This window comes from Parcubacteria group bacterium (genome assembly GCA_041660065.1).
Taxonomy (GTDB): Bacteria; Patescibacteriota; Minisyncoccia; order Moranbacterales.
The window spans coordinates 1-57,671 of the sequence record JBAZXC010000006.1 but is presented as its reverse complement, the minus strand read 5'-3'; the positions used below and the strand labels follow the sequence as shown (position 1 = coordinate 57,671).

Genomic DNA, 57,671 nt, shown 5'->3' with positions numbered 1-57,671 from the left:
GCAAGGGAGAATTGCCTGGTGTTAAAAAGAGTAGTTGGTAGTTTATTTTTGAAAAATAGTTTGATATTTAAATGATAAGTGATTATGATCGATTCAATTAGTGACATGTTAACACGAATTCGCAATGCGTCCGCTGTCGGGCACAGTGTTGTTGTTGTGCCGATGTCAAAACTAAAATATGCTATAGCACAAGTTTTGGCAAAGGAAGGCTTCATTGAGAAAGCGGATCGTGTTGTGGATGAAAATAATGAAAAGCGGGAGAACATCCACATTACTCTCAAATATAATCATATTTCAAGCACGGTAAAAAAACCGGCGATTGAGAATATTCGTCAAGTGAGTAAACAGGGTCAACGAGCATATATCAAAAAAGAAAATATTCACAAGGTGCGTAACGGTTTCGGTATTTCTATTATCTCTACATCACAGGGCGTAATGTCTGGTAAAGATGCTCGTAAAAAAGGTCTTGGCGGAGAAGTGATCTGTGAATTGTGGTAAGTTAATGCGCGTTAAATCTAACATAATAATATGAGTCGAATTGGTCAAAAAAAATTAGATATCCCCAGTGGTGTGACTGTTGCAATATCCGGCGGGAGTGTGGTTGTCAAAGGAGCAAAAGGAGAATTGTCGATGCCTATTCACAATTCTGTTGATGTTGTGATTGAAGACAATAGCATTTCTGTAAAGAAAAAACACAATGCACAGATCGCGCAGGCAATGTGGGGTACGACAGCGCGTCTTGTGGAAAACATGATCACAGGTGTTGTGCAGGGATTTGAAAAGAAACTGGAATTGAATGGCGTGGGCTATCGTATGGCGGTAAAAGGACAAAATGTTGAAATGGCTCTCGGCTTTTCGCATCCTGTTATTGTGGCGATTCCTGACGGGATTACTGTAGTGATCGAAAATGCTCTGATGACAATTACGGGAATTGACAAGCATGCAGTGGGACAGTTTGCGGCAAATATTCGCGCTTTGAAACCGGTGGAACCATACAAGGGCAAAGGATTCCGTTATTTTGGCGAGCAAGTGCGTCGCAAGGAAGGAAAGAAAGCATCGGCATAATTGTGATGTGTATATTTTAAGCATAAACTATGAATAATACTACTAAAAATAAGAAAAGATTACACAGAGCACAGCGTGTGCGTGCACATGTGAATGGCACAACAGTGCGACCACGATTGAGCGTTTTTCGTTCATTACGCAGTTTGTCGGTGCAATTGATCGACGACACAAAGCAAACCACTGTTGCATCTGCGCAACTGGCTGAGATCAAGGGTGCAAAAAATACTGTCGCTGATGCGGAGAAGCTCGGTGCATTGATCGCAAAAAAAGCGATAGAAAAAAAGATCACTGAGATCGTCTTTGATCGTGCGGGATACAAATATCATGGAAAAGTCAAAGCTATAGCAGAGGGTGCACGGTCAGCTGGACTAAAGTTTTAATTTACATGGCGTATTAAGATCATATGGCAATGAAAAAAGATCGAAAAAAAGGAGATAATAAACGACGACAAAAATCTGAATTTGATCAGCAAATGTTGGATTTGGCTCGTGTAACACGCGTGGTAAAAGGCGGTCGACGTTTCCGTTTCCGTGCGACTGTTGTGATCGGTAACCGAAAAGGAAAAGTGGGCGTAGGTGTTGCAAAGGGGTCGGATGTTTCTCAGGCGATCCAAAAAGCGGCTGCGGATGCAAAAAAGAATCTGATCACGATCGTATTGGCAGGAAATACCATTGCGCATGACATCACATGTAAACTTGGCAGTGCAAAAGTGATCTTGAAGCCGACAAAAGAAGGACGCGGTATTATCGCCGGAGGAGCTGTGCGTTCAGTTGTGGAATTGGTAGGCATCCGAGATGTTGTGGCAAAATCACAAGGATCATCAAATAAACTTAACGTTGCGCGAGCAGCTGTCGGTGCATTGAAAAACTTGCATGTGCGAGAGGTTGCTCCGGAAGAGAAAAAGGAAGTAAAGGCTGTGGAGGAAAAAAAGACAAAGAAGCCTGTTGCGGTAAAAAAGGCAGCACCAAAAAAAGTTGTGAAAAAAGTGGCTAAATAATCATAAATAACGTTTTGAGATATGCAGATTCATGAGATTTCTATCAAAAAGACCAAGAAAAAGCGCATTGGTCGCGGTGGTAAGCGTGGCACGTACAGCGGTCGTGGCATGAAAGGTCAAAAAGCGCGTAGTGGTGGTAATGTAGACCCGCTTTTTGAAGGTGGTCGCACGACACTTGTCGACAAGATGAAAAAATTGCGCGGATTCAAATCACCACATGCAAAAAAGGTGGTAGTATCTCTTGCAAAGATCGAAAAAAACTATATCGATGGAGACACAGTGTCAGTCGTATCATTGATCGAAAAAAAGATCATCAAGAGCACATCTCTAAAAAATGACGTGAAGATCCTCGCAGTCGGAACGATCACAAAAAAGGTCACAATTGCAAGCGGGATCGGTGTGTCAGCTACCGCACAGGCACAAATTGAAAAAGCCGGCGGTACTATAGCATCTGCAGACAAAAAATAGCACCTCGCTTTTTCTTCAAAAAGACAAAAAACGACACAAAATGTCGTTTTTTGTGTATTTGGGGTTTGTGTGTATAATTCATAAAGAAGTGATTGAGGAAAGGAAAGTACTTTGCATAAGAGTGAGTTATCTGAAATAAATTCATTTTTGTCTTTTGAAAATAAAATAAAAAATTAGAATTGGGCTATTAAAATGGAGGGAATATAATGAGATTATGGCTTAATCTGTATTTTGAAAAACTCTTTAATAAAGATGTAATTTATCGAAGATGGACACTTGCAGCTTTAGGTGTATTCCTCGGCATGGCAACTTTGCCAGATTTTTCTCCGCTGGTTCATTACATGGCTTTTTATCCGGTTGGCGTATTAGCGTTAATCCTTATAGTGACAGATCCATATGTTCTGTAAAAAAAGCGAGTGTTTGCCCAATCACTCGCTCAATTCTAATTTTTTATTTTAAATAGGAGTGACAAAAATAAATTTACATCCGATAACACCAAATATCTGGCTTAGAAATTTTTCATCAAGCATAATTAATAAGGAGTGAAAAATTTTCGTGCCCAAGTTTGCTTTTGTTACACTCTAGCAAACTTCAGATATTTGGATACGTTATGAAAAATATCATTTCGTTCATTTCTATCTTTTTCTTTATGGAAACAATAACACAAAAACCTGAAAATATTTACGATGATAATATAACCGAGCAATATTATAAGACTGTTGGCGAAAATGCTGGATCTGGAGAGCATAAAACAGAGGCAGATAAATATTTTGAATCTTTGATTCCGCAAAATTTCGATAATCAAGTCGTGCTTGATCATGGTTGTGGCAATGGACGATATGGAGAATTGTTCTGCCAAAGAGGTGCCAAAAGAGTGTTGGGAATAGATCTGAGCCCATCCATGATACGGGAGGCAACAAAGAGAAACAAAGAACAGCAACTTCAACAATTGGAATTTGTTCTAGGTGATATAAATAATCTGTCTGTAGGAAAAAATAAGTTTGATCTCGTTTTTTCTCGTTTCAGCCTCATCTACAGTCCCAACATTTCTAAAGTTATGAAGGAAATAGGTGAAAGTTTAAAGGAGGGCGGAGAGGTGCTGATAGAGACAAATGTAGCTTCTATAAAGAATAATAAAGATGAAATTCAAAAAAACGCCATACCATTGATTTTACGACTCGGCGAGTCTGAAGTGCCAATTAAAAATTTTGCTATAACGATAGATGACTATTTAAGTGCGTTTAAGGAGGCGGGATTAAAGATTCAAATTGAAAGGGAATATCCTGCTTCAGAAATTACAATAGACGATAGCTATAAGCATAAGCGTCTAGTAGATTTTAAAGTTTTTGTTTTTAAATTAGTAAAAGAAAAAGAAGATAGAAAATAAACATCGCCTAATACGGCATATCTGATTACGTTAAATAATAATTCATTTGCTCTTACTTCTATGGGTATAAAAGTTGAATTCAATCCAGACCTTGCTTTACGCAATATTTCAGAGTTTAAAAATGGTAATCGTAAAATTGAGGAGTGCATTCCTGATAACCTTGAGGTCGACAAGACTTATCCGTTTTTAAAACGCGATCAGCGCAACTATTGGCTTTACGGCGCAATCCCGTTGATTGAAACGCAAGGTGATGAGATTTTATCACGTCCCAAGGCAAGTGTTATAATAGTGGAAGCCACGCACTTTGTCGTTGATGGCGTTATGTATACCAAAGGTCTTTACAAAGTAGTTGAGATCTTTAAAGATGATGCTATCCATTTCGAATGTTTTGATCCGATAGGAACGAGAAAATAAAAGATCTATCCACACAATTTTATGAGACAAGCACAAACATTTGAAAATTATCCATGCAGGATCATCATTGTTTCCAATCTTGTTTCGATCTTGATTTATTGCATAGGGGCGTACGTCGTCTATCAATTGGGTGTTGTTTGGTTAGCATTTTACGTACTGTATATTTTTGGGTTGGAAATTCGTCTGTTGAAAACGAGCTGTGTCAATTGTTATTATTATGGGAAATTTTGCGCTTTTGGCAAAGGGAAGATTAGTTCTGTGTTTTTCAAAAAGGGACATCCTGATAAATTTAACAAAAAGAAAATTACGTGGAAGAGTATAGCTCCAGACATCCTTGTCTCACTGATTCCCATTGTTGTGGGAATAACAGTATTGATCATGAATTTCACGTGGCTGATCCTCGCATTGATCATAATGTTGGCACTCCTCACCTCTGTCGGAAACAGCTTTGTGCGAGGTTCTCTGGCATGTAAATTCTGCAAACAAAAAGAGATAGGGTGTCCTGCAGAGCAACTATTTAACAAAGGTAAAAAGGCAAGTGATTGATGAGGCTTGCGGAAAGAAGGAAGTAAATTTTTATCCGATAAAACCATAATCGCACAAATTATCACGCTCTAGTGCGTGGTAGTAAAACGGTTTTTCTTGTGTTGCTATTTTTCTTTCTGTGCGGAAGATGTTTGCAGTGTTTTTGCATTGCTTTGTACCGAGCGCATACGATAAGTTGCCTTTTGCGCGTTTTTTTGTTATGCTAACGATTACTTTTAGATTAAAGAAAAATGATGATCGATCCACAAAAAGCGGAAGTGATGGCGCCGGTGGGGAGTTTTGAATCATTGGCGGCGGCGATCAATGCCGGGGCTGATAGTGTATATTTTGGCGTGACACAGCTCAATATGCGTGCGCGTGCGGCGGATAATATGACGATCGAGGATTTGGAGGAAGTCGCGCGTATTGCACGCAAAAGCGGTGTCAAAACATACTTGGCGGTCAATACGATCCTTTATGACCATGATGTGACCGTGATGAAAAAGATCATTAATGCGGCAAAAAAAAGCGGGATCGATGCGATCATTGCCTATGATTTTGCATGTGTGAATTATTGCAATGCAATCGTCATGCCGGTGCATATGTCTGTGCAATTCTCTATTTCCAATTATGAGACGGTGAAATTTTTTGCGCAGTTTACCAATCGCATCGTGCTTGCACGAGAGCTCAATCTTGATCAGATCAAAAATATCCATCACAAAATTTGCGAGGAAAAGTTAATGGGCAATGAGGGACGACTGATGGAAATCGAAGCATTTGCACATGGCGCATTGTGTATCGCGCAGTCTGGGCGGTGTTATATGAGTCTCTATGCGTACAATGCCAGTGCAAATCGTGGGGCTTGCCGTCAGAACTGTCGGATGCAGTATAAGGTGACGGATGTGGACACAGGGAAGGAAATGGTGATCGATAATCACTATGTGATGAGTGCAGCGGATATTTGCACGATCGATTTTTTGGATAAGGTGTTGGATGCCGGTGTGCAGGTTTTGAAAATTGAGGGGCGAGGACGATCGCCGGAATATGTGGCGACAGTTGTACGAACGTATAAAAAAGCATTGGCGGATATTGCGCAAGGCACATATACGCAAGAAAAAATTCACACATACTACCATGATCTTGAAAAAGTGTTTAACCGAAAATTGTCACATGGAAATTATTATCTCGGCAAAGAGATTGGCGCATATTGCGATGTCTATGGTTCACGCGCGACACACACAAAGGAATTCGTGGGACATGTCGTGCATTATTACAAAAAGCCATCGGTGGCGGAGGTATGTATTGACGCAGGACAGGTCAATGTGGGAGATGAGGTGATCTTTATCGGTGCGACAACCGGTGCATTGGAGGTAAAAATTCAAGAACTGCGCCGTGATAACGAGATTATTCAAACTGCACAAAAAAAGGACATCGTGACATTTGTGGTGTCGGATCGTGTGCGGATCAATGATAAGATGTACGTGGTCAAAAAACGGACACAATATCAAAATGAAAAGTGATATGATATAATGCAAACATCGGAGCTCATTCAATATTCGTGTCATGCTGAACTTGTTTCAGCATCTATATAAGTCATACACGTGAGATCCTGAAACAAGTTCAGGATGACAAAAATTTACTTTCAATAATTGCTTATATAGGAGAAAAATGACATTTATATTAAATAATTTTTTGGAGAGTAATTTTTAAATCAATCACATATATGGGAACAAACAAGATCACAGTAAGTCATAAGCGCAATGATTGTATCGGTTGTGGCGCGTGTACAATGGCGGCACCGGAACAATGGTCTATGAGTCAGGAGGATGGCAAAGCGATGCTTGCCGGTGCGCAGTGGAAGGGTGAGGAATTCATGGTGGGGGAGATCGACGAAGATGCATTGACAGCAAACAAAGAGGCGGCAGACTCATGTCCCGTACAGATCATCAAGATCAGTGGCTATAATGACTAAATATGATCATAAAAAACACCATAATAGAATGGTGTTTTTTATTTTTTATTATAGACAAAGTTTGTATGATTTGGTATAGTATTTCGCAGGAGTAGTTCATTGGTATCAAAACAACAAAAAACTCTTTTGGAGGTAATGTACAATGAGTAATATTGAAAAACAAGTGATCGATATCATTGTCGATCAACTGTCTGTCAAGAGGGAGGAGGTTGTGCCAACAGCACATTTCACGGATGATCTGGGCGCAGATTCATTGGATCTTGTAGAGCTGCTTCAAGCATTTGAGGAGAAGCTTGATGTTGAGATCCCTGATGATGACGCGGGGAAGATCAATACAGTCCAGGATGCGATCGATTATTTCATCAAGAATAAATAAGGAGATTTTACATAATCCTGCATGCGAAGTTCGTGCAGGATTATTATTTTTTATGGGAGGACAATGTATTATATTTTTTGAATTTTACATCCATCGGGCGTATCTTTGATCATGTAGCCCATGGATAATATTTCATCACGGACGCTGTCTGATGTGGCGAAGTCTTTTTGTGTGCGTGCTTCCTCGCGCTTTTTGAGCAATTGAGTGATTTCTGTCGGGATTTTAGTGTCTTCCGGTGTTAGGGTAATTCCTAGGACAGTGGTAAAGGCCTTTGTAAAAAATGCAGATATGTCAGAAGCATTGGTGAGCGTTTGTTCATCCATGAGTGTATTTCCTTCCGTCACGATGGCAAGGAGTGTGGTAATGGCAAGTGGTGTGTTGAGATCATCATTCATGGCATCTTCGAATTGTTTTTTGTATTTTGCAATATCAAGAGCGATATGGTCGGTTGTATCTGCCGGGGCGAAATTATCGAGACGCGTGATAAAATTCTCGCATGTTTTGCGATTTTTTTGTGCTTGAGCCATCACATCCCATGTAAAATTCATCTGTGAACGGTAATGTGAAAGAAGATACGTCAGGCGCAGATCCATCGGTGTAAATCCACGTTCTTTGATATCCTCAACTCTGTAAAAATTTCCTTTGGATTTGCTCATTTTTTCACCGTCAACGAGAAGGAGTTGAGAGTGAAGCCAATAATTGACGAATTTTACGTCATTGGCGCACTCTGATTGTGCGATCTCCGCTTCATGATGTGGAAAGATGTTATCAGTTCCGCCGGTGTGAATATCAAATGATGCACCGAGATATTCCATGCTCATCGCGGAGCATTCAATATGCCATCCCGGATAGCCGAGTGACCATGGTGATTGCCATTTCATAATGTGATTGTCCGGTGCTTTGAGCCAGAGTGCAAAGTCCCACTGATTGCGCTTGTCAGGGTGAGGGTCTTCGAGACGTGCACCGATGTTGAGGTTTCCCAGTGTATTGCCGGATAGTTTGCCATAGTCGGCAAAGCGTGTGACGTCAAAAAACACATTGCCATTCTTTTCATAAGCAAAGTCTTTTGTGATAAGTGTTTCGATGATGATGATCATTTGTGAGATGTGTTCAGTTGCGCGCGGGAAAAAATGTGCAGGGAGGATATTCATTTCCTTTTCAACTTCTTTGGCATAATTTTCGTAGAAGCGAGCAATTTCTGTCGGGGTCTTTTTTTCTTTTTTTGCCGCTTTTTCCATCTTATCTTCACCACTGTCGCCTTGGGCGATATCGTCGTCTGTGAGGTGTCCGACATCAGTAATGTTTTTGATCATGCGCACTTCATAACCGCGATACATCAGATAGCGACGGATGAGATCGGCATTTGTGTATGCACGCAGATTGCCAATGTGGACATAGCTATAAACTGTCGGTCCGCACGTATACATGCCAACCTTGCCGGCGTTGATTGGAGTAAATTCTTCTTTTTGCTTTGTAAGAGTATTGTGAAATTTTAACATAAAAAAATGTTACAGTTATCTACAATAACTGTAACATAAGAAGAAATTTTGTACCATTGCGAGCAGTTTTCAGATCCACTTTGCAATCTTGAAAATGACAAAGGTGATGATGGATATGGTGAGCATAACTCCCAAATGGATAAAGACCGCAAAGGGATTATCTTTGAGGGGCATGTTGGTAACATTGATGCCAAAAAAATTCAGATACATCGTAATAGGGATCCACAGCACGGAAAAAACAGTGATGATGCGCATGCGGTGATTGATCTTTTCAGAAAGAAGGGAGTTGTTGGTTTTTTCCAGCGACACGATCGTTTCTTTGGCACTTTCCAAATCATTCCAGAGGCGGATGTTGGTGCCGATCAAATCTTGGTAATACATTTTGATATCAGTGGGCACGACGCCGTTTGGCTGTGAAATGATCGATTCAAGGATCGAGCGTTGTGGCATGAGCGTGCGACGAAAATTGAGAATGTCACGTTTGATGATGCTAATTTCCCGCACCATCTCACGTTCATTGCCATTAAAAATACCCTCCTGCACCTCGTCAATATGACGTACGACATGGTCGAGCCGTGGAAAACAGGATTCTGTCAAAATACGAAAAATTTCATAAAGAAGGTGCGCTGTCGAATGGATCATATATGTGCGACGCTTTCCTTCGCTTTTTTGTAAACCGTCAAAAAATGTGCGCAGTTGGTAGATGTCTTTTTTATGACCTGTTACGAGATGAGTTTTGGTGAGAAGGATATCAATTTCACCGGCATATGTCGTGCGACGTTCAGTGTCAAAGAGAGGGATGTGAATCGTGAGAAAGAGACAATTGCTGTATTTGGTTGCGCGAGCTCGATATGTCGGTGTGATAAACTCCTCGATTGCCAAGGGATGCACATTAAAATTCTCACGAATGTACTCGATATTGTGTTTGGAGGGATTTTCGATGTCGATCCAGGTGATGTCTTCGTGTTTTACGATATTCATATTTGTTTTGTATTTTTCTATCCTCATTCTATCAACAATTTGCCTTTTTGACAAAAAAGTTGTCTTTGGTTGCCATAAAATGATTCTCATGGTACAATATGTCATTATTGTTTGTATCATATGAAAAAAGTTATTTTACAATTGATTAGAGTTTATCAGAGGACACTGTCTCTTGATCACGGACCATTATCGTGGATCTATGGAGAGAGATTGTGCCGTTTTCATCCGACGTGTTCTATGTACACATATACTGCAGTTGAGCGGTATGGTGTCGCGCGTGGCTCTTGGATGGGGATCAAAAGGATCAGCCGGTGTCATCCATGGCAAGAAGGCGGATATGATCCTGTGCCATAATAGTTAGTCGGTACCCCTTTCGTTGAGGTTGGTTTTTTCCTGTATTTAAAAAATTAAATAGAGGAAAAAGCCGATCTCATGGGGGGATCGGTGATTTCATAGCACGGGAGGTTTTTATGGTCATGACGCAAGGGGATATGATGGCATTTACCAGATCAAGAGCGCTTCGAATGGTGGAGGATCTTGGGTTTAAAAATCCAAGTCCGCGATACTTGTTTTGGTATTTCACGGATTATTGTGGCGGGTATAAACCAAGTGTGAATTTTGAAACGCTTGCAAAGGAAATAAAAGAATGTGGTCTTGTTGCAAGGGTGGCGGAGATTGCTAGTTTGCCGGAAGGTGATAAAACGAGGAGAGAGGTCTTTGGTCTTGTGAAGAAGGTTGTCGACAAGCATAGACTTCATAAGGATACTTGAAACATTACAAGAAGGAGAAAAAATAGCATGCAAGAGTTTAAGGAAGCTCTTTACGGATGGCAAAAGATCAAAGGAAATCATCAGCAATATGAGCGATGGACGACATCTGCGCGGGCAAAAAAACATGTGATTTGCGCAATTCCATTTCATGTTGTTAACCTCATGACAGAGGAGGCGTCTGTGCAGAAAAGTGCATTGCTTCACTTCTGTGATGATGGAGACATACGGTTGATTCTTGAAAAAAATGCCAGCGTTACATTGTTATTGCAAAAATGCGGGCAGAAGTATGATATGCATGTCCATGTTAACAGCAAGGGTCAATTGCAGATCGAACGTATTGGAGGCGGATGTCGATCGTATGGTGAAAATAGTCACAGCGCATCATCGGCTTCCTCGTAAGCACAAAAGCGTCTTATTTGCGCAGTTACTATAGTATGTGCCGGATGGTGATCAAATGATCATCATCCGGTTTTATTTTGGTCGGGTTAGCACTCTCTTGACAAGAGTGCTAATGTTATTTTATACTGGAAATATGAATGAGAGACAATCCAAAATTCTCGTTGCAGTGATTGAAGAATATACCAAGACAGGTTTGCCTGTGGGCTCTTCGGTGTTAGTGGAACAGTATGGATTTCAGGTTTCACCGGCAACGTTGCGCAATGATATGTCGTGCTTGGAGGATTTAGGATTTCTCTATCAGCCACATACAAGCGCGGGCAGGATCCCAACAGATGCGGGGTATAGATATTTTGTGGAGGAAGTAATGCCGGACAGAAAATTGACAAAGAGAGAACAGCAATCGCTGCAAAAAGAGCTATTACAGCTCAAAGCGCAAAACACACGGCTCACGCGCACGACGGCAAAATTGCTGGCAACGCTTAGTGGATATGTGGCGGTAAGCGGTGTACCGCACAAAAATGAATTCTCAGAGTTCGGGTTGCGGTCGCTCATGCAGGATGTCGGGGCGGATGAATTGGATGACCTTTGTTGTTTGGCGGAAAGTTTGGATTATATCGATGAGCGATGTGAAAGTTTGATGCGAAAATTGGCAGATGGTGAGACAAAGATCTTTATCGGCGCGGACAATCCAATCAGTAAGACGACGAATTATTCAATGGTAGTGGGACAATATGAACGAGATGGAGAAAAGGGAATCGTTGCATTGATCGGTCCAAAGAACATGGCCTATGAACGCAATAAGTCACTCATTGATTATGTGAAAAAAATCCTCGGAGGTACGAGTATCATCATAGTGATGATCGCGAGTAATATAAATTAATTTAAAATAGAGAATCATGAAGGATGCAAAAAAGAATGTACAAATGTATTTTTCGCAACGAGCGGTATTATATGATCCGCAACAGAAAAAATATCTTTTGGCAAAAGAAAATTCATACAAGATCGAGAAAGGCGCATGGCAGTTTGCCGGTGGACGTGTGGATGGTGTCGAAGAACTGGAAGTGGCATTTGCTCGGGAAGTCAAAGAGGAGTTGGGCGATATCGCATATCGTGTGATCGGGCCACTACGCGGTGTTCGCGTGTCATACAAGGATCATGTGGATGGTGTGATCATGACATATTTGGCTTTTTATGATGGTGGGGAGATCGTATTGAGCGAGGAGCATAGTGAATATAAATGGATGTCTGCCGATGAAGTTCTAAAAGACAAAAATATCAATCAATGGGTCAAAGACGCGATTGTAAAGGCGGAAGAGTTGGGGGAATTGTATGAAGCGGAAAACAGATGGAAGCGGTGCGTGGCGGATTTTGACAATTACAAAAAAAGGCAAATTGAAAATCAAAAAGAATTTATCGCATATGCGGCAGAAGGTGTGATCTCTGATATGTTGCCGGTAGTGGATAATTTTCATGCGGCGACAGATCACATTCCCGAAACAGAAAAAGATAACCCATGGGTAACGGGGATCATGTATATTCAACAGCAAATGGAAAAGGTTTTTGAGGAAAAAGGTGTGGCAAGAATGACTGTGAAGATCGGTGACGAATTTGATCCGCGCATCATGGAAGCCGTTGCAAATGATAAGGAGGAAGAATTGCCCGCTGATGCAAAAGTGATAAAGATCGCGCAACCGGGGTATGAGATCGGTACAAAAGTTCTGCGTCCGGCACGCGTAGTACTTGGTGGAGCAAAAAGCAAGGAATGAATTTTTTGTAAAAGTTTGAGAGGCTATAAAGATTTAATATAGAAAGGGGGTGAACACATTATGACAAGAGAAATCATGCGTTTTACGCCAACAGCAGATATCGATCGATTTTTCAATGAAGGAGTTTTTCCTTTCGCGCCACAAAATTTCGCGCCAGCAATCGACGTCTATCAAGACAATGACGATCTCATCGTTGAAACATCGCTTCCGGGAATGGATCCGGAAAACATTGATATCTCGGTGGAAAATGATGTGTTGACGATTTCCGGTGAGACCAAGGAAAAGAAGGAGGTCAAGCGCGAAGACTATTATCGCAAGGAAATTCGCCAGGGGTCATTTTCTCGATCGGTTATTTTACCTGCTGCTGTCAAAGGCTCTGAAGCGACAGCGGAATATGATAATGGTGTGCTTTCCATCCGAATGCCAAAGGCGGAGGAAGCAAAGCCAAAGAAGATCGCTGTAAGTGTAAAAAACAAGAAGTAAACAATCGTCTGATCACATCTCTCCTCACAATTTTTGTGGGGGGAGAGAAAGAAAAGATGATAGATCAAAAAAATTATCTTTTTATTATAATCAATTATTTAATATAAATCATATGGGAAAAATTCTCGGTATTGATCTCGGCACAACGAACTCGGCGATGGCGATCATTGAGGGGGGCAAGCCGGAGATCATCGAAAACAAGGAGGGTAATCGCACCACGCCGTCAATGGTTGCGGTAAATAGAAACAATGAGCGACTGGTGGGTCTTTTGGCAAAGCGTCAAGCAGTGACAAATCCAAATAATACGCTTTTTAGTATCAAGCGTTTCATCGGACGTCATTTTGATGATGCGGAAGTACAGGCAGATATCAAGCTCTCGTCATATACCGTGGTCAAAGCGGATAACGGCAGTATCAAAGTAAAAATGGGCGATAAGGATTACACGCCACAAGAAGTGAGTGCGATGATCCTCGGCAAATTGAAGGCGGATGCAGAAAGCAAACTGGGTGAAAAGATCGAAGAAGCGGTGATCACAGTGCCGGCATACTTTGATGATGCGCAACGCAAGGCAACTAAAGAGGCGGGGGAAATTGCAGGACTCAAGGTGCGTCGCGTGATCAATGAGCCGACTGCGGCGGCACTCGCATATGGATTTAACAAGAAAAATGATGAGCAGATCGCTGTGTATGATTTGGGCGGTGGCACATTTGACGTATCGATCCTCGAAGTGAGCAATGATACGATCGAAGTAAAGGCGACGAACGGTGATACACATCTCGGCGGTGATGATTTCGATCAAATTTTGATCAAGTGGATCTTGGATGAGTTCAAAAAAGCGGAGGGTATTGATTTGGGAAATGATAACTTGGCATTGCAACGCGTGAAAGAAGCAGCAGAAAAAGCAAAGATCGAATTGTCATCCTCAGAACAGACAGAGATCAATCAGCCATTCATCACAACAAGTGATCAGGGTCCGAAACATCTTGTTATGACGTTGACGCGTGCAAAATTGGAAGAATTGGTGCATGATCTTGTGCAGAAGACGTTGATCCCGACAGAGCAGGCGCTCAAAGATGCGGGATTTAGCAAAGGTGATATTGACGAGGTAATCCTCGTGGGTGGTATGACACGTATGCCGATCATTCAGCAGACCGTGGAGAAATTTTTTGGCAAGAAGCCAAATATGACAGTCAACCCGGATGAAGTAGTGGCAATGGGTGCGGCAATTCAAGGTGGTGTATTTCAAGGTGATGTGAAAGATGTGCTTCTTCTTGATGTGACGCCATTGACGCTTGGCATTGAAACAATGGGCGGTGTACGAACACCTCTTATCGATAAGAATACGACGATTCCTGCAAGTAAGTCACAAGTATTTTCAACAGCAATGGATAATCAGCCGAGTGTAGAGATCCATGTCTTGCAAGGAGAACGTGAAATGGCTGGGGATAATAAGACTTTGGGGCGATTTATCTTGGATGGTATTCCACCATCACCGCGTGGTATCCCCCAGATCGAGGTCTCATTTGATATTGACGCAAATGGTATTTTGAGCGTAAAAGCGGTTGACAAAGCATCCGGCAAAGAGCAGTCCATCAAGATAGAAGGATCATCAGGACTCTCTAAAGAAGAGATTGAACGCATGAAAAAAGATGCAGAAGCACATGCAGAGGAAGACAAGAAAAAGAAAGAGCTTGTTGAGATTCGCAACATGGCGGACACGCTCGTCTTTACAACGGAAAAGGCGATGAAAGATGCAGGAGACAAACTCACAGAAGAAGAGAAAAAACCGGTACAAGAAAAAGTTGACGCACTTAAAGAAGTTCTCAAAGATACAAATGCTGACGGTGAGAAGATCAAAAAGGCAACAGAAGATCTCTCGACAGAAGCGCAAAAGATCGGTGAAAAACTCTACAAAGCGGCAGCTGAAGCTAAGTCAGACAAGCAAGAAACACCAAAAGAAGAAGGTGGCGCGAAAGAAGCAGAGGTGGAGGATGCATCAAAAGATGAAGAGAAAAAGTAACAAATCTCTTCGTCATCAGAAAATAAAAACCGGGACATGTTCTCGGTTTTTGTCATTTTCTGGATTTTTGGCATATGATTGAAGATACTTTACTATTTTATGCTCTTGCGCCAGCCTATGTATTATCGTACAAGTTTGTAAAGATGAGAGGTTGTGGGAATTGATGGGTAGAGAATGTGCCTGAGTCTGCATCTGATTTGAAAATTGATATAATGGTATATGACAGAATGAATGAGTCCGTGATTTAAGCTGATGGAAAAACGATTTTTATTGGAAAGTTTTTTAGGTGGAACATATGCGGAATAGTGCAGGGCATATAGTTGGGTCGTTGATTGATAAATTTTTCATGTAAAGTATGGTATACTAAGATCAAATATTATAAGATATAAATGTAAAATAGTTGTTATTGAGTTAAATGTATATGTTGTATGAAAAATAAAGAGATATTTTTGTATGTGGCTTTTATGACAGTTATGATTGGCTGTATGGGGATTACTTATAATGTTAGTGCAGCCGAGCTTGAGTGGAATACGCAGGTGACGGGAATTGGAACATCGTATGGAACAGTCGCCTATGGAAATGGGATGTATGTTGCAGTTCGAAGCGTTACTGGTTCTGATTATTATACATCGCCTGATGGTGTAAATTGGACACACAGGAATTTGCCGTTGTCGCATGACTGGCAGACGGTTGTCTATGGTAACGGTGTTTTTGTGCTTCTTTCTCAAGATGACGGTTATGTTCTCACATCGCCTGATGGTGTAAATTGGACACATTCTGCAACACTTACAGATTATTATTGGTATGAATTAGAATACGGTAATGGCATTTTTGTAGCGACCGAATCATACATGTCCAAAGTCGCTGTATCAATAGATGGTATAAATTGGACGCAATATAGTGGTACAATGTCGGGGCTTGATTGGGATGCGATGGCATATGGTGATGGAGTATTTGTTGCTCTGGACGGCATGTCGCATACTGTGGCTACGTCATCTAATGGGATCAATTGGACGGATCATACTGTTTCTGGGACAAGCGGTGGTCTTGGTTCAATTGCCTATGGAAATGGTCTTTTTGTTGTCACAGAAGCTGGAGGCAGTACAATTTATACATCTTCTGATGGTGGCACTACATGGGCGACGCCTTCATTGCCAGTGACTATAAATTGGAGTGTGGTAGGTTATGGAGGAGATCAATTTGTTGTTTTGGCGGATAATAATATATACATGGTATCCTCTGATGGTGTCAATTGGGATGAATATACGATGTCTCAGAGTAGCGAATATGGATATGCCATTGTGTATGGTGACAGTCAACTTGTTGCTGTAGCTTTCTCTGGATTTATTATGACTGCGATGGATGCGACTCCACCCGTTGTTTCTCCCACCCTCCCCACCCAAACCCCATCCCCCACCTCCATCACAGACACCACAGCTACAGGAAACGGCACAATCACAGAAACAGGAGGCGAAGACCCAGAACGTCTCATCCACTGGGGTACAGAAAGTGGTAACTACACGGACTCCTGTTCCGCAGGAACAGGAGGAGTCGGAGACTACTCCTGCACTCTCACAAACCTCACCCCAGGCACAACATATTACGTCCAAGCCTACGCAACAAACAGTGCAGGCACAACCTCCAGTGATGAAACAAGCTTTCAAACTTTACAAATAAACGAATCAGGATCAAACAACATCTCCGCAACCATCGGAGAAAACCTTACACTCGACTGTGGCACAGATGTAGACATCGACAATGGTTCCACACTCATACCCCAAACCCCACAGTCAAACACCACAACCTGCACCGTCACCACAAACGATGACAATGGCTACGATCTCCAACTCACCAATGACAGAGGATCAGACAACACCCTCTATCACACAACACAATCAGCTACAAGTGACGGACAGATCCAAGACAAAACCCCATGGGACCCCGCAACCCCCAATGCACAAACCTTCACAACAACAGGACTAGGCTTTGGTATCCTAAACTCCACAGCCACAAAGAATGAATCATGGTGGGGCACAGGCACAACGTGTGATGATCCAGATCAACTCTACGCCGGTATCCCGCACACCACAACAGACATCATGAGACACACAACCTACAGCAACACCCACACAGATACAGAGATCTGCTACCGCGTCAATGTCCCCAGCACACAGATCGCAGGAGAATACGAAGGATCAGTGACGTATACGGCTGCGGGCAGACCATAATAAAATCAAAGATCAAAAATATAAAATCAAAAGTTTCAGTCAAAGGCTGATCCCTGTCCACCCTGCCTACCGGCAGGCACCTTGGGCGGAAAAAGTAACAAATAAAAAGTATGTAAAGGGCTGTGCCCTGTACCGTACTGGTACAGGGGTTTTATGGACAAGTGATCGTTAAAATACTACTATATTGATATAGTAGTATGATTTTATTTTAAAAAAATTTATGACAAAGAAAAGAATTTTTTCGGGGATACAACCGAGTGGTAATTTGCATATCGGGAATTATCTTGGTGCGATCAAGAATTGGGTGGATATGCAGGATGAATATGAATCAATTTTTTGTGTCGTGGATATGCACGCGATCACTGTACCGCAAGATCCGGAAATTTTAAAAAAGAAAACAATTGAGATCGCAAAGATCTATCTCGCGGCAGGGATCGATCCAGAGAAGTCCACGATCTTTATTCAGTCGCATGTCAAAGCACATGCGGAATTGTGTTGGATTTTGAATACTATTACACAGAATGGTGATTTGACAAAAATGACACAGTTTAAGGATAAAACTGGAATGGATGTCGAGGCAATTGTTCCTTTCATTAAAGAGCAGTCAGAAAGAAAGCTTGAAGAAATAGTAGTAGGAAATTCAACGAATGATTTGACGAAACAACAGGTATATAAAATCACTGCACAAACCGCAGCTGATGTTTTTCAAAAATTTATAAAGGAAAGATTTAATTCTGCTGGCATGGGGCTTTTTGATTACCCTGTCTTAATGGCTGGAGATATTTTACTTTACGATACACAGACTGTACCGGTGGGACAGGATCAGGTGCAACATGTAGAACTTGCACGGACGCTTGCACGACGATTTAATAAACGATTTGGTGAGACATTTGTTGTGCCGGAATACTTTGTCAAAGAAGAAGGAAAGATGATTATGGGACTGGATAATCCGGAGAAAAAAATGAGTAAGTCTGCTGCGAGTGAGTATAATTATATTTCTCTCATGGATGATGCGGAGAGTGTGCGCAAAAAGATCCGCAAAGCGGTGACGGATAGCGGGGAAGAGATCGTATACCGTGATGAAAAACCGGCACTCAAAAATCTCATCAATATTTATGCAATTCTTGCAGGTATGACTGCGCAGGGAGTGGAACAGAAATTTGTAGGCAAGCGGTATGGCGACTTCAAAAATAATCTCGCGGAAGTGATCGTGAACTTCCTTACACCTTTTCAAGAACGCATGCAGGCAATAAGTGATGAGGATGCATTACAAGTTTTGCATGATGGTGCAAGGCGAGCAGAGAAGATCGCGGAAAAGAAAATACGGGAAGTGAAAGAAAAGGTGGGCTTTATCATTTAAGTTAGAAAAAAATAAAAATTATGGAGGGGAAAAAGTTTGAAACACAGATGCAGGTAAATTTGCACAAAAATAATAATATTGGCAATCTTGATAAAAATAAATCTGAGGGTCAAAAAAAATTGACGTTTGAAGAAGCAGAGGAAATGTATAATGAAGGAGCGCAGTTGCGTGAACGTGTTATACACATCGCAGAGCAGGATCTGGAGTACTGCTATGAAGTTTTCAAAGAAGTTCATACGGCTTTTTTTGGAAACATGGATAAATGGGAAGTGTCGAGACATATTACGCATCGTATTTTGATGGGGACAATGATTAGTAAAAATGAAGAGCAATCTTTGATAATATATGATGACGTTGATAAAGTGGTCTTTGAAAAATTCCTTGTACCTGCATCGAATGTTTCATCAAAATTGGAAGTTGAAAAAATCGTTAAACAACTGATTTCTGCACAGAGAATTGAGCGTGGTGTGCAGTAGCACATAAACGAGAAAATAGATTCCCGTTTTCATGGGAATGACAGGGGGCTAATGGTGCATATTGCAAAAAGATTTCCTGTCTAACGGTAGGTAGATTTTTCTTCACACAAGGCGGATTGCAATGACGGTACATTGACCATGAGTACAAGTCACAGTTTTTTTTGGTGATAATATTGTTTGTATAAAACTGCTTTAGCTGCGAATGATTGCGAGGAGTTCATCACGTTTTTGTTCCATTATTTCTTGCGTTTTTGCTTCACAATTAAGTCGGAGAACGGGTTCGGTGTTGGACGGACGGACGTTGAACCACCAATCGGGGTAATCGATTTTGATACCATCGAGCTCGCTGAGTGTGCCGTCGCTGAATTTTTCTTTGAGCGTTGCAATGACGGCATCCTTGTCATGCACTTCGGAATTAATTTCTCCACTGTGTGCATAGCGTCTTAGGTTAGCGACGAGTTCGGAGATTTTTTGACCGGTTTGTGCCATCAAGTTGAGCAATGTGAATGCGGCGAGAGTGCTTACTTCACCATTTTTGTTTGCTTGGAAATAATAATGACCGGATAGTTCGCCGGAAAAGAGGGCGTTTTCTTCACGCATCTGCGCTTTGATAAATGCGTGACCCACACGACATTCGTGTGCGATGCCACCGCTCTCCTCGATCACTTCTTTGACTGCGCGCGATGATCGCAGATCATAGAGAATGGTTGCGCCAATATTGTTTTCAAGGAGCACTTTAGCAATGAGCCCTGTCGTGAGATCCATAGGAATTACTGCACCAGTCTCATCCACAAATCCGATGCGATCGGCGTCACCGTCATAGGCAATGCCGAGGTCTGCCTTTTCGGCGATGACTTTTTCTTGGAGTTCTCGCAACGTTTCTGTTTTCAGTGGATTCGCCTCGTGTGCATTGTATGCATTGGTGAGGTCGCAGTAAAGCTCGATCACGTTGAAATTATCGGCAAAATATTTTTTGTAAAAAGGAAGCTCTAGCACACCCATGGTGTTGGCACAGTCCACAACGATCGTGAATTTTTTATCTCCAAATGCAGCAAATTTACTGAAGTATTCATAGTATGATGGGCGGATGTTGTATGTGGTGACGGTTCCTTTTCTGTGGGATTTTGTGAATGTGCCGGCGATCACTGCGTCGCGGATGTCGTTGAGTCCGGTCGCACTGCCGACAGGTTGGGCATCTCTGCGACAGATCTTTACGCCGTTATATTCTCCCGGATTATGAGATGCCGTGACAGAAACTGCACCATCTACATCAAGTGCATGGGAAGAATAATAGAGCATCGGTGTCGTGATCATATCCAAGTCAACCACATCACAACCAGCATCCGTGATCCCATTGAGAAGAGCCGTGTGAAGTGACGGACCGGATTCGCGCGCATCACGTCCGACGGCAAGTGTTTTGGCGCTGAGCTCTGCGACAACGGCATGACCGATCTTGTAAACAGCATCCTCATCAATTTCCGTAGGATAGATCCCGCGGACGTCATATGCTTTAAAAATTTCTTGGTGCATAGTTTGGTGTGTTTAATGATATATGATAAGTATAACACTGAATATAAAATGAAAAAATACACCATTTACAAATGACATGTTTTGTGATATAACATCACATCAGTATCATTAACAAAAAAATATACATCAACCTAACTTAAGGAGCGGTGATGATGAATAAACCAAAAAGTGTCTACGATAACTACTGTGAACCATGGGAGGTGTTATACGATGTTGTGATGCACTATCCAGAACGATTGATTCCGCATATTGGTGATCTGGTTACGATCGATCGGAGATGGCGCATACGAGCGCAACGCGTGCTCGACATATCGCGAGGTAAGAATATACCAAAAATCGCATATCAAAATCTGGGTGGAGAACTTCTTACGCGGTGTGAGCCGGAATTGTTGCCACAGTTTCTCATAGGCAAGGCGTTCAATGAGATGCCTGCAGAAAAGATGGAAAAAATGTTCCCATTACTTTTGCGTTGGCAAGTTGAGTTCATCCGGAGCATGGACGTTATTCCGGGGCAGTACTTTTCGGTAAATCTGGAAAGTCCAGAGGGATCATGGAATGAAGTGTGTGAGATTCTTTCCACATGCGATAATGTGCCGATAAATGTGGAACTCAAGGAAAATGCACAATTATCGCCACACGCCATGCAACAGCTGGCATACGTGTGCAAAAAAACAGGGATACGGATCTATATTGATGATCTGTGCACATTTTGCCATCGGATTCCCGATCAGCAGGAATATATCATTATGTTGGTCGAACTCCTTCATTCGCACATCAAGATTGTCAAGATCGATTATGATGTGATGAAACGGATTCGCAGGGATTGGAATAGTTATAAGTTGGTGCGTAGTAATTTGGAGGCGTTCGCGTGGTTCTGGTTCAATGTGACGGGCGGTCTTTCATTGCCGTATGTGGCATTTGAATCGATGCCGGTGGAAGAGATGTACTGGATCGATCAATTGGAAATACTGGCACAGAAGTATCCAAATTGCTGCTATCAAAAAGGTTGACTTTTGAATCAAATCATGGTACTTTTGTGTTAGAAAATACTGCAATCTTAACAATGGGAGGTTTGTGATGAAGTACATTAAAAAAATTTTTGCATTTCTTGGTCGTCTTCCACGGGCAATTATGTGGGACATCCGACTGTGTCGGAAATGGTCAGTGCCAAGTTTGCGCTGATTTCTGCTCCGGGTAAGGACTATAAGATCTGACAATGTTCAGAACATCATCTTATAAGTTCTTCCCGGACTTTTTTTATTTTATATTGACAATCTGTGAATTTTCCGACACAATCCGAGTAGAATGAGTAGTGTATAATGAACAATGAAGAACATAAATATATTTTTATGCAAAAACATTTAATTTGTGATTTTGACAGTACGATCGTGTCGATCGAAACGCTGGATGAACTGGCGAAGTTTGTGATGCGCCGCACGGGATATGATGTTGACTTGGCACAAAAGATCGAAGAGATCACCGAAATGGGCATGCAAGGTGAGATCAGTTTTGCACAGTCTCTGAGTCAGCGGTTGGCATTGATGCATTTGCACAGAGATGATATTACGGCATTCAAAGATCATGTGATGCGCGCAGTGACGGTGTCGGTACTCAAGAATCGGGATTTTTTGAAAAAGTATCATAAAAACATTCATATCATCTCAGGGGGGTTTTATGATTTCATCATACCCGTTGCGACAGAACTGGGGATCGATGCGCAGAACGTACATGCAAATAGTTTTGCCTTTGATGATCGTGGGGAGGTGATCGGCTATGATGTGAACAGTTGTTTGGTCAAGCCGTCAGGGAAGGCATTGCAGGTGAAGCAGTTGCAATTGGGGGGTAAGGTCATTATGGTGGGGGATGGATGGACGGATTATGAAGTAAAGCAATCCGGAGCGGCAGATCATTTCGTGGCATTTGTAGAGCACATGATGCGGGACAAGGTAATGGACGTAGCGGATCATGTGGCACACGGATTTGACGATGTGGTTAAATATTATAAGAGCGTTTAGTTTATGGGATTACAAGTAGGGATCGTCGGACTGCCGAATGTCGGGAAGTCCACACTTTTTAAAGCATTGACACAAAAGCAGGTTGACATCAGCAACTATCCGTTTTGTACGATCGAGCCGAATGTCGGCGTGGTCACTGTGCCGGATGAGCGATTGCAGAGATTGGCAGACCTTACGGGTTGTACGAAGCTTGTGCCGACGATCATCGAGTTCGTGGATATTGCAGGATTGGTCAAGGGTGCATCAGAGGGAGAGGGTTTGGGCAATAAATTTCTCGCGAATATTCGTCAGGTGGATGCGATCGTGCAAGTGGTGCGTGTGTTCGTCAAGGAGACGATCACGCACGTGCATGACATTGTCGATCCGGAGAGAGATATTGAGATCATCGAAATGGAACTCATCCTCGCTGATATGGTGACAGTGGACAAGACGCTCGTGCGATTGGAAAAATTGGCACGCGGGAATGATAAAGATGCACCTGCACAAAAAGAAATTGTACAAAAGATCAAAGATGCACTGGACAGTGGAAAGTTGGCGCGAACAGTTGTGGTTGATCTGACGCATGAGCCGACAAAAAAGATCATACAAGAGATGAGTCTCCTCACGATGAAACCGATCATGTATGTGTACAACGTCTCCGACCTTGACGCAGCATTGGATCCAAAACTTCTCGCGCGACCGCATGTCGCACTGGACATCAAGATCGAAGAGGAGCTCATGGAGATGAGCAAAAAAGAAGCGGAAGAGCTCGGTATGCGATCGCATCTGCAAGATCTCATTACAAAATCTTTTGAACTGCTCGGACTGCAGACATTTCTCACAACAGGCGAAGTGGAAACGCGTGCATGGACGATCAAAAAAGGTTCCACGGCACCGGAAGCCGGTGCGGCAATTCACAATGATTTCAAAGACCGATTTATCCGTGCGGATGTGGTGAATTGGGAGAAACTGATCGAAGCGGGGAGTTGGAGCAAGGCACGTGACACGGGTGTACTGCGTACAGTGGGCAAAGATTATATCATGCAAGAGGGTGATGTGGTGGAGTTTAAAGTGTAGATTTTTAGGTTGTAGGGAGTAGAAGTTAGGGAGTAGTAGGATTTTAGGCGTCAGTCCCGTCGCTCGCGAGCGACGGGACTATAAGGGTAGGAGTTGGGGAGTAGAGAATTGAAAGTGGATGAGTTATGAAAAGTTCGGAGCAGGTTGTAAAACCTGCTCCTGCGAGCTTTTTTTACTATTGAATAATGTTGCAGAAATATTGACAAAATGACGATTTAGGTGTACAATGGACGGTTGTATCAATTCATATGGAGTTATTTAATATAGTTGATTTTTTCAATAAAAAGAGGAGGTTACATCCAATGAAAAATCAAGGGAGAAAAGTAAAATGGCTTTTTGTTATCGGTCTGGCATTGTTGTTGGGCATTTTTCTAGGCAGACTTATTGTCTCATTTGTTTCCACGCCGCCAATGTCACAGCCAATGTCACAGGCTGAGGAGAAAAAATCATTTGCCGTGTATCGTTTGAGTGAGATCGCAAAGATCAGTCATGCGGAGCATTCGGTCCGCATACTCAAATTTGCACAAAGCCAGATTGGCATTGATCATGACTCTGATGAAAAGATTAAAATTTTGCTCAACTCTGAGTGGAATAGTATGATCAGAAATTTGCAATTCATCCATGCGACGGGAATCTTCAAGGATGGTGTGTTGGGGTTTACGACAGATCCATTAAACAACTTGGATCAAGAAAATCTCAAAAAGTGCATCGGTGAACTGGAAGAAAAGATTAAAATTCTTCGGAAGTACTTCGATATTGAGGGGTCCGCTACCGATTTGGTGGTGGCAAATAAAGTGATGTAAAACACTATACCAGATCTCGCACGCGTGTGAGGTCTGGTTTTAAATTTATCTCGCAGGAGCAGGTTTTATAACCTGCTCCTTTCATTTTATCTCACATAATAAACATTACGGAGCATAGTACAACTATGCTCCTGCAAAATTGTGAATATTCCGTCACAGGTAACAAACCGCCAATAGAAAAACCCTCTTTTGTGTTTTTGTGATTGTGTTAAAATAGGCTCATGCCATCAGTACGTATATCAAAAGATTTCAATCAAGATATATATTTTTTAACCATGACTGTTGCAAGATGGTATTATCTTTTCGACCGTCATCATCGGTGGCATATTTTGGCTGATTCTCTCGCATATTGTCGAGAACATAAAGGATTAAAATTATACGGTTTTGTTTTTATACTCAATCATATTCACGTGATCGTTCAGTCACCGGATGTGTCCGGTTTTGTACGCGATTTCAAGCGATTTACATCCGGAGAATTTAGAAAAAATCTTATTAAAAACGAACCGACGGTTCTGAAGTTATTTTTAGACCAGAAAGGAAATTATGAGTTTTGGCAAAAAACCAATATGCCGAAATGTATAGGATTGGAATCTTTTTTCCAAAATAAGTTAACATATATGCATAATAATCCTGTCAGAAAGAATTATGTGATGAAGCCGGAAGATTGGTATTGGTCTTCGGCGAATGAGTTATGTGAACTGAAAGTGGATGAGCTATAAAAGTTCGGAGCAGGTTGTAAAACCTGCTCCTGCAAAGTGGAAAAGGTTGGAGCAGGTTATAAAACCTGCTCCTGCGGTAGGTAAAAGTTTTGAATTTTTAAAAAAATGCATGGCAGATCTATACGAACAAAAATTATATAAAATATTGGATGAAATGAATATTCCTTATGAAAAATTCGAACATCCGGCTTTTGGGACGGTGGAGGCGTCGGGGAGTTTTTATCGCGATCATGATATGGGGGTGGATTGCAAAAATGCTTTTATGCAAAATCGTCGCGGACGCAAGCATTATCTCGTCATATTGTGTGCGCAAAAAAATATCGATATCCCGCATCTGGCGGAATTCTTGGGCGAGCATCGCAAGATGGGTTTTGCATCAGCGGATCGCTTGGAAAATAATCTCGGACTTACGCCGGGGTCCGTGACGCCGTTTGGTCTCATTCATGAAAACGCCGGAGAAGTGGGTGTTGTGGTGGATAAAGAAATTTTTGATTATGCGTCTGTGCATTTCCATCCGTTTCGCAACACGGCATCACTCAAAATTTCTACAAAAGATTTCCTGCGTTTTTTGAAGCGCTATGCGATGGATGTTAAAATATATGATACGGAGCTCATTTAATATTTATGTCATGCTGAACTTGTTTCAGTATCTATATAAGTCATAATTTTGAGATTCTGAAACAAGTTCAGAATGACAAAAGTTTGTTGCATAGTTGTGTACGGCATAATCTATCTATTTGATGTCAGACAAGTTTTTTAAAAACTTTTTAAAGGGGGAACATATGGCACACGCGTATGGCGATGAGAAGAAAAAGATCAAAACGATGATCATGAATGTGCTGTTTGGCATGTTGCTTGTTTTTGCGGTTGCGGTGGTTATCGGGTGGTTGTTTTTTGTAGGTGCATTGCTGTGGCAAAGAGTATTCGATGTGGCGTTCCTTGTCCTTATCGTTCCGCCCTTTATGCTGTGGGCGATCATTGGAGCCGGACAAGAGTGGAGCCCATGACACATGATCAAAATGCAAATGGAGTCTTTGGGAGCGAATTTAGTATAATTCGCTCCTTTTTTGTTGTGCATATGATATTTTGTGCAAAATGAAACAATTGTAAGCGATCCAAAAGTGATCTATACTTACAGTAATAAATAATTTAAGGCTAAGGCTATGGAAAATTTCGATCCGTATGATCCAAAATATAAATCGGTGAAAGATCTGCCGGGAGAAGAAAAAGAGAAGTATGCTGATTTGCCAGAGGGTGGGTTTGTGAGAAAAAGTGCGATCAGGGAAACAGAAATTGCGAATGCGCTGGCTGAGGAAATAAGACGTAAAGAGGATAGTCAACGACCAGTGATGGATAAGATTCTGGGCAAAAACAAAAGTGGTCATTTATTATCAGATGAACTGCGGGGTCCTTATGATGCGCATTTTGAACGACAGGAAAATATGACCGTTGATCAGAAGAATGCGGGACAGAAGGAAGGGATGTTGAGGGAAATTCAGGAGCGTCAGGGTCGTATTGAGATGTTGCAGGAAGATATAGCGAGGCAAGAGGAAGAACTTGCAGAAATGAAAGGTGCTCTCGTGAAGTATCAGGAAAAATTTGTAGAATTGAAAACCCTTTATGATGCTATGGATAAATCAATGTGAGGTTTTTTAAAAAAATATTATTAATAATAAGGTAATGATCCAAAACGAAAAGTACATGCTTCGTCGGAAGGTGTTCAAACTCATGGGTGCGCGATTCGATATTTTTGATGAAAATGGCGTGATGATACTCCATGCGGCGCAAAAAGCGTTTAAGTTGAGAGAAGATATTCGATTGTACGCAGACGAAAATAAGACAGATGAAGTGATGCTTATTCACACACGAGAGATTTTGGATTTTTCTGCCGCGTATGATGTGGTGGATAGCAAGACGGGAGAGAAGATTGGTGCATTCAAACGCAAGGGATGGAATGCTCTCGTGCGTGATGAATGGATCGTGATGGATAAAAACGATCAGGAGATCGGTGTATGCATTGAGGATTCTCTGGGACTGGCACTTGTGCGGCGGTTGATCCTGAATTTGATCCCGCAAAATTATGATCTCATGATCAGTGGTGTGCGTGTGGCAGATATTCGCCAGCGATTCAATCCGTTTATCTATAAACTGGAGATCGATCTAACGCAATGGCCGAGTATCATTGATCGGCGCATTGGTATTGCTGCCGCAGTACTGATCGCGGCAATCGAGGGACGACAAAATTAGAGCGTGATTACGAAAAAAAGCGAGGCAAGATCTCGCTTTTTGGCTGTGGACAACGATGATTGACAGATTTTTATTATTATGCTATACTCGAAAATCGTAGTTCTTTTACACCATTTTATTTTTTTGTGATTCCGATAGGCGGAATTGCTTGAAAAATCAAAAGAGAGGAGCAAAGATGAACATAAAAAAGGGAAGGATTTGTGCAGTTACATGTGTGATTGTGGCGGTTTTTTTGATGACCGGATGCAATCCGGACAGAGCACTCCGTGCCATTGATGCAGCCGGCAGGGTAATGCAGGTTGCCAACACAGTGGCCGAAGGCGTCAATCTCGGATTCAAAATCGCAGAAAGTGTAGCAAAAATAAAGTACTATCAACAGCTTGCAAAGAGCGATCAGGAACGATTGGCTGTTGCATACCAATCAAATGCGCCGGGCAGTTGGGTGGCTGCAGATGGTTCAAGCGTAGTATTTGAGCCGGGCATGCACTACAGGCCCACTCGCGCGTATGGCAATGAATTCAGATCGTACATCGGCGAGGAATGTATGACATCAAAGGTTGTTTCCAAAAAAACAGCCGTTGATGGGACGATTTACAAAACAACTGTTGACGCGGATGCATGTTATGATCCGCGTACCAAGCAGTGGGAAATCGTCAGGGGCAGTGAGTGGAACGAGACGGAAATAGCGTACGCACCACCTGTTACTCCAAAGAAACCGAAGACAAAGAGGTATTAGACATGAAGAGGACTTCTTTTTTCATTTTCGTTTCCATTTTCTTTTTTGCGACGAGCGGATTTTGTTTTCCGCGTCCGCCTCTTCCGCCACCGATATTTATTCCCATTCCTGTTCCGGTGGAGATCGAAGGGCAGGTGCCTCCGCCACCACCGGTTGTCGAGCGTCATGTTATCATTGACGACTCACATCTCAGGGCATGGCGGAAATATCATGGCGGCTGGATCAATCTGCCACAGGGATATGCCATAGAACTGCGGGAGGTTGAAGTGGAAAATGGACGGGTTGTCCAGTTTCATTTCATTCCAGAGGGCGAACGGCAATGGAAAAAATATGACAGAAAAAATCCGCCCAACGCTCCGCCAGGATTTGAAAATTTAACACGGGTTTTGGATCTGGGGAATGGCCAGCAAATAAAGCAATTCATCACCATTCCTGAAGGGGAAGATGATGAGGAGGCTGAGGGTGAGTGAATTCTTTGGGTGGGGGTAAAAAGCGTTGATCAGCAGATTGGCGCTTTTATTTTTTTATCACCAATTTGAAAACCGTATCTTTGTAAAATATTTACTGAATATATATAATTCTGGATTCCCGTTCCCCAATTTCTCGAGGACAAGCTTCACGGGAATGACACGGGTTTTTATATTTGCGGTTTTGTAATTGACAAATCGTCAAAATTCTTTTATAACGAGTAATATATTTGAGGAATGTTCTTTTCCATCGGCGTGTGTCAATTGGAGATGTATCAAAAAAAGGAAGCAAGGAGAAAAAATGAAAAAGCTCATTGTAGTAGCAATCGGTTTTTTGTCCCTAGTGATCCCGTCTATTGGTTGGGGTTTTCCGCCACCACCAATACACGGAGGAGGACATCATTTTCAACCCCCGTCGCACTATGGAGGTGGACAGACTTTTCGGCATCGTCTCCCGTTTTATCATGGAGGGCGACATTTCCGCCACCACCCACCACCCACCTTTGTCCGTCACCACCGGTATTGTGGGGGACCGGAAATTGCATTGCCTTTTCCTCGACCTATTAATTTCCCGTGGGTTTTTAATCCGCCACCGTGTCCCGGTCCTGGTTATGTGCTCAAAGTGCGCACAGGCTGGTGGAACGGATATCACACCCGGAAGTATCGGTGGGTGTATGAAGATTATTAGGGCATTTGCCCATTCACACCCCATGCAATCGTGATTGTATGGGGTGTTTTTAATTTGGAAAATTCTTTTTTTGTATTTTCTCTTGACATGGAATTGAAATTCGCTACAATAAGGAGAGGATTAGCACTCTCGGTATTAGATTGCTAATTCATCTTTACAAGTAATTTTGTGTAATCAATTAATAAAAAAAGTTATGGCAAAGCAAATTGAATTTGGTGCGGATGCACGCAAAAAAGTTGTGGCCGGTATGGATAAGGTGGCAAATGCGGTCAAGACAACGATCGGTCCGAAAGGACGCAATGTGGTTTTGGACAAAGGATTTGGTGCACCGACAGTGACCAACGATGGTGTATCGATCGCAAAAGATATTGAATTGGAAGACAAATTTGAGAACGTGGGCGCATCGCTTATCAAAGAAGTGGCAGACAAGACCAATGATGCGGCAGGGGATGGCACGACGACATCAACGATCATGATGCAAGCGATCGTCAACGAAGGCTTGAAGTTTGTGGAAACGGGGATCAATCCTGTAGGCATTCGCAAGGGACTTGAAGCGGCAAAAAATGATGTGGTTGCCGTATTGCAGAAAAATTCCAAGAAGGTTTCCAGTAAAGAAGAAATCGCACAAGTCGCGACGATCAGTGCAGAAAACGCAGAAATGGGACGCATGATTGCGGATGTGATGGAGCGTGTCGGCAAAGATGGCGTGATCACTGTAGAAGAATCACAGACCGTGGGACTCTCCTATGATGTGGTGGAAGGCATGCAATTTGATAAAGGTTATGTATCGCCGTATATGATGACTGATGCAGAATCGCGCAAGTCGGAGATCGCCAATCCTGCAATCATCATCACCGATAGAAAGATCTCCGCGATCAGCGATATTTTACCGCTACTTGAAAAGATCGCGCAGAGTGGCAAGAAGGACATCGTGCTTATCTGTGATGATTTGGAAGGTGAAGCGTTGGCAACTCTCGTGGTCAATAAATTGCGTGGCGCACTCAACGTACTTGCGGTCAAGGCACCGGAATTTGGTGAAACACGCAAAGAAATGCTTGAGGACATCGCTATTGTGACGGGTGCAACAGTGATCACAGAGGACAAAGGTATGACTGTGGAAAATGTAGGACTTGAGGTGTTGGGTAGTGCGGCCAAGGTTGTATCGACAAAGGATGAGACGGTGATTGTGGACGGCAAAGGCACGAAGAAAAATATCAAAGCACGTGCAGAGTACATCGCAAAACAAATCAAGACAGAAGATTCCAAGTATTCCAAAGAAAAATTGCAGAAACGCATGGCGAAACTTTCCGGCGGCGTAGCGGTGATTCGTGCCGGTGCGGCAACAGAAACAGAAATGGGTTATGTACGTCACAAACTTGAAGATGCGTTGGCGGCGACAAAAGCGGCTGTGGAAGAAGGTGTTGTTGCAGGCGGTGGAAGTGCATTGGTCAAGGCGGCGAATGTCATTGTGTGTGACGCAAAGGCAAACGATGAGTTTCGTGCAGGATACAAGACGCTCATAAGCGCGCTTTCTGCACCGCTCAAACAGATCGTGGCAAATGCCGGCGAGCGCGATGCGGCAGTCGTATTGAATGCTGTGGTGGAAAGCAAAGGAAAAAATTACGGATACAATGCATTGGAGGATCGTTTTGAAGATGATATGGTCAAGGCGGGAATTATTGATCCACTCAAAGTGACGCGCACAGCGATTGAAAATGCAGTGTCTGTTGCGTCGATGCTTCTCACGACAGAAGTGGTGATCACAGATAAACCTGATGCACATGATCATACGCCGGCCGGAGGCATGGGTGGTGGTATGTCGGGCATGGGCGGGATGATGTAATTATCGATTATTAGACATGCAGTCTCGTCGCTCGCGAGCGACAGGATGGACTGGTAGACATGAGGACAATCAGAAATAAAAATGCACATCGTTTTATGATGTGTGTTTTTATTTTTTTTGTTTTCTTGGACTTTTGATGATATAATGTTACGAGATGGACACAAAAACAAAGATATGAAAATAGAAAATTCACAAGTGCGTGATTATCTTTTGGAAAACAATATTCTTGACCAAGAAACACTTGGTCCGGTTTTTGCGCAGGCGGAAAAAGATCAGGAGCAGTTATGTGATCTTTTGGTCCAACAAAATATCATTGATGATAAACAGTGTGTGAGGATCAAAGCAGGCGTGCTTGGGTACCCATTTGTGGACCTCACAAAGGAAAATGTATCCGGACAGATCTTGAGTATGATTCCCGAGCAGGTGGCAAAAAAGTCACAAGTAGTTGCCTTTGAAAAAAGCGGAAAAACGCTTAAAGTTGCCATGCTTGATCCGGAAAATTTGCAAATCATTGACTTTTTGCGCAAAAAGACCGATCTGGAGATTATGCCGTATATGACGACGGAGGACAGTTTTCGCACAGTGATCAAACAGTATGCCAAGAGTTTGAAAGTGGAATTTGGTGAGATCATTCCAGAGGATGCAATTGCAATTGCGACGCAAGGGGAGGATGATGATCTGGTAAAAATCGCGGAGGATCTCCCGATCGTGCGTATCGTGGATACACTTCTCAAACACGCAATTCTCGATGGCGCATCTGATATTCATATTGAGCCGCAAGAAAAAGATGTGATCGTTCGCTATCGTGTGGACGGCATTTTACGGCAAGCGATGACCTTGCCAAAAAATGCCTTACCGGGAATTGTTGCGCGCATCAAGGTGTTATCTAACTTGAAGTTGGATGAACATCGTTTGCCACAAGATGGTCGTTTCAAAATTGAAAAAGAGGATTACAGGATTTCATTTCGTGTGAGTATCTTGCCGGTGTTTGATGGGGAGAAAATCGTCATGCGTCTTTTGAACGAGACATCACATGGATTGACATTGGAAAAAATGGGAATGTTTGGAGAGGCATTGGAGGCAGTACATCGTGAGATTCAAAAACCGAATGGTATGATCTTGGTAACCGGTCCGACAGGCTCCGGCAAAACAACGACGCTTTATACCGTGGTGGACATCTTGAATTCACCGGAGGTGAACATCTCAACCGTTGAGGATCCTGTGGAATATCGGATGGATAGCATCAATCAAACACAAGTGCAGACAAAGATCGGAATGACATTTGCCGCGGCACTGCGTGCACTCCTGCGTCAGGACCCGGATATTATCATGGTGGGTGAGATTCGTGACAAGGAAACATTGGAGATTGCGATCCATGCGGCAATGACCGGACATCTGGTACTCTCTACACTGCATACAAATTCTGCTGCTGGAGCAATTCCGCGCATGGTGGATATGGGTGTGGAGCCGTTTCTTATTGCATCAACAACCAATATCGTGATCGCGCAACGTCTTGTACGTCGATTGTGTGGCGAATGTCGGCAACCGTATAAATTGGATGCAAAGGAAGTGGAAACGTTGGGGAAAAATTATGATCTCGATACGATCTCAAAAACATTGTATCGCATCGGCGGACTGAAGCCGGGGACGAAGTGGACGGACATTGAACTATTTAAAGCGAATGGATGCTCACAATGCAGTGGTACCGGTTATAAAGGGCGAAATGGTATCTATGAGGTTTTTGAAATCACAGAGGCAATACAAAAAATGATCACACAAAACGCTACATCGGAAACAATGGAAAAGAAGGCGCGAGAGGATGGCATGGTCACGATGGTAGAGGATGGGTTTTACAAGATCGTCCAAGGACTTACGAGTATTGAGGAAGTAATGCGTGTTACAAAAGAATAAGAATTTTTGAATACATACAATGTCAAAATATTTATATACAGCAAAAAGTATTGAAGGAAAACCGCGTTCGGGTGAATTGGACGCAAAAAACGAACGTGATCTCGCTCTGCAATTGCGCGGAGAAGGTTTTGTTGTTACATCGATCGAGCGTGTGGATGATCTGGATCATAAGCCACATATCAATTTTTTTGATCGTATACAAGGTGTGAGTTTGAAGGAAAAGTTGTTTTTTACGCGCAATTTGAGTGTAATGGTGTCGTCGGGACTTACAATTGCACGTGCACTGGATAATCTTGGTGTGCAAACCAAAAATAAACATTTTAAAGCAGTATTGAATAATGTGTATAAGGATGTGCAGAAAGGGTTGTCGTTGAGTGATTCTTTGACAAAATATCCGGCAATCTTCAATGATCTCTTTGTCAACATGATCCGCGTGGGTGAAATTGGCGGCACATTGGATGAATCGTTAAATATCATTACCATTCAAATAGAAAAGGAGCATGAACTTCGGTCAAAAGTGCGTGGTGCATTGATCTATCCGGCCGTGATCGTGAGTGCGATGGCGATCGTTGGTGTGATCATGCTTACATATATTTTGCCACAGATCTTGGGTGTTTTTGGTGATATGAAGGTGGAACTCCCGGCACCAACTCGATTTATTATCGGACTTAGTGATGCCTTGCAAAACCATGGCGTTCTCATCGCAATCGTTCTTATCGGAGGTGGGATTTTTCTCAAGGCATTCTCATCGACGGATATGGGCAAAAAGGCGGCGAGTTTTGCTTTGCTCAAAACGCCAATTCTCAAACATATCGTGATCAAAGTAAATTGCGCGCGATTTGCGCGCATCTATAGTTCACTTTTGCACAGCGGTGTGTCTGTGGTGGATTCTCTCAATATTGTCGCAAATACATTAACAAATACATTTTTCAAGGAAGCGGTACTGGAAGGTCGCAATAAGATCCAGCGCGGTGTGGAGTTGTCGACAGTGATTGCGGAATATCCTGTTATTTTCCCCGTGATCGTCGCGCAGATGATTCGCGTTGGCGAGGAAACGGGTAAAACGGAGGATATGATGGTAAAGTTGGCGGAATTTTATGAAGAGGAAGTGAATCAGATCACAAAAAATCTTTCATCGATCATTGAGCCGGTGCTTATGCTCGTGATTGGTGCCGCGGTGGGATTTTTTGCAGTGGCGATGTTACAGCCGATGTATAGTGTTTTGGAAAATATTTAATTTATACATATATGGCACTTACGCACAAAAGAGGGTTTACTTTAATAGAAGGTCTGGTTGCACTTTTTGTTTTCTCGTTGCTTGTGACGACTTTTTATAATGTGTTTACCCAAACGATGGTTCATATGCAAGATGGAAAACAACGACGGGCGGCAGTATCACTTGCCAATGAACGTATGGAGCATTATCGCAATTTGGCATATGCGGAGGTTGGCACTACCACAAATGCGCCATTTGGAGATATTGTTGCTGATGAAAATGTAACGATTAATGAGATGTTTTTTCGTGTGATCACCTCGGTAATACTTGTTGACGATCCATGGGACGGAAGGGCGGTCAATGGAACGGATGTAATCCCAAATGATTACAAGCGCGTGAGCGTTTCGGTGATTTGGGATCAGTGTACAAGTGCATCGTATACACGTGGTATGGCGGAGTATGGCGGTGAGTGTTCTGTTGAGCGAGTGCGTCTTGTGTCACAGTTTGTGCCACCGGGAGGTCTGGAAACGGTTGAGTCCGGAGGTATTTTGTCAATCAATGTATTGGATGCATCAGCAAATGCAATTCCCAACGCGATTTTAACAATCCACGATAGTGTACGAAATGAGACTTTTGTTGTACAGACAGATAGTACTGGAAATTATATGTATATTGGAGCACCGGCATGTCAAAACTGTTATGAGATCAATGTGGAAAAAAGCGGTTATGAAACGCTCTCCACAAAACTGTCTCCGGCAAACAAAACAGTATCAACGGAAATTGGAGATGTGTCATATTTTCCGCGTTTTATCCATCAAAGTGTTACTGATAGCACAATGACGACGATGTCTTTTATTATGCAAGAATATTCTGATCTCACATTAACAACTGAAGATCCTTTCGAAAATGTAATTTCGGATGTTGATTTTTCTGTGCAAGGAGGCAGAGTAATGGGTACGAATTTGAATGAGAATCCTCTATATACAGAAGCTGAAGTGTATGGTTTTTATGATGATGTGGTTACTGATGTGAGCGGAGAGGTGGTAATTCGTACAGATACCAATGATGATGAATCGGTAACAAGTGCAGATCATGTTAACCCGGGTGTCTTTACGTTTGGTTTGGATGAATTGGAGACAAATTATGTATTTTTAAAAATGTCGCCAGGGCTTGATAACAATCGCCAAAAAACAAGTGTTAATGCAGGCACTGCTGTGGAGGCAAAGATGATCTTATTGGATAAAAACTATAAAAGTATTTTGATTCGTGTGGTAAATGATGAAGGGGTGCCAGCTAATGGAGCGTATGTTTACCTATATGACAATAATGATGTGCCAACATACAGTTCTACTCAACAAACTGATGTTTATGGTTACGCATATTTTCCCATGCGTAGCGAAAGTGAGCCATATGATATTGTACCCCTTTTGGAGGAGGATATGGAATATGAATATATCGTATCAGCCGGAGGGTATGAGACATATAGTGATGTTATCACTGTAGAAGATGATAAATTGTATGATATCAATGTTATATTAACGCCTGAATCATGATGAATATGAAAAATTATCGTGGAGTAACATTTGTAGAAACGATTGTTGTGATTGGTATTATGTCTGCGGTTATGCTGGGGTCAAGTCTTTTTTTTGTACGCATGTGGCGGACAAATCAGTTCACGTATGAAATTGCGATTGCGTCTCTCGTATCAAGTCGTGGCATTCAAAAAGCCGAGAAAGACATTCGCGCAGCACGGCCAGCGGAGAACGGCGCATTTCCTATTGTGTCTGCGGAAGATCATAGTATCGTTTTTTATATGGATTATGATGAGGATGGTATTGCGGAACGTGTGCATTATTTTGTGGAGGATCAGAAGTTCAAGGTTGGTGTAACAGAGCCAAATCTTTCTGTAACGCCACCCACATATGCAGATGCAGATGAAAGCGTGAAAGATGCTGCAAATTATATCGTGAATGAAACTACGGGGTATAAAACATTTGAATATTATAACGATGAAAGTGCGATGTATTCTTATAGTGATGTTGAGAATGCAGCAATGTCCACGCCACTGAGTGAAGATGAATTAGGTGGTATAAAAATGGTGAAGATTCTGCTCTTTGTAAATCCTGATCCACTTCGAGCACCAAATAATGTTCGCATTCAGTCATTTGTTGTTGTGCGCAATTTGGCAGATTTTAATAAGATTCCAACATAATAAAAAAATATGATGCATTCTCATACAAGAAGATATAGTGGCTCCGCTTTAGTGTATGTACTTATGGTAATTGCGGCGGCAAGTGTATTGTTTGCGGGAACGATTCAACTTGTTGTTGCACATGTCAAATACAATACGACATTGGAATCAGATCAACAGGCATTTCATATTGCGGAGGCCGGAATATTTTTTTATCGGTGGTATTTGGCACATAATATTGAAGGAAAGACCGCAAGTCAAATTCAGGATTTTTGGGATGGAGATCCATTAGGACAAGATGATAATGGTGATGGAGACTGTGATGATCCGGACACTGCAGATGGCGATGGTGATGGTACAGAGGCGTATGTGGCAAATTATGAGGGCATAGGACAATATAAGATTTGCATTACACCACCACAAACATATTCTACGGTTTTACACATCCAATCTGAGGGAACGGCGACATCTTCTGGCATAACCAAAACACGTACGATACGAGCGCGTCAACGCAAACCGTCATGGAGTGAATTTGCTATTCTTGCCAATGCAGACACGCGTTTAAGCGAAGGTACCGTGGTGTACGGTCCAATGCATGTGAATGGTGGATTTCGCTTTGACGGTGTTGCATATAATATTGTTACAAGCTCTAAGACAACTTATCAGGATCCAGATACGGGTATTACACGACCGGGTGTATGGACTAACTGGACAGATGAGTATAATATTACTTTGCATAAAAAAGTTTTTCAAGCAGGTAAGCGTTTTCCTGTTTCCGTGCAAGATTTTAATAGTGTTACAGCAAATTTTGATGAAATGCGTGAGCTGGCGATTGTTGACAACACATATTTTGATAATTCGTATCAAGGACGATATATTGAGTTGAAAGTTGATGGATCAGATCCAACCAAGGGGACAATGGAATTGCGTAGGGTACAGAGCTTTGATAGTAATTACACGCCGACATTTGTGGAGTCATGCCATCAAGAGTGGGTATGCTTGCGGTATAAATGGAATGGAACATGCAGAACGTGGGGATGGGATGATGTATGTGCTCCTGAAGATCCGATAATCAAAAATCTTGATGCAGAAGAAACGGCAATCGTTTACGTGCGGGATAATGTGTGGATTGAGGGAAAATTGCCAGAAGGTATGAAGTTAACGATTGCCGCACATGATGAGGATTCTGTGCAACCGCGTATGTTCATTGGTATGGATGATATTGAATATGAGGATCGAGATAGTGATTGCGTACTCGGTTTGGCTGCAGAGGGAAATATTGAACTTGTGAGAAATAGTGAGGGATTGCACTCTGTGAGCAATAGCGATGAACGTTATGAATTAAAAATTGATGCCGTGCTTTTGTCGCAATACGGGCGTATTGGTCGTGATAATTGGAATGATTGCAAGGATACGATCACGCTTTATGGTGCAATTGCTACTAATACACGCATGAATTTTGGTTATGTGGGAACGGCATGGTGTGATGGTGCAAATAGACCATTGGGTTTTGAAACGCGCAATTTGTATTTTGATGGCAATCTTTTGTATAGTCCACCGCCAATGTTTCCTACAGGAAGTACGTATGCAATGGATTTATGGGAAGAAATAAAGTGAGTGAGTACGTGTAGGTAAAAATGTGATATTATATATGTATAGAAAATAAAAAAAACGCATGTCATTTTTGAACAAAAAAATCATTGATCCGACGCCACCGTATTTTGGTTTGGATATCAGCGAGCTTTCTGTGAAAGTGTTACAGATGGCGCATCATGGTAAGTATGATAGCGTGTGTGGTTTTGCGTCGGAAAAATTAATGCCTGGTATGATCAAAAATGGTGAGATCCTGAAGCCAAAGCATGTGGTCGGTGCAATTAAGCGTGCGCGAGAAAAAGCAAGAATTTCAACGAAAAATGTGATTTGTTCTTTACCGGAGTCAAAATCTTTTTTGCGTATCGTGACAATTCCTCAGATGACCGATTCTGAGGTTGCAGAGGCGATCAAATGGGAAATTGAGGCGGTGATCCCACTTTCGATCGATCAGGTGTATTATGATTGGCAAATATTGAATAAGCGATTATCAAAAAATGAGAAGCAAATGGATGTGATCGTTGTTGCGGTGTCAAAAAAGTATATCAACGATTTTATTGAGCTTTTGCAAGAAGCGGGTCTCTCTGCTTATGGATTTGAGTTGGAGCCGGTTGCACAGGCAACGAGTCTCCTCAAAGATGAAGAAAAGGGCGTGACGACAATGATCATTGATATCGGAGACAAAGGAACGAGCTTTGTGATTACTGTGGACAATATTCCCGTCTTCACATCCAGTATCCCGCTCTCATCGGAGTCAATGACAAAAGCGATCGAGCAGACATTTGGCATTACATATCGTGAAGCGGAAAATATCAAAATTACATATGGCATCGGGTCCGTTTTGAATAATGATCATGTTTTTCAAGCGACAAAATCCGTTGTAGAAAATTTTGTTGTGGAAGCACAAAAGTCCATTGAATTTTATTTGTCCAGATTAACATACTCTACTGTGGTTGATCGGATCATTATGTGTGGCGGAGGGTCAAAAACGGTCGGACTTGCGCCGTACCTGTCACGGCGTTTGGGATATAATATTGAGCTTGGTGATCCATGGGTCAATGTGCATTTCAAAGGTGTACCACCAATCACGCGAGAAGATGCTGTGCAATATGCGACAGTAATCGGATTGGCGACAAAACAATTATAAAACTATGAAAATCAGATTTAATTTATTACCGCAACAACAAAAAGATCATCTGTATACGCAGAAGATTTTGCGTATGATCGTTGAGCAAGAGATCTATGTGATGATCGTCTTTGGCGTGTTAACGCTTAGTCTCTTTGCAATTTATTTTTTACTCAAGTCAGAGGCAGGGTTATTGCAAGGTGTTGAACAGCAATTGATCGACCAAAATGGATACCAAGAGATCATCGATATTCATTCAGAGTTTAAAAATGTAAAACATACAACAAATGAGGTGAATAAGATCTTGGATGGACATTTCAATTGGTCGCGTGTCCTGATCATGCTCAGTGAAAATATTGATGAAAAAATTACTGTGGATGAATTTTCCACGGTAGACAATCAGGTAAAATTGCGTGCAACGGCGCAGACGCGAGAGGATGTTGTTGCGCTTAAGGAAAAATTTCGCGATGTGTCATGGAATGAGAAAAAATGTTTTGAAAATATTGTTGTGCCGGAATCTGATCTTGCATCGCCAAAAAATGTTGTTTTTACAATGACGTTTGATATTAATATTGCTTGTTTGCGTTAGCGTATGAGGAGATTTATTAAAAAGTATTATATTCAATTGATTGTGGTGATCGCACTGGGTTGTTTTGTGATCTTTGTCATAGGTGAAGCGTATAAAATTTTTACGATGATCAAAGTGCAGTCAGAACGTCTCAAACAAACACAAATGGATCATGTGTTGGCAGAAGAGTATCTGCAAAATATTTATGTATTCAAGAAGGATGCGGCATATATTCATGAGAACAGTGAAAATTTCAACATTCTGCTTCCGAACAATGATGATGAAAAAGTGCGATTGTTTTCTATGATTGAAAGCATCGCACAGGAAACGGGAAATAAAAGTGTTACGCTCTCGGTGAAAAAGGGTGAGGAAAAAACCGGTGAAACAAAAAAGAATATCGTACCACAAGTCACTGATTATATTGGCATGACAATTTCCTTGGTCGGTAATTATAATGATCTGATCATGTTTTTGCAAAAAGTTGAGAATATGCGCTACATATCTGATGTTACATCGATCAAATCAGTCAAAACGGTAGATAATTCTCGTGATGTTGCACCTGTCACGGACATTGTGGATGAGGAAAATAGTGAAAAAATAGTGGTAAGAAAAGATCTTCTCAAAAGTGATATTACGATCGTTTTTTATCTTGATCAGGTCAATAAGTAATTGAGTTTAACGGCAGTTCATATATGTTTGGCATCAAAGGAAGAGATACATTCAATAAACCGCAGAGTGATTTTGCATTGTTTTTTGGTTTTGTGAGAAGAAAGTGGACAAAGATATTTCCAATTGTGCTCAGCTTCGTATTAGTGTGCATTCTCTCTTTTGTATGGTATGTATGGTATGTGTTTGTTCACACAAAGGAATTGACAGGGGCTGAAAAAACGGATTATGTCAACCAGAAAAAAAGTGAAGTAACTTTTGATAAGAAGAGATTTGATGCGGTCAAAGACCGCATTGTACAACGCAATGACTTTTATGCGCGGGATCGACAAGATTTTCACGACATTTTTTATCGTCAATAACAAGAGGATATCGTTTTGTGAATTGTGTTCTGGAGAGGACTTGAACCTCTAACCTCCTGGGCCGAAACCAGACGCTCTATCCAATTGAGCTACCAGAACAAATATGTCTACAACTCATTGTGCATTAAAATTAAGAGACAGTCAAGGTTGGTGCTTGTGAATGATTTGTGATATTATGAGCGTATACTATAAACAGTAATAAGTAATTTCATCGTGCTGTGACGTCTGAATGTCACATGTAACGCTGAGACAAAAATCATATGGCAGAAGTAACGATCTATTCGACGCCAACATGTGGATATTGCACATTGGCAAAAGATTTCCTTCAAGAGAAAGGTGTGGAATATACGGATATTGATGTATCCGTTGATCAACAAAAAGCGCAGGAGATGGTGGAAAAAACCGGACAAATGGGCGTGCCGGTGATCGTAATCATCAAAGATGGTCAAGAAGAGGTTCTTGTAGGATTCGATCAGGTGCAACTTTCTACTATGCTTGGACTCTAAAAATTTGGGAATAAACATGTAGGCGATAAAGAAATATCGCCTATTGTTTCTTTCTCGTGATTATAAAAATATATGATGTACGAAACAATTATTATCGGTGGCGGTCCAGCTGCTGTAGCGGCTGGTGTATATGCAGCGCGCAAGAATATCAAGACGGCACTTTTTGCCAATCAGATCGGTGGGCAATCTGTTGTGTCTGATGGAATTGAAAATTGGATTGGTGAGCCGCTGATCAGTGGTCCGGCGTTGGCGATCAAGCTCAAAAAACATCTGGAAGCGCAAAAAGAAAATATCGATCTTTTTATCGGGAAAAATGTGGATCGTGTGTCAAAAAATGACGATGGCACATTTGATGTTATGACAGGCGAGGAAAAATATACAACCAAAACAGTGATCGTGTGCTCCGGCGGACGACACCGACGCATGGAGGTGCCGGGAGAAAAAGAATTTGAGGGGAGAGGTGTTGCTTTTTGTGCAACATGTGATGCGCCTTTTTTCCGCGGGAAGGATGTGGCTGTGGTCGGTGGCGGAAACAGCGGCTTGGAAGCGGTGGTGGATTTACTTGCCTATGCAAATAAGATCTATCTCGTAGCGCGCAAAGCAAATAAGGATGAGTTGCGCGGTGATCCTGTGACACAGGAAAAAGTTTTTGCATCTGATAAAGTGGAAGTGATCTTTGGGTCTGATGCTGTAGAGGTATTGGGCGATAAAATGGTGACAGGATTGCGTTATAAAAACGTTGCAACGGGAGAGATCGGTGAAATTGCAGTGGGTGGAATTTTTGTGGAGATCGGCTCAGTGCCGAATAGTGAGATCGTTGGCGATTTGGTGCAAAAAGATCAGTGGAGCAATATCATTGTTGATACGAAGACGCAGGCGACGAGTTGTCCCGGTATTTTTGCCGCAGGCGATGTGACCGATACGCCATACAGACAAAACAACATTGCTGTGGGTGATGCGATTAAAGCGTTGCTTTCCGCTTATGATTATGTAAAGAAGAATTAATAATGATGAGTTTTGATTGATGTGGATAAATCATGATGTTATTTGCTTTAAAAACTTTTCACTTTTAACTTTATAACTAGGGATATGAAAATCTACCTTGGCACAGACCATGCCGGTCTTGATCTCAAAGAATATATCAAAAAATTCCTTCAAGAGGAAATGAATTATGACGTTGAAGACAAGGGCGCCTTGACTTTTAATGCGCTGGATGATTATCCAGATTATATTATGCCGGTTGCGCAAGCAGTGGCAAAAGATCGTTTGGAGGGGCAAGAGAGTTTTGGGATCATCTTTGGAAAGACGGGACAAGGAGAGGCGATGGTTGCCAATCGCACAAAGGGTGTGCGATGTGCGGTGTATTATGGCGGTCCAATGGATGTCATCACCTTATCGCGAACACACAATGATGCAAATATGCTTGCGCTTGGTGGACGGTTTCTGTCTGATCTCGACGCAAAGGCCGCAGTGAATACATGGCTGTCAACTTCTTTTTTGGGTGACGAACGGCACGTGCGACGACTTTCAAAATTTTAAAATAGCAAAAGAGTTTCTTGACGCAAATAGGATGTGATCTTTTTGTCTACATGAGATATTACGTTAAGGCAAATCTACTTTTTATTATAAAAATTATAAAAATTATGGTATAATAAAGTCATAATTTTTTGAAGTAAAAAAAAATGAAGAAGATCATTTTTGGAATAATCCTTTCGCTTATTTTTGTGCCAGGTTTTTTTGTTTTTGCACAGGTGTCTGATGAAGAAATTGCGAAAGACACAATAGAAGGTTCTGATTGGCCGGCAGTTGGTGCAACGGCGAATGATGTGGATTGTTTTGATTATTACAAGTTCCAATCTGTTATAGTCAGTGTCGGACCGGATCAGCAGGTCTATCAGCCTGGGACGGAGATGCATTTTGTCGGAATGGTCAAGAATGACAATAATTATCCTGTTGTAGACGGTAATCTTTTTGTTCGGATCGGAAGAGCGAATGATAATTACATGCAAGAGGGTCAAAATATCGTAGATGAGTTCATTGCCGTAAAAGACATTTCCATTGATGCAAAGAGTGAGAAAAAAGTCGATTTTATCTGGAACGTTCCGGTTTACGAAGGCAATGGAGCATACGTTGTTGATTATTTCTTCTCAGTTGGCAAGAAATTCAATCTGGGTGGGTTGTCTTTTTCCAACGAAGTAACTGCCGGTGTGGCACGTTTTAATATAAGCTCGACAATCACCACTGCTGTTGCCTTCGATAAGTCGGCTACGACTTTCAATGGAGATAAATATAACCAGATCGGCAGTTGGCCAAAAATCACCGCTGGCTCGGAAGTTACTATCAATAATGTATTGCGCAATTCTTTTGGTGAGACAAAAGTCGTCAATGTCACTCAGGAGCTCTACCGATGGGACAGTCTCAACAAAGATGACCGTTTGGACGAGAAGACTTTGACGGTCACTGTTCCGGCCAACGGCACGGCTGATATCTCATATAAAGTGCCAGATACTTCCGGCAGTGTATATTATCTGAAGACAATTGCCAGCTATGACGATACGAAATCCATTATCAATGTTCGTTTCGCAACAGATGCGCCACGTGCGCGGCTCAACTATCCTGCTATCACTAAATTCCCGATCAAAAAAGGCGACGCCTTCACTCTTTTCTCCTGTTTTCACAATTCCACTAACGTCAATACGAGTGGGAACGTCCGAGCTGTGTTGTCGGATAGGGATGGTAATGAGATCGGGGAATTAAAATATGATGGCAATATTCCTTCCGCTATGTCAGCCGCTAAGACGGATATCTCTGCCCGTCGGGATTATGACTATGTTGGACTGAAAGCAGAGATTAGAGATAAGGACGGGAATGTCGTTGACCATTATGAAATAACGTATGATTGCGCCCAACTCAACGAATGCAAGACAGTAGACGTGAGCGGACTGGTGGGAATGAATGGTTTTGTGAAGATTTTCGCTTATGTTGTGCTCTTTATTGTAACTATTATTATCATAATCGTGTTGATCAGAATCATCAAAGGATATCGAGGGCCGAGACTAGGTATATTTATCTTCGGGTTATTGGTTACTGGAGGAGTATTGTCGAGTCACGGGACTTCGGCAGCGGGGGATCAAACTGCGTTGTCTTCAAGTCCCTATAATCTATCTAATGGTTATGCCACGATCTCTACCGGCGATGTCACTTTGAATAGCTATATGAATGTAACTAGTACGAGTGTTCCTTGTGGCGGTTCAGTAAGCTTTGGCTATGGTTCTGATTTGACATTTAACGCTAGTGGAGGATCTTGGGACACTCCGTATGGAACACTATGCAGTAACTATACTTCGGCAAGCTGTTTCGGCAATAATCTTCCCGCCGTCGGTCAATATATCAGTGGTAATGGTGCTCGGGGTGGGTATATTTACTTTACCGGTAGTCAGCCCGGTAATCCTAGCTTAGTTTCAAATAACCCCAGTGTAATGACATGTTCGGGAATGACCTGCGCTGCTGTAGCCGGAGCATCTGGAACGGCCAGAATTACAGCGAAACTTAATGGTTCAACCGTGCGTATTTGGTCTCTTATCGCGTATTACAAACCGAGATGCGAGGAGTTTAGAACACCCAAGTTGTCATGTGGCGGAAGCATCTTGGGTCAGAATCGATGTACCGCTAGCAACTCTACTTACTGGGTTTCTCCCACGGATGAGCATATAGGTTGTGGAGGAGGAAACACGCAATATACTAACCCAAGTTTCACAACAATGAGTCTCGGAGGCACAACTCTTTATTGGGATATTACGGTCGGTTCTTGTGTTGTTCCAATTAATGGAGTATGTAATTCTGCTTCAACACGAAATAATTATGTATATACTGCAACCGGTCCATCCACACCTCTTTGCTCTGCTGGCACACCATCTCCGGCAACAGTGAGTTTTCCATCAGGTGCATATGGTGTAGATAGTACGGTGACGTGGACATGTAACGGATCTGGCGGTGGTACGAATGCAACGTGTTCTGCAGCACGTCTTGCGCCATCATACACATGCACAGGTACTCCGCCACAAGGTGCAATATGGTGTATGGGAGACGATATAAATATCACGACAAATACCGCATGGCAACAAGTCGCAGTATGTACAGATACACAAAAATGCGAATACACAATGCCGGCATACTCCTGCACAGGCGGTAACCCGCCGCAAGGCGCAACATGGTGCCTGGGCGATGACGGAGGTCTCATAGTAAATACGCCATGGCAACAAGTCACAGCGTGCACAGATACACAAAAATGCGAATACACAATGCCACCTGCAAGCAATGGTGAGTGCGGGCTGGCTGACGGTCAAACATATTTTATTCAACCATCATCAAATCTCTGTGATACAGGTAACGTGATTTGGACCGATCAAAACGCATCAGATGGTAGATGGAACTGGGAATGTGAAGGCCTCTACGGCGGAACAAATACAATTTGCAGTGCAATAAAAGAAAGTGTGCCAGACACAACGACAACGGTAAATGATGACACGGACATCGGAAGTGATGGACGTATGATCGAGACGCGACCATAGAACTTTTTACGGAAATAAAAACCTCATGTTGGGATTGCATGAGGTTTTTGGGTGTATAAAAGATACGTGATTGACTTTTTACCTGCACTTGATAGCATGAGTGCAGGTTTTTATACCAAATCCAATTAACGCTTCTACAATAACAAGTTTCTCAATTTTGAGCAAAACACAGAAAAAATATGGAAGCATATCGAGATATGGTTGAGTATTTTTTCGCAGTTGTAGCCAAAATTGTGAGACTTGTGTAGAATGGTTAATTGGGTTTGGTAGTAGTTCGTTTTCAATCAAAAGGAACAGCGCAATGGTGCGCAAGGCGTATGGGAGGAAGTGATGGATCATTTTACACCAATTGATCTTGATGTATTGTCACGGCACGGTGCTGTTGATCTCGCATTGTATGAGCATACAATTGCAAAACTCGGCGTGTGGGGATACTTTGAAAATGAAGGTGTCGCCTTAAAGGGACACTTTGGTTATTCAGGGGGGGGTCACGGAGATGCATATATAAATATTCGTGATCTCAAAACTGTGGCACAATTATGTGTTGTAGCAATGCAGATGGCATGGGAATGTCGTGATGAGAAAATTGATGCCTTCGTAGGAACACCACATGGTGCGGATACGTTGGCAACACTTGTCGCGTATTATTACACAAAATTCACCGGAGGACGGGCTGTTGAAGTTCTCAAACCACTCAAACTTCAAAATGATGTGAATGCACTGGCAAATTTCGTTGCATGGTATAACACAAAATTTACCGATGGACGGGCAATAGAAGTTCTCAAACCACTCCTCAAATTTCACAATGGATTGGTGTGGTATAAGGATCATGGAGATCGTATTAGAGGGAAGCGTACCATGCAGGTCGAGGACGTGATCAACTCAGCGAAAAGCTTGCGTGAAACAGCAGACTTTATCATTTCATCATTTGGTAATTTTGTGGGTTTTATCGCTGCGTGTAATCGGATCAGTGAAAAAAATCCGGGACTCACGGCGCTCAAGGATGAATATTGCATTGAGTTTGCACAAGCACTTACGGATGTTGTGGCTACAAACTACTCTATGGATCTTTCACGAGATCCTAGAGAGCAGTGTCCTCTGTGTAAGGACGGCATCCCAATCGATACGCGTGTCGGACACGGCAAAAAATTTCTTGCAGATATCCAGGACACTTATCCTGATCTCTACGAAAAACTGTCACGACCATAAGGTCAAAAAAACAAGGAGGATGTTATGGTGGAAAGCGCAAAAGAAGAAGGATTTCGAGCAAAACTTGCAAGGAGACAATTGGAGATAAACTCTCTTGTATGTGTTGGTCTGGATCCGTTACCAGAAAAGTTGCCGCATTGTCTCAGAAAGAAGTTTTGGATTTCGTCTGACTGGAAGGCGATCGCGCAGTGGATGATTGATATTGTAGATTCAACCGCTCCATTCGCATCAATGTTCAAACTGCAGAAGGCGCATTATGAGGCATTTCGCGGTGGTGATAAAGCTCTCCAAAAAATCGTGAGCTATATTCACAAATTCTATCCCGATATTCCGGTTTTCCTGGATTGTAAACGAGGTGATATCGGTAGAACACAAGAACGTTATCGTATTGCGCACTTTGAGATCGATGGCGTAGATGGGATGAATTTCTCGCCGTATATGGGTAGCAGTTGTATGAAGCCGTTATTTGATCCTGCACATCCGGGACGAGCGATTGTGGGACTTTGTTACACAAGTAATCCAGAGGCGCGGGAAGTCCAGGATGTATTGCTTGCTGATGGGCGACAATATTGGGAATTCATTGCCAAAACGATTTTGCGGTGGGCATGGGAGATCGGCGTGAATGAAAATGCCGGACTTGTCATGGCAGCTGCATACGAAACCTTCAAAGGTTCTGGAGAAATTTTTTCCGAACATTTGTCGAAATGTCGGCAGATCGTTGGCAGTGGTCTGTGGTTTCTGATTCCCGGTGTTGGTACGCAAGGCGGTTTTGTGGAAGAAACGATAAAAGCGGCTTATGCCGGTCCCGGATCGATCGCGATCAATTCAAGCTCCGATATTATTTTTGCCAGCTCTGGTGATGATTATGCAGAGGCATCTGGCAAAAAGTCGCAAATTTTGTGTGACCAAATACGCGCTATAAAAACAGTTTCATAAAATTTGATTTTTTCAGATCGGAGGTGGTACATGGTACAAAGTCAGAAAAAGCAGCATCAGAGCAGTGCAAAGAAAGTTGAAATGCCTGCAGAATGCAAGAGATGCAAACGTAAACAATGTTTAGATGATGATTGCGTACACATCGAAGCATATAAAAAATATTTGCAAAATGCAGTTGAACAACTATAGTTATTTTGAATGAAAAAACGTCCCAGTCATAGTTGGATACTATGACTGGTTTTTTATTTCCACAGCCTACCATCCATACGTCTACCACCTACCATTCCACACCCTAATTTCTAATAAAACACAGTGCTTATATTGCACCAAATACAGTGCCGTGCACTGTACTGAATGGTACAGTGTGAATAACCTGTGCATATCATCAGTTTGACAAATAAAGAAGACTTGACAAATTTTTCGGCTTTGCTATAGTAGGTAGTACTGCTCTGAGGACGTCAAGTGCGGCCGGAGAAAGAGCGACGCAAGCGAGAATACATATAGGCACATGTCTCGTTTTTTGTTTGTTTGAAACATGAAAGAATGTTGTGCGGAAACATGGTGAAAGAGATTTACTTGTTTCCGCAGAACCTACTGTCGCTTTTGTGAGCTACGGCAAGGCACGTGTGAACTTTCACAACTGCATATAAATTTTTGAATGACGCGCATATTTGTTGCGGAACACATGTGTGGTCATATCAGAAGAAAGCAACAAATAGGTTAAGCAATTTCATTTGACCCAAAAGATCAAATGAACAATACACTCATTAAATTTTGTTGAATGATATAAAAATTGCAGTTAAGTTTCTCTTAATTGTCAATTCTTTATAGATTTTGATGAAATAAAAGAAAGAGGTTACAAAGGGCGTATAGTGGATGCCTTGGCTGAGACGAGCGATGAAGGACGTAGTTGGGTGCGAAAAGCTTCGGGGAGCTACCAAACAAGCTGTGAACCGGAGATGTCCGAATGGAGCAATCCTTCCACGCAAGTGGAAATTCATAACTGAATTCATAGGTTATGAAAGCAAACCCTGGGAATTGAAACATCTTAGTACCAGGAGGAATATAAATCAATATGAGATTCCGTCAGTAGTGGCGAGCGAAAGCGGAACAGTCTAAACCGTTTCTTTTATTAGGAACGGGGTTGCGAGATGAGCGGACTCGCTTAGAGCGGGGCCAATAATTTTTTCTTAGTGGAATACTCTGGAAAGTGTGACTATAAAAGGTAAAAGTCCTGTACACGAAAAGAAAAAATAATAGGTGAGTTTATTCTCAAGTAGGGCGGGGCCGGAGAAACCCCGTCTGAATCCGGGAGCACTAACTTCCAAGACTAAATATTGTCTCAGACCGATAGTGAACTAGTACCGTGAGGGAAAGGTGAAAAGTATCCCGTAGAGGGAGGTGAAATAGAACTGAAACTATACGCTAACAAAGAGTAGGAGCCCCTCACCCAAATTATTTTAACTGTATAAATATATGCGTATGCATTATGTTTATGCTTTGCAAGCAACTGATGATAGAGAAGTTTTCTACGTCGGATGTACAAGTGATTTGAAAAAGCGTTTTGATTCACATAACAGTGGTCAAAACAGATCAACAAAATCACATCATTGGAAAATTGTTTATTATGAGTCGTGGATAACGCTCAGTGCCGCACGGACGAGAGAATATCGTTTGAAGCATAATGGTAAGGCAAAATATCAATTGATAAAACATGTCAAAGAAAGTTTAGAGTAATTTGGGTGAGGGGTGACTGCGTGCTTTTTGTAGAACGATCCAGCGAGTTAGTTTTCTATGGCTTGCATAAGTTACTCTGTAACCGATGCATAGTGAAAGCGAGCTGTAACAGGCGAATATGTCATAGGAACTAGACCCGAAACCGGGCGAGCTACGCATGAGCAGGGTGAACACAATGTAAAAGTTGTGGGAGGCCCGAACCCACTGACTGTGCAACATCAGGGGATGACTTGTGCGTAGAGGAGAAATTCCAATCGAGCTCGGCAATAGCTGGTTCTCTCCGAAATAGCTTTAGGGCTAGCGTCGCTTTAATTAATCATGGGAGGTAGAGCTACTGAATGAGTTCCCGCCGCAAGGTAGGGCGCTCAACCAAACTCCGAATGCTCATGATCGTACAGCGGCAGTCAGAACTACGGGGCTAAGCTCGTAGTTCAAAAGGGAAAAAGCCCAGATCGCAATCTAAGGTCCCAAAATTTATACTCAGTGGAAAAGGAAGTGAGATTTCTCAGACACCTAGGAGGTTGGCTTAGAAGCAGCCATCCTTTAAAGAAAGCGTAATAGCTCACTAGTTTAGAGATCTTGCGCCGAAAATGTAACGGGGCTCAAGTATAATACCGAAGATGCGGATTTGTAGATTTATCTACAAGTGGTAGGAGAGCGTTCCTTGTGTGCCGAAGCCGGATGGGTGACCACCGGTGGAACGCAAGGAAGTGAGAATGCTGGAATGAGTAACCGCAATGCACGTGAGATCCGTGCACATCGAAAATCTAAGGTTTCCTGGGCAATGGCAATCATCCCAGGGTTAGTCGGTCCTAAGGCGAGGCTGAAAGGCGTAGTCGATGGACAGCAGGTTAATATTCCTGCACTGTGTATATATGCGATGGAGTGACGTATTCTTGTAGCTACTGCATCTTATTGGATTGATGTGGACGTATTGAGGATGTATGGTAGGCAAATCCGCCATACAATAATCCGAGATATGGACAGTCGTTTCTCTTCGGAGGAATTAATAGTAGTGAGCAGGGTACCAGGAAAAGCTTCTAAGCTTCAATATATACACACCCGTACCGTAAACCGACACAGGTAGATAGGGCGAGTAGCCTAAGATGAATGAGTGAGACCTGGTTAAGGAACTCGGCAAAAAAGCTAGACGTACGTTCGCTAAATGTCTTTCCAGCACCTATTTTAGAGATGATCATAGAGATTTGATAGTGATAAAAGATGCAGTCGCTATCGCTCATGAATGTTAAAAATTTTGACGATCATTTTTGAAATAGGTGCTGGACGAAGCTAAAGTGCCCATTCGACTGTTTACCAAAAACACAACTCTCTGCTAACTCGTAAGAGGATGTATAGGGGGTGACACCTGACCAGTGCTGGAACGTTAACGGGAGAAGTTTACGCGGATCCCCGAAGCGCCAGTGAACGTCGGCGATAACTATAATCGTCCTAAGGTAGCGAAATTCCTTGTCGGGTAAATTCCGACCCGCATGAAAGGTGTAACGAGATGGGAACTGTCTCAACCAGGTGCTCGGTGAAATTGCAATGGGGGTAAAGATGCCCCCTACCTACAGCTAGACGAAAAGACCCCGTGGAGCTTTACTACAGCTTGGCATTGAATTAGAGTTTTAGTTGCCGAGAATAGGTGGGAGACTTTGAAGCTGCTCTTTAGGGAGCGGTGGAGTCAACAGTGGAATACCACCCTGCTGAAGTTTTGATTCTAACCTTGCACCGTTAGGTGTATTTTACAGAGTGTAAATTCAAAGGTACATATGATCAACAGGCGAGTAGTGAAGCCCTTCGTAAAACAAAGCGTTTTTTAGAATGTTTTGTACGGAGGGATCTTTGACGTGGAAAATTTTCACTTAAAAGAATTCACTAACTGCTTATAAAATTTTATTTTATAAGACTCGTCTGATGATTAAAAAGTACTACTAAATTTACTACTCGTGTTGAATATAGCTACCGGTGCAGGAACAGTGCCTGGTGGGTAGTTTGACTGGGGCGGTCGCCTCCTAAAATGTAACGGAGGCGTTTACAAAGGTTGGTTAGGTCCGGATGGACATCGGGCCGATAGTGCAAACGCATAAACCAGCTTTACTGAAAGACAAGCAAGTCGCTCAGTTACGAAAGTAGAAGTTAGTGAACCGACCATCACTTGTAGGAGTGTGGAAGATCATCGGATAAAAGTTACCCCGGGGATAACAGGCTTATCACTCCCAAGAGTTCACATCGACGGAGTGGTTTGGCACCTCGATGTCGGCTCATCACATCCTGGGGCTGGAGAAGGTCCCAAGGGTACGGCTGTTCGCCGTTTAAAGTGGTACGCGAGCTGGGTTCAAACCGTACAGTAGTTATAAAGTAGAAAGTTTTAAAGTTTATAAATTTTTGGAATGCCAAACTTTTTATGGACTTTATAATATTATGAACTTTTGACTTTTGTACAGTTTGAACCCGAGGAAAAAGACATCATACACGGCGGCGTATATGAGCGATCATATATGAGAAATCGACTTATATCGGTGGAGTCCTATTGTGACATAACCTGTCACATGTTAGGATAATACCGAGGGAAGTTTATGTGTAAAAATTTTTCGTCAACAATTAGTGCATATTTGGCAGGATTTCTTGATGGAGATGGAAGCATCTATGTAAGGATGAAACCAAACGATACCTATCGGTATGGTTTTCAGGTTGCTCCTTATATCGTGTTATTCCAATCCAATCAAAACAGAAAAAACTTTGAGAAAATTTGTTCCAAAATCGGACTCGGAATTCTTCGAGAAAGAAAAGATGGAATAATGGAATATTCCATAAATAGAACGGATAACCTCAAAATTTTTCTCTTCTCAGTAAAACCATTTCTCATATTAAAGAGAAAACAGGCTGAGTTGATTTTGAAGATCTTGGCAAAAAAAGAAAAAGTCAAAAATCATAAGGATTTTGAAGATCTTGCACAATTAGTTGACCGTTTCAGGGAATTGAATTATTCCAAGAAAAGAAAAATTCGCACATGTTCACCCGTAGAGACTAAACGTCGATTATCCTAATTTTTTGTAGGATAAAGTTATAGTCCAATGCACGTAGTAATACGTGGAAACATGCGTGAGACAGGTTGGTCTCTATCTGCTGTAGGCGTGTGTGCTTGAAGGAAGTCTTTCCTAGTACGAGAGGACCGGAAAGAACAGACCTCTGGTGTATCGGCTGTCCTGCCAAGGGCAGTGTCGAGTAGCTATGTTTGGTGTGGATAACCGCTGAAAGCATCTAAGCGGGAAGCCCATCCTAAGATAAGGCACAGATACCCTAGAAGATTACTAGGTTGATAGGTTTCAGATGGAAGCGCTGTGAAGCGTTAAGTCCAGGAATACTAATGTATCATTAACTTTTTTCTTTTATTTCTCTTTCTATAATTGAGTTGACAATCAAGAGAAACGTAAAAGAGTGTATATTTGTTTGACCAAAATGTTGTTTTCTTCGTAAAGTACTTTGAATTTACTGTTTCCAGTGTCTTTAGCGATAGGGTCACACCTGATCCCTTTCCGAACTCAGCAGTTAAGCCTGTCAGCGCTGATGGTACCTCTTTTGAGGGAGAGTAAGTCGATGCTGGGAACAGTGTATTGAAAGTACGCAATGATATCCGCTGCAATTCCTTGAGAATGAGGCGGTTTTTTGTTTTTTTGTGTAGGTGGATATTTTTTTGACGAAATGTGTTTTTCCTGTACAATGGGGGACTGACAAATGTCAGAGTTATTTTACACGAGGGAAGCGATGTATATTCAATAGCATTATTACAGAGAGGAGGGTTTTGTTATGATCGAGCATGTTCGTCCACATGAAATGATTGCGTTATCATTGATGAGTCAAGGGAAGGTGCGAGATATATTTTTTCTTGAGTCGGCGCCGGACAGATTGCTCGTTGTGACGAGTGATCGCATTTCCGCATATGACTGGGTTATGCCGGATGGAATACCGGGAAAAGGAGTGATCCTTAACAGAATGTCAGCGTTTTGGTTTGGGATGATGTCTGACATCATTGCCAATCATATGATCAGCATTGATCCGCGTGAGTATCCCAAAGAATGTGAACCGTATCTGCAATATCTCGCTGGACGGACCATGCTTGTGCAGAAGGCCATGCCACTACCGGTAGAGTGTATCATGCGGGGTAATATCACCGGTTCGTTTTGGAGCGACTTCAAAAAGGCAGACGTATTGAAAAATGGAAAATCATCGTCACTGCACGATGCACGAAAGATCATTCACGGACTTGCATTGCCCGCGGATATGCAAGAGTCGGAGGAATTTTTGCGTCCACTCTTTACGCCATCAACAAAGGCCAGTGTTGGTGCACATGATGAGAATGTTTCATTCGATCAAATGATTGAGATCATGAGAGAATGGTTGCCGCACAATGGTTTTATCATTGATCCGGCAGTGCTATGTATGAATGTGCGACGCGCTTCTGAGGACATATATATTCGCGCGAGAAAATATGCCAAAAAACGAAGGATCATCATCGCCGATACCAAATTTGAATTTGGATTGTTGCCGAGTGGTAAGCTGATCTTTATTGATGAGGCACTTACGCCGGATTCCTCACGGTTTTGGCCTGCGGATCAGATCGTACTCGGCAAAACACCGCCGAGTTTTGACAAGCAGTTCTTGCGCGACTGGCTTGTTGCGCAAGGGTGGGACAAAAAAAGTCCGCCACCGCATTTGTCACAAGAGGTTATCGAAATGACAAGCCAAAAGTATCAAGAGGCTTACAACCGCCTTGTATTGCAAGGTTAATGAAAACCACTGTCTATGTCACGCACATGGACAGTGGTTTTAAATTTTTTTATAATATAAATTATAAGATAATATGAATATCTGCCTGTTAGCACAGAAAAAAGATGTGTGATATACTATATTTATAAAAACAAGGGACGAGGATTTGCATATGGTATAAATGATTGTTTTTTCATAATGCACAAAGAGCTGAATGGTAAAAACTGACACAAGATCAAAGAAGTTCTGGTCGTCAAATATATTATTTTGATATAATGCAAAAGGAAATAAAATAAAAACAAAAATGAGTTTATCAGAATTTAAAAAGAATAATTTTTCGAGTAGCAGGACATTTATGTTCGGGCGTTTTTTGTTTTTAAGAAACAGTAAGAAACAAAAGATATTTTTTAGAGCTACTCTCCCCATTGTATAATTACATCACAAGAGATTTGACCTTCGAGATATAAAAATAAAAAAATAGCCAATATGAAATGGGATAATTACAAAAAAACATATCTAACAAGAAGCAAGTTTTTTTTATTCAGTTCTTTTTTACTTCTCAAAAATACTAGGATGGGTTTTGGTGACAAAGTTGCTGTATTAGGAATGGTTTTCTTAGTCTCTTTTCTGTGTGGTGTTAGTTATGTCAATGCCAGTCCAGCACCAACCATCACTTCCATCTCTCCAACAAGTGGATCAGTCAGCGGCGGAACCGATGTCACTATCAGTGGTAGTAATTTCTATAATTCCGGAGCATTTCCCAATCCAAGTTCTTTCTCAAATGTTTGGTATGTCAGTACTACTGGGAGTGATTCGACTGGAAACGGTTCTCGATCAACCCCTTATGCTAGTTTGAACAAAGCAATCAATATGGCAGCTAGCGGTGATGCTATTAGTGTATTGCCAGGGACGTATCGCCTCATCCCTTTCCTCACTACGGCAGGGACAGGAGGACAATATTGTATTCAGGACTTAGGGAAAAATCTGGCCATATTTGGAGACAATGCAAATACAGTACTTCAATGTTATGGATCCGATTCAAGTAGTACTACATATCGTGATGCCAATGTTTTCAATATGACCAATACTTCTTCAGTTGTATCTAATTTGAAAATAGATTTCTATCCTAATCGTACTAATAATTATTCCAATGCTATTTTTGGAGCTAACAGTGGACGATGTACCTATCGCAATATCTTTGTAGAAAATAAATCTGCTACTGCTTGGTCATATGTATATGATAATAGTAATACAGTCTTTAATATTTACAATTCCATTTTTAAATCTAATGGTCACAGTACGACAGACTATTCCGGCGCCCCTATATATTACAATTGTCTTTTCGACTACACGCCGTCCAGAGGCACTAAAAATAGTTCATTAACCCGCGCCATCACATCCAATGACTGGGATATTACCACCACTCTTTCAAGTGATCTAACTAATGCTGGTGATATTGCCATTCTTAATCCAGATGGCACCCGATCGCATATCGGAACACGGGGAGGGTTGTATGCTTGGGGGGAGAGTCCGACAGTTTCTTTTGGAGGGACAGTTGCGACTGCAATAAACCTTCTTAATTCTTCCACTATCGTCGTTACGACTGGCGCCCATGCTCCCAGTGGAACGGTAGATGTGACCGTGACAAATCCGGATACGCAGAGTGCCACTTTGACAGGATCATATACATATGAAGCTATTACTTGCGGAACGGACACAGTTTCGCGTAATGGCTTAACATACGGTACTGTTGTAGGCGCTGATGGGCGATGTTGGCTTGATCGTAATCTTGGTGCAACACGTGTGGCAACAGCATATAATGACACACAAGCTTACGGATGGTATTTTCAGTGGGGACGTTTGGTGGATGGACATCAGATGACTACGAGTTTAACTACGGCGACAAAAAGCACTTCAGATGTACCGGGGCATTCACGATATATCACGACAAACCCAGCTGGTGATTGGCGTTCCCCACAAAATGATAATTTGTGGCAAGGTGTAAATGGAATCAATAATCCATGTCCGACAGATTTTCGATTACCAACATCGTTAGAGTGGACAACATGGGCTAATTCTTCCGGGGTAACAAATTATACTAATGCATATAATTCATCGTTGAAGTTGACAACAAATGGTCTAAGGCATCTTACTGCTGGCGCTTTTTATCAGCAGGGAATCCAGAGCATTTATTGGTCCAGTGATGTTAGTGGTAGCAATGCTGTAAAAGTGTTCATGTCTTCAACTGCTTTTATACAAAATGGTGATTATCGCGCATGGGGCTACGGTGTTCGCTGTATCATGGAAACCCCCCAAACCGCATCCCTCACCACAACCTCCTCCACAAACATCACGGAGCATGAAGCTACTCTCACTGCCACCATCACTGCAATCGGTCAAGACAACCCAGAACGCATGATTGAATGGGGCACAACCACTGGTGTCTATACTGGTTCCTGTTCAGCTGGCACAGGAGGCACAGGCGCATATTCTTGCAACATCACAAATCTCACCCCCAACATCACATACTACTACAGAGCAAAAGCTACAAACTCCGCAGGCACATCTTATGGCGATGAACTCTCTTTTCAAACCCTCGGTCTCTCAGACATCACGATCACCGATCCCGATCCCGCGATCATGACAAATACCGTCAACGACGGCTATATCACCATAGACAACGGCTCCATCACCGATACTGCACAGGCAACCACAACAGTGAACGTCACAGTACAAGACGGCATCTTTCAAGTAGAGCTCCCACAAGACACCCAGATCACCGGTGACGGATCTTTCAACTTCCAAAACTTCACCGCACAAAACGTGACACAAACAACAAAACAAGAACAACCCACCAGCAGAGCGGCAGTAGAGATCGGTATCCCCAATGAACAACTCAACTTCTCAGAAGACATCACCCTCCAGATCTACGTCGGCACAGCATTCAACACCATGGAAATGGACATCCTCTACCAAAACGACGGAGATCCCACATGGTACACCCACACAACCCCCACATGCA

The 57,671-nt window shown here is 42.2% G+C and carries 57 protein-coding genes, 1 tRNA gene and 2 rRNA genes (1 of these 60 running past the window's edge); 55 read left to right on the top strand and 5 right to left on the bottom strand.

The window, feature by feature from the left end:
- The 13 genes from WC819_05840 to WC819_05780 all read left to right on the top strand — a co-directional run.
- Nucleotides 1-41 carry the 3' end of a type Z 30S ribosomal protein S14 gene (locus WC819_05840; protein ID MFA5986837.1) on the top strand. Its footprint begins 145 nt before the window's first position, so only the last 41 of its 186 coding nucleotides appear in the window; the start codon falls outside the window, past its left edge; the stop codon is at nt 39-41.
- Between the two features lie 37 nt (nt 42-78).
- On the top strand, nt 79-498 hold the full coding sequence (gene rpsH, locus WC819_05835; GenBank protein ID MFA5986836.1) for a 30S ribosomal protein S8: 420 nt from the start codon (nt 79-81) through the stop codon (nt 496-498).
- A 30-nt stretch (nt 499-528) separates the two neighbouring features.
- Nucleotides 529-1,065, top strand: a complete 537-nt coding sequence (gene rplF, locus WC819_05830) for a 50S ribosomal protein L6 (protein MFA5986835.1) — start codon at nt 529-531, stop codon at nt 1,063-1,065.
- 29 nt (nt 1,066-1,094) lie between these two features.
- Nucleotides 1,095-1,445: a 50S ribosomal protein L18 gene (rplR, locus tag WC819_05825; protein MFA5986834.1), complete on the top strand. Its 351-nt coding sequence runs from the start codon at nt 1,095-1,097 to the stop codon at nt 1,443-1,445.
- A gap of 29 nt (nt 1,446-1,474) precedes the next feature.
- On the top strand, nt 1,475-2,062 hold the full coding sequence (rpsE, locus tag WC819_05820; GenBank protein ID MFA5986833.1) for a 30S ribosomal protein S5: 588 nt from the start codon (nt 1,475-1,477) through the stop codon (nt 2,060-2,062).
- A gap of 21 nt (nt 2,063-2,083) precedes the next feature.
- Nucleotides 2,084-2,530, top strand: a complete 447-nt coding sequence (gene rplO / locus WC819_05815; GenBank protein MFA5986832.1) for a 50S ribosomal protein L15 — start codon at nt 2,084-2,086, stop codon at nt 2,528-2,530.
- Nucleotides 2,531-2,736: 206 nt separating this feature from the next.
- A complete protein-coding gene (locus WC819_05810; protein MFA5986831.1) occupies nt 2,737-2,937 on the top strand; it encodes a hypothetical protein in 201 nt (66 codons plus the stop codon).
- A 203-nt stretch (nt 2,938-3,140) separates the two neighbouring features.
- Nucleotides 3,141-3,917, top strand: coding sequence for a class I SAM-dependent methyltransferase (locus WC819_05805; GenBank protein ID MFA5986830.1), 777 nt, complete (start codon nt 3,141-3,143; stop codon nt 3,915-3,917).
- Nucleotides 3,918-3,977: 60 nt separating this feature from the next.
- Nucleotides 3,978-4,331 carry a hypothetical protein gene (locus tag WC819_05800; GenBank protein MFA5986829.1) on the top strand — a complete coding sequence of 118 codons (354 nt, stop codon included), beginning with the start codon at nt 3,978-3,980 and terminating at the stop codon, nt 4,329-4,331.
- A gap of 21 nt (nt 4,332-4,352) precedes the next feature.
- Entirely contained in the window at nt 4,353-4,877 is a 525-nt protein-coding gene (locus WC819_05795; protein MFA5986828.1) for a hypothetical protein, read from the top strand.
- A gap of 230 nt (nt 4,878-5,107) precedes the next feature.
- On the top strand, nt 5,108-6,376 hold the full coding sequence (locus tag WC819_05790) for a peptidase U32 family protein (GenBank protein MFA5986827.1): 1,269 nt from the start codon (nt 5,108-5,110) through the stop codon (nt 6,374-6,376).
- Between the two features lie 203 nt (nt 6,377-6,579).
- On the top strand, nt 6,580-6,828 hold the full coding sequence (locus tag WC819_05785; protein MFA5986826.1) for a ferredoxin: 249 nt from the start codon (nt 6,580-6,582) through the stop codon (nt 6,826-6,828).
- A 142-nt stretch (nt 6,829-6,970) separates the two neighbouring features.
- Nucleotides 6,971-7,204: an acyl carrier protein gene (locus tag WC819_05780; GenBank protein MFA5986825.1), complete on the top strand. Its 234-nt coding sequence runs from the start codon at nt 6,971-6,973 to the stop codon at nt 7,202-7,204.
- 68 nt (nt 7,205-7,272) lie between these two features.
- Here WC819_05780 and cysS read toward each other — a convergent pair whose 3' ends face one another.
- A complete protein-coding gene (cysS, locus tag WC819_05775; GenBank protein ID MFA5986824.1) occupies nt 7,273-8,703 on the bottom strand; it encodes a cysteine--tRNA ligase in 1,431 nt (476 codons plus the stop codon).
- Between the two features lie 69 nt (nt 8,704-8,772).
- A complete protein-coding gene (locus WC819_05770; protein MFA5986823.1) occupies nt 8,773-9,684 on the bottom strand; it encodes a magnesium transporter CorA family protein in 912 nt (303 codons plus the stop codon).
- A gap of 120 nt (nt 9,685-9,804) precedes the next feature.
- Here WC819_05770 and yidD point away from each other — a divergent pair, with 120 nt between their 5' ends.
- The 10 genes from yidD (at nt 9,805) to WC819_05720 (ending at nt 19,186) form a co-directional block, all read left to right on the top strand.
- Nucleotides 9,805-10,038, top strand: coding sequence for a membrane protein insertion efficiency factor YidD (gene yidD / locus WC819_05765; GenBank protein ID MFA5986822.1), 234 nt, complete (start codon nt 9,805-9,807; stop codon nt 10,036-10,038).
- A gap of 116 nt (nt 10,039-10,154) precedes the next feature.
- Complete coding sequence (locus WC819_05760) at nt 10,155-10,454, top strand: hypothetical protein (GenBank protein ID MFA5986821.1); 300 nt, start codon at nt 10,155-10,157, stop codon at nt 10,452-10,454.
- Between the two features lie 27 nt (nt 10,455-10,481).
- Nucleotides 10,482-10,853, top strand: a complete 372-nt coding sequence (locus tag WC819_05755; protein ID MFA5986820.1) for a hypothetical protein — start codon at nt 10,482-10,484, stop codon at nt 10,851-10,853.
- A gap of 133 nt (nt 10,854-10,986) precedes the next feature.
- Entirely contained in the window at nt 10,987-11,733 is a 747-nt protein-coding gene (locus WC819_05750; protein ID MFA5986819.1) for a hypothetical protein, read from the top strand.
- Nucleotides 11,734-11,749: 16 nt separating this feature from the next.
- Nucleotides 11,750-12,619, top strand: a complete 870-nt coding sequence (gene grpE / locus WC819_05745; GenBank protein ID MFA5986818.1) for a nucleotide exchange factor GrpE — start codon at nt 11,750-11,752, stop codon at nt 12,617-12,619.
- Nucleotides 12,620-12,679: 60 nt separating this feature from the next.
- The gene (locus tag WC819_05740; GenBank protein ID MFA5986817.1) at nt 12,680-13,102 is read left to right on the top strand and encodes an Hsp20/alpha crystallin family protein; all 423 of its coding nucleotides are present in this window, start codon (nt 12,680-12,682) and stop codon (nt 13,100-13,102) included.
- 112 nt (nt 13,103-13,214) lie between these two features.
- Entirely contained in the window at nt 13,215-15,122 is a 1,908-nt protein-coding gene (gene dnaK, locus WC819_05735) for a molecular chaperone DnaK (GenBank protein ID MFA5986816.1), read from the top strand.
- 428 nt (nt 15,123-15,550) lie between these two features.
- Complete coding sequence (locus WC819_05730) at nt 15,551-17,350, top strand: hypothetical protein (protein MFA5986815.1); 1,800 nt, start codon at nt 15,551-15,553, stop codon at nt 17,348-17,350.
- 220 nt (nt 17,351-17,570) lie between these two features.
- On the top strand, nt 17,571-18,710 hold the full coding sequence (trpS, locus tag WC819_05725) for a tryptophan--tRNA ligase (GenBank protein ID MFA5986814.1): 1,140 nt from the start codon (nt 17,571-17,573) through the stop codon (nt 18,708-18,710).
- A gap of 20 nt (nt 18,711-18,730) precedes the next feature.
- Complete coding sequence (locus WC819_05720; protein MFA5986813.1) at nt 18,731-19,186, top strand: hypothetical protein; 456 nt, start codon at nt 18,731-18,733, stop codon at nt 19,184-19,186.
- 192 nt (nt 19,187-19,378) lie between these two features.
- Here the strand turns inward: WC819_05720 and WC819_05715 are convergent, their stop codons facing one another.
- Entirely contained in the window at nt 19,379-20,716 is a 1,338-nt protein-coding gene (locus WC819_05715; protein MFA5986812.1) for a phosphomannomutase/phosphoglucomutase, read from the bottom strand.
- Nucleotides 20,717-20,865: 149 nt separating this feature from the next.
- Between WC819_05715 and WC819_05710 the strand changes: the two genes are divergently transcribed.
- The 11 genes from WC819_05710 to WC819_05660 all read left to right on the top strand — a co-directional run bounded on the left by WC819_05710 (nt 20,866) and on the right by WC819_05660 (nt 28,762).
- The gene (locus WC819_05710) at nt 20,866-21,726 is read left to right on the top strand and encodes a hypothetical protein (GenBank protein ID MFA5986811.1); all 861 of its coding nucleotides are present in this window, start codon (nt 20,866-20,868) and stop codon (nt 21,724-21,726) included.
- Between the two features lie 339 nt (nt 21,727-22,065).
- Nucleotides 22,066-22,731, top strand: a complete 666-nt coding sequence (locus WC819_05705) for an HAD-IB family phosphatase (GenBank protein ID MFA5986810.1) — start codon at nt 22,066-22,068, stop codon at nt 22,729-22,731.
- Between the two features lie 3 nt (nt 22,732-22,734).
- Nucleotides 22,735-23,787 carry a redox-regulated ATPase YchF gene (gene ychF, locus WC819_05700; GenBank protein MFA5986809.1) on the top strand — a complete coding sequence of 351 codons (1,053 nt, stop codon included), beginning with the start codon at nt 22,735-22,737 and terminating at the stop codon, nt 23,785-23,787.
- Nucleotides 23,788-24,089: 302 nt separating this feature from the next.
- A complete protein-coding gene (locus WC819_05695; protein MFA5986808.1) occupies nt 24,090-24,590 on the top strand; it encodes a hypothetical protein in 501 nt (166 codons plus the stop codon).
- A 275-nt stretch (nt 24,591-24,865) separates the two neighbouring features.
- The gene (locus WC819_05690) at nt 24,866-25,309 is read left to right on the top strand and encodes a hypothetical protein (GenBank protein MFA5986807.1); all 444 of its coding nucleotides are present in this window, start codon (nt 24,866-24,868) and stop codon (nt 25,307-25,309) included.
- Nucleotides 25,299-25,928: a prolyl-tRNA synthetase associated domain-containing protein gene (locus WC819_05685; protein MFA5986806.1), complete on the top strand. Its 630-nt coding sequence runs from the start codon at nt 25,299-25,301 to the stop codon at nt 25,926-25,928. Before WC819_05690 ends, WC819_05685 begins: the two co-directional genes overlap by 11 nt.
- 163 nt (nt 25,929-26,091) lie before the next feature.
- Nucleotides 26,092-26,316, top strand: coding sequence for a hypothetical protein (locus WC819_05680; GenBank protein ID MFA5986805.1), 225 nt, complete (start codon nt 26,092-26,094; stop codon nt 26,314-26,316).
- A gap of 156 nt (nt 26,317-26,472) precedes the next feature.
- Nucleotides 26,473-26,955 carry a hypothetical protein gene (locus WC819_05675; GenBank protein MFA5986804.1) on the top strand — a complete coding sequence of 161 codons (483 nt, stop codon included), beginning with the start codon at nt 26,473-26,475 and terminating at the stop codon, nt 26,953-26,955.
- Nucleotides 26,956-26,989: 34 nt separating this feature from the next.
- Nucleotides 26,990-27,556 carry a hypothetical protein gene (locus WC819_05670; GenBank protein ID MFA5986803.1) on the top strand — a complete coding sequence of 189 codons (567 nt, stop codon included), beginning with the start codon at nt 26,990-26,992 and terminating at the stop codon, nt 27,554-27,556.
- A gap of 175 nt (nt 27,557-27,731) precedes the next feature.
- Nucleotides 27,732-28,292 carry a hypothetical protein gene (locus WC819_05665; protein MFA5986802.1) on the top strand — a complete coding sequence of 187 codons (561 nt, stop codon included), beginning with the start codon at nt 27,732-27,734 and terminating at the stop codon, nt 28,290-28,292.
- A 2-nt stretch (nt 28,293-28,294) separates the two neighbouring features.
- A complete protein-coding gene (locus tag WC819_05660; protein ID MFA5986801.1) occupies nt 28,295-28,762 on the top strand; it encodes a hypothetical protein in 468 nt (155 codons plus the stop codon).
- Between the two features lie 350 nt (nt 28,763-29,112).
- On the opposite strand, the gene WC819_05655 is transcribed toward WC819_05660, so the two are convergent.
- Entirely contained in the window at nt 29,113-29,304 is a 192-nt protein-coding gene (locus WC819_05655; GenBank protein MFA5986800.1) for a hypothetical protein, read from the bottom strand.
- 336 nt (nt 29,305-29,640) lie between these two features.
- On the opposite strand from WC819_05655, the gene groL reads away from it, so the two are divergent.
- The 10 genes from groL to WC819_05605 all read left to right on the top strand — a co-directional run bounded on the left by groL (nt 29,641) and on the right by WC819_05605 (nt 40,920).
- The gene (gene groL / locus WC819_05650) at nt 29,641-31,290 is read left to right on the top strand and encodes a chaperonin GroEL (protein MFA5986799.1); all 1,650 of its coding nucleotides are present in this window, start codon (nt 29,641-29,643) and stop codon (nt 31,288-31,290) included.
- A gap of 174 nt (nt 31,291-31,464) precedes the next feature.
- Entirely contained in the window at nt 31,465-33,201 is a 1,737-nt protein-coding gene (locus WC819_05645) for an ATPase, T2SS/T4P/T4SS family (protein ID MFA5986798.1), read from the top strand.
- Between the two features lie 19 nt (nt 33,202-33,220).
- Nucleotides 33,221-34,438: a type II secretion system F family protein gene (locus tag WC819_05640; GenBank protein MFA5986797.1), complete on the top strand. Its 1,218-nt coding sequence runs from the start codon at nt 33,221-33,223 to the stop codon at nt 34,436-34,438.
- A gap of 11 nt (nt 34,439-34,449) precedes the next feature.
- Nucleotides 34,450-35,970, top strand: a complete 1,521-nt coding sequence (locus WC819_05635; protein ID MFA5986796.1) for a prepilin-type N-terminal cleavage/methylation domain-containing protein — start codon at nt 34,450-34,452, stop codon at nt 35,968-35,970.
- Nucleotides 35,967-36,629, top strand: a complete 663-nt coding sequence (locus WC819_05630; protein MFA5986795.1) for a prepilin-type N-terminal cleavage/methylation domain-containing protein — start codon at nt 35,967-35,969, stop codon at nt 36,627-36,629. The genes WC819_05635 and WC819_05630 overlap by 4 nt, the downstream gene beginning before the upstream one ends.
- Before the next feature lie 63 nt (nt 36,630-36,692).
- Entirely contained in the window at nt 36,693-38,225 is a 1,533-nt protein-coding gene (locus tag WC819_05625) for a hypothetical protein (GenBank protein ID MFA5986794.1), read from the top strand.
- A gap of 58 nt (nt 38,226-38,283) precedes the next feature.
- On the top strand, nt 38,284-39,345 hold the full coding sequence (gene pilM, locus WC819_05620) for a type IV pilus assembly protein PilM (GenBank protein ID MFA5986793.1): 1,062 nt from the start codon (nt 38,284-38,286) through the stop codon (nt 39,343-39,345).
- Between the two features lie 4 nt (nt 39,346-39,349).
- Complete coding sequence (locus WC819_05615) at nt 39,350-39,913, top strand: hypothetical protein (protein ID MFA5986792.1); 564 nt, start codon at nt 39,350-39,352, stop codon at nt 39,911-39,913.
- A gap of 3 nt (nt 39,914-39,916) precedes the next feature.
- Nucleotides 39,917-40,561, top strand: coding sequence for a hypothetical protein (locus WC819_05610; GenBank protein ID MFA5986791.1), 645 nt, complete (start codon nt 39,917-39,919; stop codon nt 40,559-40,561).
- 23 nt (nt 40,562-40,584) lie between these two features.
- On the top strand, nt 40,585-40,920 hold the full coding sequence (locus tag WC819_05605) for a hypothetical protein (GenBank protein MFA5986790.1): 336 nt from the start codon (nt 40,585-40,587) through the stop codon (nt 40,918-40,920).
- A gap of 25 nt (nt 40,921-40,945) precedes the next feature.
- Here WC819_05605 and WC819_05600 read toward each other — a convergent pair.
- Nucleotides 40,946-41,019, bottom strand: a tRNA-Arg gene (locus WC819_05600).
- A 161-nt stretch (nt 41,020-41,180) separates the two neighbouring features.
- Here WC819_05600 and WC819_05595 point away from each other — a divergent pair.
- The 11 genes from WC819_05595 to WC819_05545 all read left to right on the top strand — a co-directional run.
- Entirely contained in the window at nt 41,181-41,426 is a 246-nt protein-coding gene (locus WC819_05595; GenBank protein MFA5986789.1) for a glutaredoxin domain-containing protein, read from the top strand.
- Nucleotides 41,427-41,498: 72 nt separating this feature from the next.
- On the top strand, nt 41,499-42,431 hold the full coding sequence (locus tag WC819_05590; protein ID MFA5986788.1) for an FAD-dependent oxidoreductase: 933 nt from the start codon (nt 41,499-41,501) through the stop codon (nt 42,429-42,431).
- A gap of 84 nt (nt 42,432-42,515) precedes the next feature.
- Nucleotides 42,516-42,965 carry an RpiB/LacA/LacB family sugar-phosphate isomerase gene (locus WC819_05585; protein MFA5986787.1) on the top strand — a complete coding sequence of 150 codons (450 nt, stop codon included), beginning with the start codon at nt 42,516-42,518 and terminating at the stop codon, nt 42,963-42,965.
- A 143-nt stretch (nt 42,966-43,108) separates the two neighbouring features.
- Nucleotides 43,109-45,997, top strand: a complete 2,889-nt coding sequence (locus WC819_05580; protein MFA5986786.1) for a hypothetical protein — start codon at nt 43,109-43,111, stop codon at nt 45,995-45,997.
- 330 nt (nt 45,998-46,327) lie between these two features.
- Nucleotides 46,328-47,206: a hypothetical protein gene (locus tag WC819_05575; protein MFA5986785.1), complete on the top strand. Its 879-nt coding sequence runs from the start codon at nt 46,328-46,330 to the stop codon at nt 47,204-47,206.
- Between the two features lie 24 nt (nt 47,207-47,230).
- The gene (gene pyrF / locus WC819_05570) at nt 47,231-48,142 is read left to right on the top strand and encodes an orotidine-5'-phosphate decarboxylase (protein MFA5986784.1); all 912 of its coding nucleotides are present in this window, start codon (nt 47,231-47,233) and stop codon (nt 48,140-48,142) included.
- 849 nt (nt 48,143-48,991) lie between these two features.
- Nucleotides 48,992-53,270, top strand: a 23S ribosomal RNA gene (locus tag WC819_05565).
- 109 nt (nt 53,271-53,379) lie between these two features.
- Nucleotides 53,380-53,488: ribosomal RNA gene (gene rrf / locus WC819_05560) — 5S ribosomal RNA — on the top strand.
- Nucleotides 53,489-53,689: 201 nt separating this feature from the next.
- A complete protein-coding gene (locus tag WC819_05555; protein MFA5986783.1) occupies nt 53,690-54,670 on the top strand; it encodes a phosphoribosylaminoimidazolesuccinocarboxamide synthase in 981 nt (326 codons plus the stop codon).
- Between the two features lie 622 nt (nt 54,671-55,292).
- Nucleotides 55,293-55,505 carry a hypothetical protein gene (locus tag WC819_05550; GenBank protein ID MFA5986782.1) on the top strand — a complete coding sequence of 71 codons (213 nt, stop codon included), beginning with the start codon at nt 55,293-55,295 and terminating at the stop codon, nt 55,503-55,505.
- Between the two features lie 14 nt (nt 55,506-55,519).
- Nucleotides 55,520-57,671: hypothetical protein (locus WC819_05545; GenBank protein ID MFA5986781.1), on the top strand; the 2,152-nt coding region annotated here is incomplete at its 3' end.

What these genes read in the sequence shown, in the direction of transcription:
- WC819_05585 (MFA5986787.1), top strand. Translation starts at nt 42,516, where the DNA reads ATGAAAATCTACCTTGGCACAGACCATGCCGGTCTTGATCTCAAAGAA.
- WC819_05740 (MFA5986817.1), top strand. Translation starts at nt 12,680, where the DNA reads ATGACAAGAGAAATCATGCGTTTTACGCCAACAGCAGATATCGATCGA.
- rplO (MFA5986832.1), top strand. Translation starts at nt 2,084, where the DNA reads ATGCAGATTCATGAGATTTCTATCAAAAAGACCAAGAAAAAGCGCATT.
- WC819_05800 (MFA5986829.1), top strand. Translation starts at nt 3,978, where the DNA reads ATGGGTATAAAAGTTGAATTCAATCCAGACCTTGCTTTACGCAATATT.
- WC819_05575 (MFA5986785.1), top strand. Translation starts at nt 46,328, where the DNA reads ATGGATCATTTTACACCAATTGATCTTGATGTATTGTCACGGCACGGT.
- rplR (MFA5986834.1), top strand. Translation starts at nt 1,095, where the DNA reads ATGAATAATACTACTAAAAATAAGAAAAGATTACACAGAGCACAGCGT.
- WC819_05580 (MFA5986786.1), top strand. Translation starts at nt 43,109, where the DNA reads ATGAAGAAGATCATTTTTGGAATAATCCTTTCGCTTATTTTTGTGCCA.
- rplF (MFA5986835.1), top strand. Translation starts at nt 529, where the DNA reads ATGAGTCGAATTGGTCAAAAAAAATTAGATATCCCCAGTGGTGTGACT.
- WC819_05655 (MFA5986800.1), bottom strand. Translation starts at nt 29,304, where the DNA reads ATGCAATTTCCGGTCCCCCACAATACCGGTGGTGACGGACAAAGGTGG.
- groL (MFA5986799.1), top strand. Translation starts at nt 29,641, where the DNA reads ATGGCAAAGCAAATTGAATTTGGTGCGGATGCACGCAAAAAAGTTGTG.
- WC819_05805 (MFA5986830.1), top strand. Translation starts at nt 3,141, where the DNA reads ATGAAAAATATCATTTCGTTCATTTCTATCTTTTTCTTTATGGAAACA.
- WC819_05610 (MFA5986791.1), top strand. Translation starts at nt 39,917, where the DNA reads ATGAGGAGATTTATTAAAAAGTATTATATTCAATTGATTGTGGTGATC.
- WC819_05770 (MFA5986823.1), bottom strand. Translation starts at nt 9,684, where the DNA reads ATGAATATCGTAAAACACGAAGACATCACCTGGATCGACATCGAAAAT.
- WC819_05595 (MFA5986789.1), top strand. Translation starts at nt 41,181, where the DNA reads ATGGCAGAAGTAACGATCTATTCGACGCCAACATGTGGATATTGCACA.
- WC819_05690 (MFA5986807.1), top strand. Translation starts at nt 24,866, where the DNA reads ATGACTGTTGCAAGATGGTATTATCTTTTCGACCGTCATCATCGGTGG.
- WC819_05680 (MFA5986805.1), top strand. Translation starts at nt 26,092, where the DNA reads ATGGCACACGCGTATGGCGATGAGAAGAAAAAGATCAAAACGATGATC.
- WC819_05635 (MFA5986796.1), top strand. Translation starts at nt 34,450, where the DNA reads ATGGCACTTACGCACAAAAGAGGGTTTACTTTAATAGAAGGTCTGGTT.
- WC819_05785 (MFA5986826.1), top strand. Translation starts at nt 6,580, where the DNA reads ATGGGAACAAACAAGATCACAGTAAGTCATAAGCGCAATGATTGTATC.
- WC819_05780 (MFA5986825.1), top strand. Translation starts at nt 6,971, where the DNA reads ATGAGTAATATTGAAAAACAAGTGATCGATATCATTGTCGATCAACTG.
- WC819_05795 (MFA5986828.1), top strand. Translation starts at nt 4,353, where the DNA reads ATGAGACAAGCACAAACATTTGAAAATTATCCATGCAGGATCATCATT.
- yidD (MFA5986822.1), top strand. Translation starts at nt 9,805, where the DNA reads ATGAAAAAAGTTATTTTACAATTGATTAGAGTTTATCAGAGGACACTG.
- WC819_05670 (MFA5986803.1), top strand. Translation starts at nt 26,990, where the DNA reads ATGATCCAAAACGAAAAGTACATGCTTCGTCGGAAGGTGTTCAAACTC.
- WC819_05760 (MFA5986821.1), top strand. Translation starts at nt 10,155, where the DNA reads ATGGTCATGACGCAAGGGGATATGATGGCATTTACCAGATCAAGAGCG.
- WC819_05645 (MFA5986798.1), top strand. Translation starts at nt 31,465, where the DNA reads ATGAAAATAGAAAATTCACAAGTGCGTGATTATCTTTTGGAAAACAAT.
- WC819_05605 (MFA5986790.1), top strand. Translation starts at nt 40,585, where the DNA reads ATGTTTGGCATCAAAGGAAGAGATACATTCAATAAACCGCAGAGTGAT.
- WC819_05715 (MFA5986812.1), bottom strand. Translation starts at nt 20,716, where the DNA reads ATGCACCAAGAAATTTTTAAAGCATATGACGTCCGCGGGATCTATCCT.
- WC819_05625 (MFA5986794.1), top strand. Translation starts at nt 36,693, where the DNA reads ATGGTAATTGCGGCGGCAAGTGTATTGTTTGCGGGAACGATTCAACTT.
- pilM (MFA5986793.1), top strand. Translation starts at nt 38,284, where the DNA reads ATGTCATTTTTGAACAAAAAAATCATTGATCCGACGCCACCGTATTTT.
- WC819_05730 (MFA5986815.1), top strand. Translation starts at nt 15,551, where the DNA reads ATGAAAAATAAAGAGATATTTTTGTATGTGGCTTTTATGACAGTTATG.
- grpE (MFA5986818.1), top strand. Translation starts at nt 11,750, where the DNA reads ATGAAGGATGCAAAAAAGAATGTACAAATGTATTTTTCGCAACGAGCG.
- WC819_05720 (MFA5986813.1), top strand. Translation starts at nt 18,731, where the DNA reads ATGGAGGGGAAAAAGTTTGAAACACAGATGCAGGTAAATTTGCACAAA.
- WC819_05660 (MFA5986801.1), top strand. Translation starts at nt 28,295, where the DNA reads ATGAAGAGGACTTCTTTTTTCATTTTCGTTTCCATTTTCTTTTTTGCG.
- WC819_05750 (MFA5986819.1), top strand. Translation starts at nt 10,987, where the DNA reads ATGAATGAGAGACAATCCAAAATTCTCGTTGCAGTGATTGAAGAATAT.
- WC819_05615 (MFA5986792.1), top strand. Translation starts at nt 39,350, where the DNA reads ATGAAAATCAGATTTAATTTATTACCGCAACAACAAAAAGATCATCTG.
- WC819_05755 (MFA5986820.1), top strand. Translation starts at nt 10,482, where the DNA reads ATGCAAGAGTTTAAGGAAGCTCTTTACGGATGGCAAAAGATCAAAGGA.
- WC819_05810 (MFA5986831.1), top strand. Translation starts at nt 2,737, where the DNA reads ATGAGATTATGGCTTAATCTGTATTTTGAAAAACTCTTTAATAAAGAT.
- cysS (MFA5986824.1), bottom strand. Translation starts at nt 8,703, where the DNA reads ATGTTAAAATTTCACAATACTCTTACAAAGCAAAAAGAAGAATTTACT.
- WC819_05640 (MFA5986797.1), top strand. Translation starts at nt 33,221, where the DNA reads ATGTCAAAATATTTATATACAGCAAAAAGTATTGAAGGAAAACCGCGT.
- ychF (MFA5986809.1), top strand. Translation starts at nt 22,735, where the DNA reads ATGGGATTACAAGTAGGGATCGTCGGACTGCCGAATGTCGGGAAGTCC.
- WC819_05555 (MFA5986783.1), top strand. Translation starts at nt 53,690, where the DNA reads ATGATCGAGCATGTTCGTCCACATGAAATGATTGCGTTATCATTGATG.
- WC819_05675 (MFA5986804.1), top strand. Translation starts at nt 26,473, where the DNA reads ATGGAAAATTTCGATCCGTATGATCCAAAATATAAATCGGTGAAAGAT.
- WC819_05695 (MFA5986808.1), top strand. Translation starts at nt 24,090, where the DNA reads ATGAAAAATCAAGGGAGAAAAGTAAAATGGCTTTTTGTTATCGGTCTG.
- WC819_05790 (MFA5986827.1), top strand. Translation starts at nt 5,108, where the DNA reads ATGATGATCGATCCACAAAAAGCGGAAGTGATGGCGCCGGTGGGGAGT.
- rpsE (MFA5986833.1), top strand. Translation starts at nt 1,475, where the DNA reads ATGAAAAAAGATCGAAAAAAAGGAGATAATAAACGACGACAAAAATCT.
- WC819_05550 (MFA5986782.1), top strand. Translation starts at nt 55,293, where the DNA reads ATGTCAATGCCAGTCCAGCACCAACCATCACTTCCATCTCTCCAACAA.
- dnaK (MFA5986816.1), top strand. Translation starts at nt 13,215, where the DNA reads ATGGGAAAAATTCTCGGTATTGATCTCGGCACAACGAACTCGGCGATG.
- WC819_05705 (MFA5986810.1), top strand. Translation starts at nt 22,066, where the DNA reads ATGCAAAAACATTTAATTTGTGATTTTGACAGTACGATCGTGTCGATC.
- WC819_05685 (MFA5986806.1), top strand. Translation starts at nt 25,299, where the DNA reads ATGAGCTATAAAAGTTCGGAGCAGGTTGTAAAACCTGCTCCTGCAAAG.
- WC819_05590 (MFA5986788.1), top strand. Translation starts at nt 41,499, where the DNA reads ATGATGTACGAAACAATTATTATCGGTGGCGGTCCAGCTGCTGTAGCG.
- WC819_05710 (MFA5986811.1), top strand. Translation starts at nt 20,866, where the DNA reads ATGATGAATAAACCAAAAAGTGTCTACGATAACTACTGTGAACCATGG.
- trpS (MFA5986814.1), top strand. Translation starts at nt 17,571, where the DNA reads ATGACAAAGAAAAGAATTTTTTCGGGGATACAACCGAGTGGTAATTTG.
- pyrF (MFA5986784.1), top strand. Translation starts at nt 47,231, where the DNA reads ATGGTGGAAAGCGCAAAAGAAGAAGGATTTCGAGCAAAACTTGCAAGG.
- WC819_05665 (MFA5986802.1), top strand. Translation starts at nt 27,732, where the DNA reads ATGAACATAAAAAAGGGAAGGATTTGTGCAGTTACATGTGTGATTGTG.
- WC819_05630 (MFA5986795.1), top strand. Translation starts at nt 35,967, where the DNA reads ATGATGAATATGAAAAATTATCGTGGAGTAACATTTGTAGAAACGATT.